General features: G+C 67.6%; 52 protein-coding genes and 4 pseudogenes (2 of these 56 only partly in view). 27 read left to right on the forward strand and 29 right to left on the reverse strand.

Annotated elements, in window-relative coordinates; all coding sequences use genetic code 11:
* The 4 genes from OG520_RS40275 to OG520_RS40290 all read right to left on the reverse strand — a co-directional run.
* On the reverse strand, positions 1–261 hold the 5' portion of the coding sequence (locus OG520_RS40275; protein ID WP_331747819.1) for an NAD-binding protein. Its footprint begins 45 nt before the window's first position; 261 of the gene's 306 nt are visible here — the first part of the coding sequence; the start codon lies at positions 259–261; the stop codon falls past the left edge of the window.
* Positions 194–820 carry an NAD(P)-dependent oxidoreductase gene (locus tag OG520_RS40280; protein ID WP_406016780.1) on the reverse strand — a complete coding sequence of 209 codons (627 nt, stop codon included), beginning with the start codon at positions 818–820 and terminating at the stop codon, positions 194–196. The genes OG520_RS40275 and OG520_RS40280 overlap by 68 nt, the downstream gene beginning before the upstream one ends.
* A gap of 90 nt (positions 821–910) precedes the next feature.
* Complete coding sequence (locus OG520_RS40285) at positions 911–1,957, reverse strand: beta-propeller fold lactonase family protein (protein WP_331747823.1); 1,047 nt, start codon at positions 1,955–1,957, stop codon at positions 911–913.
* A gap of 84 nt (positions 1,958–2,041) precedes the next feature.
* Positions 2,042–3,343 carry a Dyp-type peroxidase gene (locus OG520_RS40290; RefSeq protein WP_406016708.1) on the reverse strand — a complete coding sequence of 434 codons (1,302 nt, stop codon included), beginning with the start codon at positions 3,341–3,343 and terminating at the stop codon, positions 2,042–2,044.
* A 1,115-nt stretch (positions 3,344–4,458) separates the two neighbouring features.
* Here OG520_RS40290 and OG520_RS40295 point away from each other — a divergent pair.
* Positions 4,459–5,109: an SDR family oxidoreductase gene (locus tag OG520_RS40295; RefSeq protein WP_331747827.1), complete on the forward strand. Its 651-nt coding sequence runs from the start codon at positions 4,459–4,461 to the stop codon at positions 5,107–5,109.
* 51 nt (positions 5,110–5,160) lie between these two features.
* Here the strand turns inward: OG520_RS40295 and OG520_RS40300 are convergent, their stop codons facing one another.
* Together OG520_RS40300 and OG520_RS40305 are read right to left on the reverse strand one after the other, a co-directional pair.
* Positions 5,161–5,643 (reverse strand): (2Fe-2S)-binding protein, encoded by a 483-nt coding sequence (locus tag OG520_RS40300; protein WP_331747829.1) that lies wholly within the window; start codon positions 5,641–5,643, stop codon positions 5,161–5,163.
* The gene (locus tag OG520_RS40305) at positions 5,640–5,960 is read right to left on the reverse strand and encodes a hypothetical protein (RefSeq protein ID WP_331747831.1); all 321 of its coding nucleotides are present in this window, start codon (positions 5,958–5,960) and stop codon (positions 5,640–5,642) included. Before OG520_RS40305 ends, OG520_RS40300 begins: the two co-directional genes overlap by 4 nt.
* Here OG520_RS40305 and OG520_RS40310 point away from each other — a divergent pair.
* Positions 5,955–6,104, forward strand: coding sequence for a hypothetical protein (locus tag OG520_RS40310; protein WP_331747833.1), 150 nt, complete (start codon positions 5,955–5,957; stop codon positions 6,102–6,104). The genes OG520_RS40305 and OG520_RS40310 overlap by 6 nt on opposite strands.
* Before the next feature lie 170 nt (positions 6,105–6,274).
* Here OG520_RS40310 and OG520_RS40315 read toward each other — a convergent pair whose 3' ends face one another.
* The 3 genes from OG520_RS40315 to OG520_RS40325 all read right to left on the reverse strand — a co-directional run bounded on the left by OG520_RS40315 (position 6,275) and on the right by OG520_RS40325 (position 9,840).
* Positions 6,275–6,850 (reverse strand): transcriptional regulator, encoded by a 576-nt coding sequence (locus tag OG520_RS40315; protein WP_331747835.1) that lies wholly within the window; start codon positions 6,848–6,850, stop codon positions 6,275–6,277.
* Positions 6,851–7,706: 856 nt separating this feature from the next.
* A complete protein-coding gene (locus OG520_RS40320) occupies positions 7,707–8,909 on the reverse strand; it encodes an IS110 family transposase (RefSeq protein WP_331749493.1) in 1,203 nt (400 codons plus the stop codon).
* Positions 8,910–9,207: 298 nt separating this feature from the next.
* Positions 9,208–9,840 (reverse strand): hypothetical protein, encoded by a 633-nt coding sequence (locus OG520_RS40325; protein ID WP_331747837.1) that lies wholly within the window; start codon positions 9,838–9,840, stop codon positions 9,208–9,210.
* A 12-nt stretch (positions 9,841–9,852) separates the two neighbouring features.
* Here OG520_RS40325 and OG520_RS40330 point away from each other — a divergent pair, with 12 nt between their 5' ends.
* From OG520_RS40330 to OG520_RS40340, 3 genes and pseudogenes are all read left to right on the forward strand, one after another.
* Complete coding sequence (locus OG520_RS40330; protein WP_331747839.1) at positions 9,853–10,080, forward strand: hypothetical protein; 228 nt, start codon at positions 9,853–9,855, stop codon at positions 10,078–10,080.
* 334 nt (positions 10,081–10,414) lie between these two features.
* Positions 10,415–11,845, forward strand: coding sequence for an ankyrin repeat domain-containing protein (locus tag OG520_RS40335; RefSeq protein ID WP_406016709.1), 1,431 nt, complete (start codon positions 10,415–10,417; stop codon positions 11,843–11,845).
* A 432-nt stretch (positions 11,846–12,277) separates the two neighbouring features.
* Positions 12,278–12,765: pseudogene (locus tag OG520_RS40340) on the forward strand (AAA family ATPase); the annotation flags it as partial.
* 3 nt (positions 12,766–12,768) lie between these two features.
* Here the strand turns inward: OG520_RS40340 and OG520_RS40345 are convergent.
* Positions 12,769–13,467 carry a hypothetical protein gene (locus OG520_RS40345; RefSeq protein WP_331747843.1) on the reverse strand — a complete coding sequence of 233 codons (699 nt, stop codon included), beginning with the start codon at positions 13,465–13,467 and terminating at the stop codon, positions 12,769–12,771.
* 45 nt (positions 13,468–13,512) lie between these two features.
* The gene (locus OG520_RS40350) at positions 13,513–17,001 is read right to left on the reverse strand and encodes a hypothetical protein (protein ID WP_331747845.1); all 3,489 of its coding nucleotides are present in this window, start codon (positions 16,999–17,001) and stop codon (positions 13,513–13,515) included.
* A 432-nt stretch (positions 17,002–17,433) separates the two neighbouring features.
* On the opposite strand from OG520_RS40350, the gene OG520_RS40355 reads away from it, so the two are divergent.
* Positions 17,434–17,616 carry a DUF6924 domain-containing protein gene (locus OG520_RS40355; protein WP_406016781.1) on the forward strand — a complete coding sequence of 61 codons (183 nt, stop codon included), beginning with the start codon at positions 17,434–17,436 and terminating at the stop codon, positions 17,614–17,616.
* A gap of 141 nt (positions 17,617–17,757) precedes the next feature.
* On the opposite strand, the gene OG520_RS40360 is transcribed toward OG520_RS40355, so the two are convergent.
* The gene (locus OG520_RS40360; RefSeq protein WP_406016710.1) at positions 17,758–18,345 is read right to left on the reverse strand and encodes a L,D-transpeptidase; all 588 of its coding nucleotides are present in this window, start codon (positions 18,343–18,345) and stop codon (positions 17,758–17,760) included.
* Between the two features lie 341 nt (positions 18,346–18,686).
* On the opposite strand from OG520_RS40360, the gene OG520_RS40365 reads away from it, so the two are divergent.
* The 3 genes from OG520_RS40365 (at position 18,687) to OG520_RS40375 (ending at position 22,710) form a co-directional block, all read left to right on the forward strand.
* Positions 18,687–19,766 (forward strand): hypothetical protein, encoded by a 1,080-nt coding sequence (locus OG520_RS40365; protein WP_331747849.1) that lies wholly within the window; start codon positions 18,687–18,689, stop codon positions 19,764–19,766.
* A 302-nt stretch (positions 19,767–20,068) separates the two neighbouring features.
* Complete coding sequence (locus tag OG520_RS40370) at positions 20,069–21,283, forward strand: IS110 family transposase (RefSeq protein WP_331747851.1); 1,215 nt, start codon at positions 20,069–20,071, stop codon at positions 21,281–21,283.
* Positions 21,284–22,446: 1,163 nt separating this feature from the next.
* Positions 22,447–22,710 (forward strand): hypothetical protein, encoded by a 264-nt coding sequence (locus tag OG520_RS40375; protein ID WP_331749620.1) that lies wholly within the window; start codon positions 22,447–22,449, stop codon positions 22,708–22,710.
* A 19-nt stretch (positions 22,711–22,729) separates the two neighbouring features.
* Here OG520_RS40375 and OG520_RS40380 read toward each other — a convergent pair whose 3' ends face one another.
* The 3 genes from OG520_RS40380 to OG520_RS40390 all read right to left on the reverse strand — a co-directional run bounded on the left by OG520_RS40380 (position 22,730) and on the right by OG520_RS40390 (position 24,656).
* Positions 22,730–23,551: a transposase gene (locus OG520_RS40380; RefSeq protein ID WP_406016711.1), complete on the reverse strand. Its 822-nt coding sequence runs from the start codon at positions 23,549–23,551 to the stop codon at positions 22,730–22,732.
* Positions 23,552–23,759: 208 nt separating this feature from the next.
* The gene (locus OG520_RS40385; protein WP_331747853.1) at positions 23,760–24,140 is read right to left on the reverse strand and encodes a hypothetical protein; all 381 of its coding nucleotides are present in this window, start codon (positions 24,138–24,140) and stop codon (positions 23,760–23,762) included.
* Between the two features lie 96 nt (positions 24,141–24,236).
* Entirely contained in the window at positions 24,237–24,656 is a 420-nt protein-coding gene (locus tag OG520_RS40390) for a hypothetical protein (protein WP_331747855.1), read from the reverse strand.
* Between the two features lie 133 nt (positions 24,657–24,789).
* On the opposite strand from OG520_RS40390, the gene OG520_RS40395 reads away from it, so the two are divergent.
* Genes OG520_RS40395 through OG520_RS40405 form a run of 3 tightly spaced genes read left to right on the forward strand, consistent with a single transcriptional unit; the run spans position 24,790 to position 27,557 of the window.
* Positions 24,790–25,917, forward strand: a complete 1,128-nt coding sequence (locus OG520_RS40395) for a hypothetical protein (RefSeq protein WP_406016712.1) — start codon at positions 24,790–24,792, stop codon at positions 25,915–25,917.
* Positions 25,892–27,166, forward strand: a complete 1,275-nt coding sequence (locus OG520_RS40400) for an AAA family ATPase (protein WP_331747859.1) — start codon at positions 25,892–25,894, stop codon at positions 27,164–27,166. The genes OG520_RS40395 and OG520_RS40400 overlap by 26 nt, the downstream gene beginning before the upstream one ends.
* Positions 27,159–27,557 (forward strand): TniQ family protein, encoded by a 399-nt coding sequence (locus tag OG520_RS40405; protein WP_331747862.1) that lies wholly within the window; start codon positions 27,159–27,161, stop codon positions 27,555–27,557. The genes OG520_RS40400 and OG520_RS40405 overlap by 8 nt, the downstream gene beginning before the upstream one ends.
* Positions 27,558–27,560: 3 nt before the next feature.
* On the opposite strand, the gene OG520_RS40410 is transcribed toward OG520_RS40405, so the two are convergent.
* The gene (locus OG520_RS40410; protein ID WP_331747865.1) at positions 27,561–28,100 is read right to left on the reverse strand and encodes a CGNR zinc finger domain-containing protein; all 540 of its coding nucleotides are present in this window, start codon (positions 28,098–28,100) and stop codon (positions 27,561–27,563) included.
* 124 nt (positions 28,101–28,224) lie between these two features.
* Between OG520_RS40410 and OG520_RS40415 the strand changes: the two genes are divergently transcribed.
* The gene (locus tag OG520_RS40415) at positions 28,225–29,508 is read left to right on the forward strand and encodes an MFS transporter (RefSeq protein WP_399335252.1); all 1,284 of its coding nucleotides are present in this window, start codon (positions 28,225–28,227) and stop codon (positions 29,506–29,508) included.
* Positions 29,509–29,678: 170 nt separating this feature from the next.
* Here the strand turns inward: OG520_RS40415 and OG520_RS40420 are convergent, their stop codons facing one another.
* On the reverse strand, positions 29,679–31,058 hold the full coding sequence (locus tag OG520_RS40420) for an IS1380 family transposase (protein WP_331747868.1): 1,380 nt from the start codon (positions 31,056–31,058) through the stop codon (positions 29,679–29,681).
* Between the two features lie 322 nt (positions 31,059–31,380).
* Here OG520_RS40420 and OG520_RS40425 point away from each other — a divergent pair, with 322 nt between their 5' ends.
* Complete coding sequence (locus OG520_RS40425) at positions 31,381–32,925, forward strand: TniQ family protein (RefSeq protein WP_331747870.1); 1,545 nt, start codon at positions 31,381–31,383, stop codon at positions 32,923–32,925.
* Between the two features lie 110 nt (positions 32,926–33,035).
* On the opposite strand, the gene OG520_RS40430 is transcribed toward OG520_RS40425, so the two are convergent.
* Positions 33,036–33,536 carry a DUF5959 family protein gene (locus OG520_RS40430; protein ID WP_406016713.1) on the reverse strand — a complete coding sequence of 167 codons (501 nt, stop codon included), beginning with the start codon at positions 33,534–33,536 and terminating at the stop codon, positions 33,036–33,038.
* Positions 33,537–33,654: 118 nt separating this feature from the next.
* Here OG520_RS40430 and OG520_RS40435 point away from each other — a divergent pair, with 118 nt between their 5' ends.
* The 7 genes and pseudogenes from OG520_RS40435 (at position 33,655) to OG520_RS40465 (ending at position 39,895) form a co-directional block, all read left to right on the forward strand.
* The gene (locus OG520_RS40435) at positions 33,655–34,122 is read left to right on the forward strand and encodes a hypothetical protein (RefSeq protein ID WP_331747876.1); all 468 of its coding nucleotides are present in this window, start codon (positions 33,655–33,657) and stop codon (positions 34,120–34,122) included.
* 33 nt (positions 34,123–34,155) lie between these two features.
* Positions 34,156–35,202 carry a site-specific integrase gene (locus OG520_RS40440; protein ID WP_331747878.1) on the forward strand — a complete coding sequence of 349 codons (1,047 nt, stop codon included), beginning with the start codon at positions 34,156–34,158 and terminating at the stop codon, positions 35,200–35,202.
* Positions 35,203–35,266: 64 nt separating this feature from the next.
* Positions 35,267–35,602 (forward strand): transposase, encoded by a 336-nt coding sequence (locus OG520_RS40445; RefSeq protein ID WP_331747881.1) that lies wholly within the window; start codon positions 35,267–35,269, stop codon positions 35,600–35,602.
* Between the two features lie 678 nt (positions 35,603–36,280).
* A pseudogene (locus OG520_RS40450) lies at positions 36,281–36,634 on the forward strand (reverse transcriptase domain-containing protein); the annotation flags it as partial.
* An 85-nt stretch (positions 36,635–36,719) separates the two neighbouring features.
* Entirely contained in the window at positions 36,720–37,337 is a 618-nt protein-coding gene (locus OG520_RS40455; protein ID WP_406016782.1) for a group II intron maturase-specific domain-containing protein, read from the forward strand.
* A 105-nt stretch (positions 37,338–37,442) separates the two neighbouring features.
* Entirely contained in the window at positions 37,443–38,336 is an 894-nt protein-coding gene (locus OG520_RS40460) for an IS3 family transposase (protein WP_331747887.1), read from the forward strand.
* Between the two features lie 152 nt (positions 38,337–38,488).
* On the forward strand, positions 38,489–39,895 hold the full coding sequence (locus OG520_RS40465; RefSeq protein ID WP_331747890.1) for an IS4 family transposase: 1,407 nt from the start codon (positions 38,489–38,491) through the stop codon (positions 39,893–39,895).
* Here OG520_RS40465 and OG520_RS40470 read toward each other — a convergent pair.
* Positions 39,884–40,459, reverse strand: a pseudogene (locus tag OG520_RS40470) (LamG-like jellyroll fold domain-containing protein); the annotation flags it as partial. The gene OG520_RS40465 and the pseudogene OG520_RS40470 overlap by 12 nt on opposite strands.
* Positions 40,460–40,572: 113 nt before the next feature.
* Positions 40,573–41,305, reverse strand: a pseudogene (locus tag OG520_RS40475) (IS6 family transposase).
* Positions 41,306–41,700: 395 nt separating this feature from the next.
* Here OG520_RS40475 and ctaD point away from each other — a divergent pair.
* The gene (ctaD, locus tag OG520_RS40480; RefSeq protein ID WP_331749499.1) at positions 41,701–43,344 is read left to right on the forward strand and encodes a cytochrome c oxidase subunit I; all 1,644 of its coding nucleotides are present in this window, start codon (positions 41,701–41,703) and stop codon (positions 43,342–43,344) included.
* Complete coding sequence (locus OG520_RS40485; protein ID WP_331747893.1) at positions 43,341–43,730, forward strand: cytochrome c oxidase subunit 4; 390 nt, start codon at positions 43,341–43,343, stop codon at positions 43,728–43,730. Before ctaD ends, OG520_RS40485 begins: the two co-directional genes overlap by 4 nt.
* Before the next feature lie 9 nt (positions 43,731–43,739).
* Here OG520_RS40485 and OG520_RS40490 read toward each other — a convergent pair whose 3' ends face one another.
* Positions 43,740–45,380, reverse strand: coding sequence for a cytochrome bc complex cytochrome b subunit (locus OG520_RS40490; protein WP_331747896.1), 1,641 nt, complete (start codon positions 45,378–45,380; stop codon positions 43,740–43,742).
* Positions 45,381–46,071: 691 nt separating this feature from the next.
* Between OG520_RS40490 and OG520_RS40495 the strand changes: the two genes are divergently transcribed.
* Positions 46,072–46,335, forward strand: a complete 264-nt coding sequence (locus OG520_RS40495; protein ID WP_406016714.1) for a DUF6328 family protein — start codon at positions 46,072–46,074, stop codon at positions 46,333–46,335.
* A 767-nt stretch (positions 46,336–47,102) separates the two neighbouring features.
* On the opposite strand, the gene OG520_RS40500 is transcribed toward OG520_RS40495, so the two are convergent.
* The 5 genes from OG520_RS40500 to OG520_RS40520 form a co-directional block, all read right to left on the reverse strand.
* Positions 47,103–47,408 carry a transposase gene (locus OG520_RS40500; protein WP_331747901.1) on the reverse strand — a complete coding sequence of 102 codons (306 nt, stop codon included), beginning with the start codon at positions 47,406–47,408 and terminating at the stop codon, positions 47,103–47,105.
* Positions 47,409–47,706: 298 nt separating this feature from the next.
* Positions 47,707–49,854, reverse strand: coding sequence for a serine/threonine-protein kinase (locus tag OG520_RS40505; RefSeq protein WP_331747907.1), 2,148 nt, complete (start codon positions 49,852–49,854; stop codon positions 47,707–47,709).
* Between the two features lie 382 nt (positions 49,855–50,236).
* Positions 50,237–50,494: a hypothetical protein gene (locus OG520_RS40510; RefSeq protein WP_331747910.1), complete on the reverse strand. Its 258-nt coding sequence runs from the start codon at positions 50,492–50,494 to the stop codon at positions 50,237–50,239.
* Entirely contained in the window at positions 50,484–50,720 is a 237-nt protein-coding gene (locus OG520_RS40515) for a hypothetical protein (protein ID WP_331747912.1), read from the reverse strand. The genes OG520_RS40510 and OG520_RS40515 overlap by 11 nt, the downstream gene beginning before the upstream one ends.
* A 209-nt stretch (positions 50,721–50,929) precedes the next feature.
* Positions 50,930–51,319 carry a VOC family protein gene (locus OG520_RS40520; RefSeq protein ID WP_331747915.1) on the reverse strand — a complete coding sequence of 130 codons (390 nt, stop codon included), beginning with the start codon at positions 51,317–51,319 and terminating at the stop codon, positions 50,930–50,932.
* A gap of 341 nt (positions 51,320–51,660) precedes the next feature.
* On the opposite strand from OG520_RS40520, the gene OG520_RS40525 reads away from it, so the two are divergent.
* Together OG520_RS40525 and OG520_RS40530 are read left to right on the forward strand one after the other, a co-directional pair.
* Positions 51,661–52,287: a Tn3 family transposase gene (locus tag OG520_RS40525; RefSeq protein WP_331749503.1), complete on the forward strand. Its 627-nt coding sequence runs from the start codon at positions 51,661–51,663 to the stop codon at positions 52,285–52,287.
* Complete coding sequence (locus OG520_RS40530; protein WP_331747917.1) at positions 52,284–52,535, forward strand: hypothetical protein; 252 nt, start codon at positions 52,284–52,286, stop codon at positions 52,533–52,535. Before OG520_RS40525 ends, OG520_RS40530 begins: the two co-directional genes overlap by 4 nt.
* A gap of 291 nt (positions 52,536–52,826) precedes the next feature.
* Here OG520_RS40530 and OG520_RS40535 read toward each other — a convergent pair whose 3' ends face one another.
* From OG520_RS40535 to OG520_RS40545, 3 genes are all read right to left on the reverse strand, one after another.
* On the reverse strand, positions 52,827–54,521 hold the full coding sequence (locus OG520_RS40535; protein ID WP_331747920.1) for a histidine kinase: 1,695 nt from the start codon (positions 54,519–54,521) through the stop codon (positions 52,827–52,829).
* A 123-nt stretch (positions 54,522–54,644) separates the two neighbouring features.
* The gene (locus OG520_RS40540) at positions 54,645–55,415 is read right to left on the reverse strand and encodes an ABC transporter permease (protein WP_331747923.1); all 771 of its coding nucleotides are present in this window, start codon (positions 55,413–55,415) and stop codon (positions 54,645–54,647) included.
* 44 nt (positions 55,416–55,459) lie between these two features.
* Positions 55,460–56,431 carry an ATP-binding cassette domain-containing protein gene (locus OG520_RS40545; protein WP_331747926.1) on the reverse strand — a complete coding sequence of 324 codons (972 nt, stop codon included), beginning with the start codon at positions 56,429–56,431 and terminating at the stop codon, positions 55,460–55,462.
* A gap of 295 nt (positions 56,432–56,726) precedes the next feature.
* On the opposite strand from OG520_RS40545, the gene OG520_RS40550 reads away from it, so the two are divergent.
* Positions 56,727–57,297, forward strand: the 5' portion of a protein-coding gene (locus tag OG520_RS40550) for a response regulator transcription factor (protein ID WP_331749506.1). Its footprint extends 74 nt past the window's final position; only the first 571 of its 645 coding nucleotides appear in the window; it begins with the start codon at positions 56,727–56,729; its stop codon lies off the right edge, out of view.

Raw genomic sequence — 57,297 nt, forward strand, 5'->3', positions numbered from 1 at the left:
GTTGTCGTGGCCGGCTGCGACGGTCGCTTCGAGGCGGTCCCGGACGGCCTGGAGCAGAGGGCTGGGGGTGGCGGCCGCCGCGGCCAGCTCGATGTCCTTCAGGGCGAGTCGCACCGCGAATCCGGGCGCGTATGAGGCGTCGTCCATGACGCCAACCTTCTGCAATTCGTACAGCATGGCGAGCGGACCCGCCTCAAGCACCCGGACGAACGTCGTGTGATCGACGCCGAGCGCGTCGCACAGCGCGAGGACATCGCTCATGGCGACCGTCGAGGCAGCCATCCACGCGTTGACCACGAGCTTGACGGCGCTGCCCTCGACCCCTGTTTCCGACGTGGAGCACGGACGAGCCGAGATCGTCGAGCAGGGGACGCGCTCGCTCAAGGATGTCCTCGGGGCCGGCTGCCAGCCAGACAAGTTTGCCCTGCCGAGCGGGCGCGGTGCTTCCCGAGACCGGTGCGTCGAGGTACGCCACACCGTGATCACGGGCCAGACCGGCCAGCAGGCCGGCGTGCCGCGGCCCTACCGTGCTCGCCTGCACCCAGACGGCATCGCTTTCGAGCCGACCGATGGCATCTGACATGACTTCCGCGACCGCATCTCCATCACGGAGCACAGTGATGACGACGGACGCGCCGGAGACCGCGTTGCCCACCGCCTTGACTGCCGTGACTCCGGCAGTGTGCTCCGCGACCGCACGGGCCTTCTCCTCCGTACAGTTCCAGAGCCGTACCTCGTGGCCGGTGTCTCCGAGACGCATCGCCATCGCGGCGCCGAGTGCGCCTGCTCCGAGAACAGCGACGATGGAAGCGTGAGACATGGAAGACCCCTTTTCCGTTCCCTTTGTCCATTTTCCGCCGGCAACCCGAGTCTTTCCTGGCAAGGAAACCTCCGGTGGGGCGTCGCGGGCTCAGCTCACTGCCACGCCGTAGGGGCTGGCACCGAGGGTGACGGTCGCGACGACCTTGTGGGAATTCGGGTCGATGACCTTGAGGGCGCCCGCTCCCTGGTTCGTGACGTAGATCGCCTCGTCGGTGACCTCCAGGTTGAACGGGTCGGTGCCGGGAGGGCCCAGGGCAATGGTCGAAGACACACGGTGGCTCCTGGTGTCGATCACGGACACGTTGCCCGGACCGAGGTCGGCGGAGTAGGCGAAGCGTCCGCCGGGCTCGACCGCCACGTCAAAGGGGCCCTCGCCGACGGACACGGTGGTCACCTTTCCGGTACGGGTTTCGACGGCGAGGACGTGCGCTGCCACCTCGTCGGCGACGTAGGCCGACTTGCCGTCCGGTGTGGTGGCGACGCCCACCGGAGAGCGCCCTGCGGGAAGGTCCCGGTCGACCCGGCGCGTGCGGGTGTTGATGACCGACAGGCTGCCGGACCCGGAATTCGCCACGTAGGCCGAACCACCGTCAGGGCTGAACGCCACGTTCACCGGAGACTTGCCGACCGGGATGGTCGAGGCCACCCGGTCGGTGCGGGTGTCGATCAACGAGACGTTGTTCGAACTGCCGTTGGTGACGTAGAGGAAGCCGCCATCGGGGCTGAGGCCGACACCGGTGGGGCTCTTTCCCACCGGCACGGTTGCGACGATCTTGTTGTTGCTGGTGTCGAGGACCGAGACCCGGTCCGAGCCGCTGTTGGCGATGTACACGTGCCTGCCGTCCTTGGCGACTGCGACGCCTTCGGGCGCCACGCCGGCCGGCACGGTCGCGATGACCTTGTAGGTGCGGGCGTCGATCACCGAGAGCGTGTCGTCCTGCTGGTTCGTGACATACACGCGGCCACCGGCACCGGGGTGGACGGGCGCGACCGGCACGTCGGAGTCCTTGCGGACCGAGGCGGCGGGCGTACAGGAGATCAACAGGATCCCGATGCCCGCCGCGAGTGCCGGCCGCAGCGTCCTGCCGGGGCGCCGACGGCCGCTTTCGACTCGGGTCCGCAGGACAGAGAACATCTCGCCTCCTGTGCGCATTGCGATGGTTCGGTCCGGGGCCGGGCGGGGCGGCGTCGCGCCGACGCCGCCCGAGGCAGAGAAGGGTCAGGTCAGGAGCCCGCGGGCGTAGTAGTCCTTCTCGTCCCGAACTCCGGGGAGTGCGAAGAAGTAACCGCCGCCCCGGGGGCTGATGTACGGCACCAGCGTTTCGTCTTCCAGCCGGGTCTGCATGGCGACGTAGGTGTTCAGCTCTTGCTGGAAGCAGACGAACGCATGCCCCATGTCGAGTTCCGGTGGGTTGGGGCTCCGGTCGTAGTCGTAACTGCGACGCAGGATGGTGCTGGTCGCCGCGGTCTGCGGAGTCTGGGGGTTGGCGAGGCGGATGTGAGAATTCAGCGGGGTGATCAGGCCTTGCGGGTCGTTCGTGTAGATGGGGTCGAGGAGATCCGTGACGTTCTCATCCACGGCGTACATGGGGGCGCCACTGGCCTTGCGGCGGCCGAAGATCCGCTCTTGTTGAGCAACGGGCACCTTCTGCCACGCCTCGATGTAGAAGTGCACGATACGCACCACGTGGTACGTGCCGCCCGCGGCCCAAGCCGGTTCCGGGCCCTTCGGCTGGACCCAGACCACCTGATTCATCTGGGCGTCGTCGGTGACGGTCGGGTTGGAGATGCCGTCCTTGAAGCCGAACCAGTCACGCCGGACACCGACGGGACGCTCCGGATTACGCTGGCCGTCAATGCGCCAGCGCAGCTTCATCGCGGACTTGATGTGGGTCAGGATGTCGAGCAGCGCATGCACCGTCGTGTCGCGGTGATCGGCGCAGATCTGGATCAGCAGATCGCCCTGGCTCAGTGCGGGGTCGAGGTCGTCGTGGCGGAAGGGCGTCATCGTGACGAGCTGGACCGGCTTGCGCGTGCTCAATCCGTAGCGGTCATCGAAGAGGGATGCGCCCACTGCGACTGTGAGGGTGAGACCGTCCGCCACGAACGTGGGTCCCATGATGCCGTTGTCCGATGGTGTTGCGGTCGGCGGCACCTCCGGTGGCCTGCCGCCCGCCGTGAGGAAGCGGGCCCGCGCGGTCAGCGTGCGGAACAGGTCGGTGAGCTCTGCGCGGTCGGAAGCGGTCACGTCGAACGAGACGAAAATCGCGTCCTGTTGGGGCGCAGTCGCGATCCCTGCCTGGTGATAGCCATGGAAGGGGATCACACGGGATTTCGGCTGTGCCTTGACTTCGGCCACCGGGACGGCAACCGCCGCACCCCCGCCCAAGGCGGTCCCGCCCGCCACTCCGGCCACGCCCGCGGCGGCGCCGTGCAGAAACGACCGCCGGGCAAACACACTCGCCGGGCACCCTTCGCCGCTCCACCCGTCCTCCAGTCTCGCGGATGTCTCGTCAGTCATGGTTCCTCTCAGGCAAGGAGCCCGGTGCCGAACCGTACGGCGCTGCCGCCATCGGATTCCGTGACCGGCCCCGGCTCAAACCGCGCGCGACCGCACACGGCAGCCCAACCGGCCTCCGGACTGCCGCCGGTGACACAACTGTTTCGCAAAACGTAATATATGGGACGGTCAGGCCCGCGCCACTTGAACAGACACCGCTCGGCAGACTTACCCCCCACCGATGTCGCGCCGGGATCACGGCCCGTCGAGCGCGCGGCGGCGGTGACGCCCCGTACCGGCGTGGGAGCCCGAGCACACGCCAAGGAACTCACCGTACGGGCCATCGGTGCGGCGGGCGGGTAACACACGGGCACGCACTCCGGGAGCAGGTCTTGTACGTGGTGACTCGGACCGGGCGCTACCCCGTTCCGGACAAGCCGCTCGACGCGTTTACGCATGACACGGAGCCAGGAGCGGTCTCATGAGGCCACTCCTGCGGCGACCTTCTTGATCAGCGCGGTGACCTCGGCAGCTTTGGGCATGACTCGACGGAGACCAGCAGGATGCGGGACACCTACACCGATCCTTGCGAGCCGGCACGAAGGTCCGCTCCACCGTCTGGAACGGCTCGTCCATGCGGGTGCTGTCCGGAGCGGATTCCCCCGCATCGTGCTGGACGAAGTCCACCACCAGCGACCGCCTGACCCCGAAGACCGCGTCCCGCTCCGCACAGGGGTCGTCACTGCAGACCAGCATGGTGATCAGTGGCTCGAAACCTTCGGCATGCAGGTTTCCCCGGTGGCGAGCGTCGACCTCCACCGACTGGCGCAGGCCGCCGGGAAGGGAGCCTCGGGCTGTAGGCGCCAGGGAGGTGCGCGTAGCCGGAGGCTGTGGGACAAAGGCCTGCCCCGTGGCGGCCGGGCAGGTCACAGCACCGGCGCCTGAACACACGCGGGCATGCCGACGCCTCCTGAAAACCGCGTACTCGGCACGTGCCACGCTGCGATGGCAGACTGACGGCAGTCACCTTTCAGAAGGGTTCATCCCGTTCTGTCCGTTACTCGTCGGTCGTCGCACGGTAGGGAGCTGGATCGTGACCACCTCCGTCCTTGTAGGGGGCAGCAGTGGGCTGGGTCGTGCCGTGGCCCAGCGGCTCGCGGACCGCGGACCGCGGCGACAGCGTCGTCATCACGAGCCGCTCCCAGGAGCGCGCCACGGCCGTGGCCAGGGAGATCGGTGGCGCTGCCCAGGGGCTGGCTCTCGACCTGGCACGGCCGGAGACGATCGCCGACGCACTCGCCGAGGTGGGCGAGGTCGACTGTCTGGTCATCAGCGTCATCGAGCAGAGCGCCAACTCCATCGACGACTTCGACATCGCGGCCGCGGTGCGGACCGTGACCATCAAGCTGGTTGCCTACGTCGAGACGGTGCGGGCTCTGCACGGCCGGCTGACCTTCGATGCGTCCGTGGTGCTCTTCGGCGGCCTGGCCAAGGAACGCCCCTATCCCGGCTCCACCATGGTGACCACCGCCAACGGGGGCATCAGCGCCCTGGTGCGGACCTTGGCGGTGGAGCTCGCGCCCCGTCGCGTCAACGCGATCCACCCGGGCGTCGTGGGAGACAGCCCGAAGTGGATCGACGTGCCGGACCATCCCCACGCGCCACGCACCCCCATCGGGCGCCTGGTGACGACAGCGGAGGTCGTAGGCGCCACCGAGTTCCTCCTCCGTAACACCGGCATCAACGCCGTGGATCTGTTCGTGGACGGCGGGTTGCGCGTGACCTGACGGCCGTCGCCGACTCCGGGGAGCCGCGTTCCCGCGCGGGGCAGACGGGTGTCAGGCGGTGGTTTCCCCTTGTTCCTGGGCCGCGCGCGTGATGGCGCGTCGAATGGGTTCGTAGCCTGTGCACCGGCAGATGTTGGAGCCGACAACGCCCGCGATGGCCTCCGGATGGTCAACGAGGTCGGGATCGGTGTCGAGCGTCCCTGCGGCCACCATGAGGAAGCCGGGTGTGCAGAAGCCGCACTGAAGCGCGTGCTCGGCCGAGAAGGCACGTTGCAGCGGGTGGGGTTCGCCATCGGGTCCCGCGAGGCCCTCCACCGTACGAACGGAGCTGCCATCGCACTGCACGGCCAGCACCAGGCACGCGCGAACCGGCTCGCCGTCCATGAGCACGGTGCAGGCCCCGCAGATGCCGTGCTCGCACCCCAGATGCGTACCGGTCAGGCCCAGGTCGTCACGCAGGACGTCCGCGAGCAGGCGCCGGGGCTCCACGTCGAGGCCGTGTGCGGTTCCGTTCACAGTGAGCGTGATCCTCATCGGTGGTCCCCCTCGCGTGCGGCGAGACGTGCGCACAGATCGAGCGCCGCCTCGCGGAGTGTTCTGCCGACCAGGACGGCGATGGCCTGCCGCTTGTACTCCACGTCGGCGTACGGTTCGGCGAGCGGTGCAGCATCCTCCTGGGCGGCGACGCGGCCCGCGCGGGCGAACGGATGGTCGTCGGGCAGCCGCCGCCCCGCGGGAAGCGGACCGATTTCGGTATCGAGCAGGGTACGTTCGGCGGCACGGGCCCGTACCGGGCGGTCGGCGGAGTTGACCAGTCCGATCCGCGCGTCGCCGATCACTCCCTCGTGCACCGTGAGAGCGGCCGCGACGGCGACCTGGGCGAAGCAGAAGTGGGTACGGCGGTGCTCGATGAAGCCGACCCCGGTGTGCTCGCCGAGCAGCGGGAGGTGGCACGGTCAGACGGGGCCACCATCGGCGGGCACCCGACGCCCTGAGACAGCCGACACCCGCGGCCCCCGATGGGCTGGCAGACCGCGCGCGCCTGTGCCATCAGCTCATCACGGAGCGCACCTGAGGAAGGCCACTGTTTCGCGCAGACGTTTCGCTGCCCGGGTTGACTTTAATCACGCCCATCACCCCATTACGGCGCCTCGGCCGAGTGAGGCTACGCGGCGAAGCCGACGTTGGTGACGTACTCGTACTGGCCCCACTGCGAACCGAGGTCGGGCAGAACGTCGGTGGTCCACTCATCGTCAAGGCCCTGGACGTCGCCCGCGGCCCAGGCCTCGACGATCCGGTCCCAGCGACGGACGTTTATCGTCCGGTACTCCACCAGCCGCTGCAGAGGCCTGGCCACCTGCGACTGGTTCAGCGGGTGGATCTCCACCCTGGTCCCGCGCCCTTCACGATTCAGGCGGGCCAGGAGATGCCGGGCCACATTACGGCGGCGCACCGTCCGGTAGGCAGCGTCGATGCGCTCCAGGTTGGCCTTCGACGGCCGGCGCGTGCCCTCCAGCCACGCCTGCAGCGTCCGGTCGGTCACCGTCAGGCCTGCGTCCTTGGCCGCGGCAAGGCTGTGCTCGGTCTTCGTCAGGTAGTGCAGGCGGGCCATCAGGCCGCGCTTCGCGGTGACCGGGGTGACAATGCCGCCCACGAGGTCGTCGAGCTGCCGGATGACGGCATCGCTCCCCTTGATGCCCCGGGCGCCGAACTTCCCGAAGTCGATGTTCCTCTCCGGCACTTCGCACTCTTTCCGTCGAACTTCGCTGCCTGAAAAGGCAGTTGAGATTCTACCGTATGCAGGCCTATCAGAGGTTATGTGATGCTTTCTTCCGGCGATCGACGCCTTGCCTGACAGCTGAAGCGCGCCCAGAACGCCGCACGGCTCCCTTCTCGATGGCACAGCCCTTCCCTGCTGTCCTACCCCGGCCCGAGAAAGGGAGCTGAGATATGCGGGGCCTTAAGGGACGGGCTACGGAGGTACCGAAGCCGAACGGCCCCCAGGGCCGGGCGGCGGAACCGTCCACCGGCATCAGCCACCCCTCCCTTGCTTTTGAACGTCATGGTCAGCACCACCCGAGATCAGTACCACTGATGCCCCCTACGGTCCGCGCCTTATCCGCGGCGCAGCACGCGAAGCTTCCTCAGCCACAGAGGATCCGGCCTGCGGATTACCGAAGGACATCAGATAGGGGAGAACTGGCATTCCTGCTGGTCACAGCGCTGAACATGGGTGCGTGGCGTCACCTTTGCAGGGACATTCGAGTCCTTAAGTGTCTCTACTGGGTAGACATTGAGTGGCCGAAAGGTCGGAATAGCTGACATGACACTCCGCAATGAGGTCGGTATCCCTGACGTTTCGCGCATCTCGTGTCACCTTCGGTACTCCGTAGGAAACTGCCTTGTTCTCCTCAACCTTCGGGGAGAGATGTCACCCGTGGGGTGACACACGACGCACCAAGGGTCAGAAACCATCGACTGGCTGCGCACCGCCCTGGGCGAGGGCAAGGAACCACCGGATACGCAGAACAATCCCTGTCTCGATCAGAGCCGCAAGGCGTGATCCCCGCGCGGGGGGGGTGCCTCTATGTCTTTCGTCAAGCGAGGCGTGGGGTTCGGGGTTCGTAGAAGGTGCCGTCGCGGAGCATCGCGAACAGCACGCTGACGCGATGGCGGGCGAGGCGGAGGAGAGCCTGGGTGTGGGTCTTCCCGCGGGCCCGGCATCGGTCGTAGTAGGTGCGGGAGGCGGGATCGTGCAGGGCGGCGAAGGCCGAGAGGAACATGGCCCGTTTGAGCTGCCGGTTTCCGCCTCTGGGTGCGTGTTCGCCGTGGATCGAGGTCCCCGACGACTTCGTCGTCGGGGCGAGCCCGGCGTAGGAGGCGAGGTGGGCGGCGCTGGGGAAGCTGGTGCCGTCGCCGACGGTGACCAGCAGGACGGCGGCGGTCCTGACCGCGACCCCTGGCATCGAGGTCAGGACCGTGGAAAGAGGGTGTGCCTCCAACAGGGTCCGGATCTGGACTTCCAGAGCCCGGCGCTGGTCGTGGACGGCCGCGAGCGAGCGGGCCAGGGACGGCACCACGACATCCAGGGTGCCGGTCCCGGGCACCACGACGGTCTGCTCGTCGAGCGCGTCGAAGACCTCGTCGATCAACCGGGCGGCCATGCGTGGGGCCTTGGGCCGGATCACTTCGACGAGCCTGTGGCGACCGGCTTTCCGCAGCGCTGCCGGAGAGCCATAGCGCTCGAGGAGCCAGGTGACCGCCTGGTGGTCGAGGCGGGGGCCAAGGACACGTTCGAGGCTGGGGTGGAACTGGGTGAGCAGGCCTCGTATGCGGTTGCTGGTGCGGGTTGCCTCGGCCGCGAGGTCCTGGTCGAAGCCGACGAGGACCGTGAGCTCGGCGGTGATCTCGTCGGTCAGCTCCAGCGAGCGCAGGGTGTGTGGCATGGTGCGGGCGGCGTCCGCGATCACCGCCGCGTCCTTGGCGTCGGTCTTGGCTTCGCCCGGGTAGAGGTCGGCGATGCGCCGCATCGCGAGTCCGGGCAGGTAGGCGACCTTGCAGCCGGCATCCCGGGCGACGGTCAGGGGCAGGGCGCCGATGGAGGCGGACTGGTCCACGATCACCAGCACGGTCCCGAACTTTGCGGCCAGCTTGTCGAACACGGCCCGCAGTTTCGGCTCGCTGTTGGGCAGGGGCTTGTCGAAGACCTTCTTGCCGGCCGGGGTCAGCCCGTGGCCGTGGTGGGTGCTTTTGCCGACGTCCAGGCCGAGGAAGACGCCCACGTCACCGATGTCGTACAACCCATCCTCCCGAGCGGGGTTCGTGCGGTGCTGGCCAAGGCGTTGGCGCCATACGCGCGCATCCACGTTATGCAGACCTGCCGCCCGCAAACGGCCGGGCATTGCACCCGGCCAGGCGGTAGTTGGACCTCTCATCAGCGTCTCCTACGGCGCCTCTCGGGCCCGGTGACACCACCCCCCAGGCCATCGCTCGACAGGGGGACGCAGTCATGCCGGGCCCGGAGGCCAGCGGCCCTCTTGCAGGACCGCGAAAAACATAACGGGGAGAGAAACAGAACGGCTTCCGAGGCGCAGCGCGTTACTCGGGCTTCGGAAGCAGGACACGCAGCCGTGGGTAGCGAATGAGCAGACGGGCGAGCTGGGTGCTGAGGAAGCCCGGCCTGAGCACGGCGGCGGTGTGAGTGTCCCAGAAGTTCGCCACGGTGCGCTTGGCGTGGGCGTGGGCCGTCTCGGACGGCTTGGTCTCGTCATGGTCGGGAAGGTGCCGGCCGTACACGGGGATCACCTCGACACCGGCTGCGCGCAGCGCGCACAGGCAGTGCTGGCCGTTGGTCAGGTTCTTGAGCCCGGTGTCCCACCAGATGTGGCCCCCGCCGATCAGAGGGCGAAACCAGGCCCGGTCACGGTCGCTCAGGTGCGCGGCGCGGTAGAGCCGGTCCTGTTCGTCGCTGTCGCGTTCGGTGCGGGCGAAGGCGAGCACGGCCTCGGCGATGGCCTTCCAGGCGTCGGCCCGGCGGTAGGGACAGGTGGAGAAGTCCCGCCCGCCGAGCTGGGTGAACAGCTCGGCGTGGGCGGTCTTGCTGTGTCCTTTGGGGTAGGTGGCGGCCAGGTTCTTGGCCCGCTCACCAGCCAGGAGTTCGTGGATCACGAGCTGACCGGTGTCGGGGCGTGGCTGGTTGGCGACGGCTTCGAGCCGGACGATCCCGGGCACACGGTCACGTGTGTGGCCCCGTCCCGCATCCGCGGCCGCCGCTCCTACCAGACCACCATCGGGCAGACCGGGGATCACCTCCGGGACCTGGCCGCCACGGGCGCTGACTTCACCGCGCCGGGGTCACGGATTCTGATCCTGCCCGAGGACCGCTCCGCGCGCGCCGCCTCGCTGTCCGATGCGGACTTCGCCGACGAATTGGTGGTCGTGGAGGAAGGTCTGGCGCTCGCGACCCGGTGAGTGGTCCGTGGAAAGGACGGCGTAGTGGGCGTGGCCGGCGGCGTCCACTGGTACTACGGGCTGATCGAGCGGGTGGTGGAGGAGACCTCGATCCTGGACGACGCCTCGGCGGAAGCCGCGGCTCGGTCCCGCCTCGCTGCCTCGTCCCCGGCTCCCGTGTTCCTCGACTCCCAGGAAGCCACGCTGTCCCGGGATGCGGGCGGTTGGGCGCAGCCGCACTCGCCCGCACCACCGTGGACATTGAGTGGCTTGCGTACGCCAGAGGGGCTGCCGAGACACCCGGCGGCCCCTCTGGATTGTCCAACTGTTCCACCGCGCACCACGTGATCCCACCGTGGATCAGCGCGTGTGGCCAGCTTGGGGCCACCGCGCGGCGGTGCCTGACCTCGGCGGAATCAGCACTCCGGCGCGCATGGGTAATCCCGACGCGCTACGGGACGCGGGGTCAGATGCGGACCTGTGTGATCACGGCGGGAGAAGTGAAGTCGATGAAGGCGCCAGTAGCGAGGATGGGAGTGTTGAAGCTGGCGCCTCCGCTGACGGGGACGGCATCCCGTTCCTGCTGTCCGCGGCCGACAGCGGCGACAGCGCTCTCGTACGAGCATTCCTCGATGCCGGGCTGCATGTCGATGCCGACTGCGGCTACGAACGCGGCACCACCGCGTTGATGTGCGCGGTGCAGGAGGACCATGGGCAGCTCGCCGAGTTCTTGCTCGCAGGCGGTGCGGACCCGAATCTGGTCGAGTCTGGCGACGTCGACCCTGGCACGGCCCTGCCCTTGGCGATGGACTTGCCCGGTCCCGACTCTCTCGTGGCGATTCTCCTCGACGCCGGCGCTGCCCCGGACCTGGCACGCCCGGACGGTTGGACCCCCCTCATGCTCGCCGCCTTCCACGGCCACGAGGCGGTGGTGCGCCGCCTGCTCAAAGCCGGCGCCAACGTGCACGCCAGCGCGTACGACGGTGAGCTCAACGCACTGTCTGCCGCCCGTCAGGGTCAGCGTGAGGGCATAGCCCGACTACTGCTGGACCGCGGAGCGACAGAACCGGGCCTCGTGCGCCTGGCACGGTCCCAGGCCGAGCTGGACGAGTGGCTGGCCGCACACCCGCGCGGTGTCCCGCTCGGACCGCCGACGCACGGCGACGATGCCGAGGTCGATGCCCGTGCCGGACGGCTGGCCCGAATCGTGGACGACATCGCCGCCTGGTTCACCACGAACGCCCCGCCCGCCGCGTCTCGGGTCGAAGCAGCCCGGGGCGGCGCGGACCCGGCGGAGATCGCCTCCGCAGAGGCTGTCCTCGGGGTTCGCCTGCCCGCCGGGTTCCGGGCATACCTGCGCCTGTTCGGCGGTGCCGACGGGCTGGACATCGCCGAATACGACGGGCTGTCTCTGCGTGGCGCGCTGAGCAGCTGGCAGAGGCTGGAGGAACTGCGCGCCGGTGGTGCCTTTGCCACCTGGGTGCCGAAGGAAGTCGAGGCCGACAACGGGTACGTACGCTTCACTTGGTGGCACCCTGGCTGGCTGCCCTTCGCCCAGGACGGCGGCGGCAACCTGTTCTGCATCGACCTCGACCCGGATGAGCGCGGCACGGTGGGCCAGGTCATCAGCTGGGAGGTCCACGCAGGCCCGGCCGGGCCTGTACTGCCGTCTATCGAGGACTGCCTGCGGCGCTACCTCGACCGGCTGCGCGCCGGCAAGTACCGCTTCGACCCGGACACCGGTCACCTACAGGACTGTCACCTTGATGAGCCGACGATCAGTTAGGCGCGGCATGGGCTTCCAACTGGTTGAGCGCGCCTCAGAGGCATTCCGACAGTCACTGACCGAGAAGGAAATGAGGGAGATCTGCCGACGGACCTGCCGTGGCTGGCGGTCACCGCGTCGTTGATGCCGCAGGCGCTCGTCGCGGACTGATCGCACGAGGTGATCGGCCGGGACTGGTGATCCAGACCCACCTGGACGGCGTCCCGGCCCCGGAACGCATGGGGCGTATCCGCGTGCGACGTGAACGGAGTTCTTCCGGCAGACGGGTGCCGTTGCCCGCTCCGCGCACGATGCGCCCGGTTCGCGCATCGGGCCCGTCGGCGGCCCAGGGTATGGGTCGTGGAGTGAGGTGGTGATCGCGTCGCCGCGGGCAGTCATTTCGGGTGCCGCCTGACGGGCGGCACCGCGCGGTTGCACACGACGTCCGCACTCGGCGACCGAGGCCGGGGCGCCGCGCTGTTCGTCGGCGACTCCGGCACGGGCAAGGCCAGATCGACGGAGGTCACGGAGGCGGCGGGCGTGAACGGCGTCCTCCTCTTCGACGAGGCGGACGCCATCTTTGGCAAGCTCTCGGACGTGTAGGACGCGCACGACCGCTACGCGAACGTGGAGTCCGCGTACCTCCTCCAGCGCATGGAGTCCTTCGACGGCCTGGCGATCGTCGCCACCAACCTCCGCGCCAACCTGGACGACGCCTTCACCCGCCACCTCGACCTGATAGTCGACTTCCCGGACCCGCGCAACGCCTCCTGCTGTGGGCAGCAACATCCGCTCGATCGCGGTGACGGCGGCGTACCTTGGCGGCGGAGGCGGGCGGGGCGCTGACAATGCTCATCCACGCGGTCCAGCGGGAGTACCAGAAGCTGGGGCGGCTGACACTGGCTTCGGAGTTCGGGCCGTACACGCACCTGTTGGTATGAGGGTCACGCGTCCTTGCCCAGCACGCTCATTCGCTCCTCCAGCCGGGCCCGGAGGTCCGACAGGTCGTCATCGGGGAACTCCCGGGCGACTAAGTCGAGCCCCTCGCCCAGGTAGGGCAGGGAGGCGCTCATGCCGTAGTTGTCCGGATCTGGATCCGCGAACAGGTACGGCCAGTCGTAGAGGCCCTTGGTACGCACCAGCGTGTCGAGGTAGTCGCCGTAGCCGAGGTCGAGACGGGTGGGTCCCTGCCTGAGGTCGAAGTACCAGAGCTCCGGCGGAGCCTGGTCGGGGGCGAGTCGCATCGCGGTGTATGTCCCGGTTCCACCCACAGGATGGGTCTCGAAGATCCTGAATCCATGGATCAGCCGCTCCTCTTCAGATGCCGTCGCGGCGACCGGCTTCTTCCCGGCTCCGAGGAGCAGCGCCTCACCAATGTGCCTCAGGTGGAATTCCCCGGCGATCGTCTGGAAGGGTTCCAGGGCTCGCCAGGCGAAGACGAGACCGGAATGTCGGTGAAAGTTCAGGGTCAGCGCTGCGGGAAGCGGGGTCTTCTCCACGGCTCGCACGATGTGGAAGGCGTCCTCGGCGCGCTCCATGTAGGCGGCCAGCGGACCCGAGTCATAGGTGTCTACGCGCAGGGACCCACACGCCTGGACCTGCTCCACCATCTCTCGGAGTCGGCGCTCGTAGTCGGTTTCCATATCTCCTCCGGATCGCGCTCATACGATTACTTCTTCAAGTGAAGGTCAGTCGAACCTGAGCCGGCCCGCCGTGGCGGCATTGGTGAGCTGAGTCGCGAGGTTCGGAAATCTTCCGATGGCGTCAGTGAGGTCGGTGAACTCCCTCTTCTTCGACTCCTCCTTGATCTTCTTTGCATCTGTCTTACATATTCCGAGAGAGTCGAATATGGAGAAATTCACCCTTCGCGCATTGATGCGCAACACATCGTTGTTCAGGCTCTTCGGCGGGTCCTGCTTGTCTGAGAACGAGCCACCGCCGCCCCGAGGCGCACGCTCGCTCCATGTGCCGTTCGAGTGGTCGTATCCACCCCATTCGACCTCGATCTTCCCGGGAAATCCGGGGTGCGCCGAGAAGTAGGTGACGCCCACCCGATACCAGACCATGCGCTCGTACGCCGGATCCGACGCAGCCTTGCGGAGGGACTTCCTGGCAGGGTTCTCGATGCCGCTGTAGAACATCGGGTTATTGACGAAGCCTCGCGCTGGGACCAGGTTCGAGTCGGCCGCGTCTCCGCCGAGGAAGGCGGGCAGCAGATGCATCTTGACCCAGGCGTTGCTGTCCGGACGGCCCGGTTTCGGATCGTTGTAGGCCTTGGCCGTGGCCCAGCCGATCAAGGTCGCGCCGTCGTACGACCCCGCTTCGGTCCCCTTCTCGATGTCCTTGTCGATATAGCTCGCCTTGAAGGGGCTGGCGAGGACGCCGTAGACCATCGGGGGGAGCACCGGTGGGGGCAGTGGGGGTGTGGCTCCCGGTCTTTTCTCCAGAAGGGCCGCGAGCTGTGCGAGGGAGGCGAGGAGATCGTCGTACGATTTCTGTCCGGTGCTCGCCCCCGATGGCAGGGCGCGAAAGGCGCGGTGCAGCGTGTCGACCTCGTCTCTCTTCTTCCCGGCAGCCGTCAGTGCCGCGCGGGACGCGCCTTCAGGGTCGCTGGCGGTCTCCAGTTCGGATTCCCAGTCCGTCAGGTACTTCCCGATGTCCTGTGGGCTGCTGTGCACGACCAGCCTGGCATTGGCGCTCTTTCCGTCGAACTGAACCTTGTGGCTCTCTTTGTCGAGCGACTGGAACCCCTTCTTGGGAAGCGGGAACGCCGAGGCACTCTTCTCGTCGCTCCCCTTCTTGCCTCCCGGTCCCTTCTTCCCTGGCCGGGACTTTTCCTTGAGCTTCGCCCAGAGCTTCTTCCCTGCTTTGGTAATGAGGCCCACGATTTTGTCGATGGCGCGGTTGACGGGTTTGGCGACGGCGTGGAAGACGGATTTGACTTTGTTGGCGAGGGAGCCGATGCCGAGGAGTGAGGCGAGGAATCCGATCAGCAATGGGACGCTGGTGGCGAGGGCCGCCTCGACCATCTTTGGGACGCCTGCCGAGCCGCCGTTGGCGATGGCGATCACCGCATCCAGGACGGCGTTGACGAATTCGACGATCTGGGCGCCCTGGTTCACGATGAACGTGACGATGTCGATGATTCCCTTGACCGCGCGGACGAAGGCGGAGGCGGGGTTGAGGAGGGAGATGATCCAGGTGATCCCGGCGATGATGACGGTGGGGATCAGGTAGCTGGTGAGTTTTTCGAGGATGGTGGCCTTGAGGTCGCCGGCCTCGGACTCGATTTCCTTGACGGCGCCTGCGGGGCCCTCGGCGGCGAGTTTCTTGGCGACGGGGACGGACTGTTCGACGGCGGTCAGGGCCTGGTCGGGGATGCCCTTGCGGGTGATGCGGGCGCGGATGTTGGCCCAGGTCAGGCCGAGGAGGGAGCCGATGAGCTGGATGATGCCCTTGAGGTCGAACTTCTGGGGGAGTTCGAGGCCTGCTTTGACGGCGGTGCCCAGCAGCCAGGACACGACACCTGTTTTGAGGTGTTCGGCGATGTTGGTGACGAAGAGGTTGAGGCCTGCGCCGACCGCGCGTACGAGGTTGCCGAGGAACCCGATGGGGTCCTTGATGATCTTCATGATCGCGGAGGCGGCCTTGGCGAGAATCCCCAGCAGGAGGTTCTTCAGCTCGTTGATCGTCTTGATGACGCCGACGATCGCGTCCTTCGCCTTGTCGATCAGGCCCTTGTTGGCCTCCTGGAGCTTCTTGATCTCCTCGTCGACCTTGTTCAGCGCCGCGGTGTACTTCTGCGCGAGATCCTGGACCAGCTGGTCGGACTTCTCGTTGACCGTGGCTTCGAGGTCGTCGAACTTCCCCGCGAAATCCTTCGCCGCGTCCTGGCCGAACTGCTTCAGGTCTGCGGGGAGTCTGTCGACCTCTGCCTTGAGTTCGGTGCGGCCCTTCGCGATGCGGGCCTTGGCCTTGCCCAGTTCGGTGCCGATGATGTCGGCGACCGAAGAGATGACGGTCTGCATCTTCGCCACGTAGAGCTTGCGGGCCTCCTGGTAGAGGTTGTTCGCCTCCTTCGGGAGGCCGGCGAACTTGTCCTTGACCCAGCGCGCCTTGCCGGTCCAGCCCGAATAGCGTTTGTCCTTGTACGCCTTCATCCGGCGCTTGTGGTCCGCGGTGAATGCGTCCCTGGCCGCCTTCTCGCCCGAGGTGAATGCCGTGTCGACCTTCTTGTCGAGGTCGGAGAGGGTGGTCTCGACGTCCTTCTTCGTGCCGTCGTAGACCTTCTGCAGCTTCGCCGTGACCTCGGCGCGCTTCTTCTCGTCCTTGCTCTTGGTCTCGCCCTTGCCGCCGTCGACCTGCTTGCCCGCCGACGCCCGGGTCGCGGTCAGGGCGTTCATGGCCTGGGTGCCGGAGGCCGCCGCCCCTGCCTTCGCCGTGCTCAGTTGCTGGGCTTCGGCCGCCTTGCCCTTGGCGGGGGCCTTCGCGGAGTCCGTTTCTGCGGTCTTCTTCGCGGAGAGGGCCTGGTCGAACTCGGGCTCGTTGCCCTTGGCGAGCTGGTCCTCGGTGACCTCCGCGTCCGCCATTGTCTGGTCGTTGGCGGCAGGGCCTTCGGAGAAGTCGGTGACGGCGGCGGGTTGCTGGGCGGGGACCGCGTCCACCGCCGACGGGGCGCCGGGGTTGCCCGGGGCCTGGTCCGGGGACATCGGGGTGACCGGCTTGTCCTTGGCCGCCGAGGTGTCCGGTGGGGCCTTCGTCGCCGTGTCGATGTCCTTGGCCGAGGACTCCTTCCCGTCCTTGACCTTCCCGTCGACCTCGCCCTTGATCTTGTCCGCCTTGCCGGACTTCGAGAACTTGTCGGCGTCGTCGAGATTCTTCGGGGCCTGGGCGTCGATCGCCTTGTTCACCGCGTCGATGAACGCCTGCTTGTTGAACTCGCCGGGCTTCGCGGCGTTCATTTTTTCGGCGTTGGCCGCCTTGCCCTGGGCCTCTCTGTCGTCGGGGGGTGCGACGGCCGCGTCCTGCGCCGATTTGGACTCGGTGGCGGCGGGGGCGTGGTGGGCCAGGATCTCCTTCTTCGCGGCGACATCGGCGATGACCTTGCGCATCCCCGGTGCCTGCGACGAGGACGGCTTCTCCGGCGCCACATACCGCTGTGCGACCAGCCGAGACACCGCCGCGTTACCCGCCGCACCTTGGAGACGCTGCAGGCTACGTACGGTCAGGCCCCTGCCCGTAGGAACGGGGCTCAGGGTCGGGGCGGGGGCAGGTTCCGGATGGCCCGTGGTGGGAGTCGGGTTGGGCTTCGGCGCGGGCGTCGCCTTCTCCGGGCCAGGCGGCATGACAGAGAGCCTTCCGTCAATTGACCGGTCTGCCCATGAGGGAACGGGTAGGGGTGCGGGCAACCCTGCTGCCCGATGGGGAAGAGTTACCGCACGAGTGTTGCCGCGTCCGGAAGCAAGGACGCCCAGCAACCCTCCGCCGGGCAGCGCGAACCGGCAGGCCGGGCGCCGGCTTGCTGGCACGTACTCGCTTGCTCAGCTTGAACGTCCGGACTGTTCTTTCGTCGCCGACTCCATGCCCCCCGACGCACCCTGAGCAACCCGCTGCTCGCCGTCTCACTGGATGAAGAGGACGAAGAACGCACCTTCCGTATCATCCCCAAGCGGATTCCCACCATGGCATCCACCCTCTTCACCGCCCACTCCGACTTCGCCGACTACGCCGGAGACATGGACAACCACGGAATCCTCGGACCGGAAGTTGTTCACCCACTTCCCTCCGCGTGAAGTCCCGTCGCCCGTTGTCTTTGGGCATGACGGAGCGGCGCTCAAGGTCCAAGGGACTTTGCGGGCGCGCCTTGTCCGGAGCGGGCCGTGGCCCGGCTGCGGGGGCCGGGCCACGGTGTTGTCAGGGGATTCTTGAGACGGTCAGTTGACGACCTTCAGTGTCTTCGGCCATCCGATCCGGTCGAGGAGTCGGAACAGCTCCTTGATCTTCTCGGGCTGCATCTTGATGCAGCCCTTGGAGAGGAAGTCGTTCGGGTTGTTGTCCGTCCACTGCCGGGGCTCGGGGCTGCCCTGGCTGCCGTTCCTGTTCATCTCGCTGTGGATGAACAGGCTGTCGCGGTTGGTGCGGCCGTTGGAACAGACCTTGTCGGACAGGCGGATGGCGTAGCCCTTGATGAGGTCGCCGTTGTACGTACGGGAGTGCGAGCGGATGGTGTAGGTGCCGTTGGGCAGCCAGCCGTGTTCGGACTCGCATTCGTCCTGGGTGGTCCCGGAGCCGGCCCGGAAGTTCGCCCACACCTTGGTGCCCTTGATGACGGACAGCTTGGAGTAGGAGGCGTGCTTCTGGTTCTTGTCGAATTTCAGCGTGACGGTGCTTGCCGCGGTGGTGGTGCCCTTGGCGGCGGTGCCGGTGTTCTCGGCCTGGGCGGCAGGGGTGAAAAGGGCGAGCGTGACGGCGGCCGCAGTGGCCGTCGTGGCGCATACCAGGCGTGTCCGGGCAGTGGTCATCAGCGTTACTCCTCGGGTGGGTTGAGATGGCGGCGGCTCACGGTGATCCATGCGCCTGTGCTCGGCGCATGCCTGCGGAATGGGGCGGGGACCAGCGAGCTCGTCGAGCCGGTAGGGCTTCGCGAGTTCCAGCATTGACGAATGTCAGGCATCACCACCACAGGTGGAGGTGGGTGTCGCTTCCCGTGCTCGTCCCGCTGGCGTCCCGGGTGGCACCGGTACGGCATCTACCTGCTGGAACAACGGAAGTCCGGGATGAGGGAGGGACATTGGCGGGAGACGGGGACACGCGTCGCGACGCGGATTCCAGGTCGGTAGAGCAACCTGCGACGGAGAGAGAAGTGCTCGCTCAGAGGCTCCGGGCCGCGTGGGCGGCATCGGACTCGCCGCTGCCGCTGGATCGGCTCGAAGCGAAGCTGAAGGAGCGGCTAAAGGGGCAGAACGTCAGAGGGCTGGGACGGACTTCTATCGGCCGCTACATGGATCCGGGGCACACCCCCCTGCCGGACAAGGCCGTGCTCGCAGCACTGGCGGAGATCTTCGGTGTCGGTGACGACGAACGGGCGCAGTGGCACTGCCTGCACACACGGGCGAAGGCTGCTCAGAGGCAGCGCCAGCTTCAGCGTCCGGTTGCCGGAGGCCAGGAAGCCTCCGCCACACCGCTCGTCCCTCACGAGGAAGTCGTGCGGGGCTGCGCCGAGCTCGGCACCATCACGCCCACTGCCCCGATGGCCCCGGATACAGGGGAGACGGACGGCAACGCGTCAGTCACTTCCTGTCGGCCCGTCGCCCTTGCCCGGGGATCGGACGGTGACGAAGGCACCGGGGGGAGCGGCCGGTGGGACCGGATTCCGGCGTCGGCGAAGGTCGCGTCGGCTGCCCTCGCGCTGCTCGTAGCGGGCGGCGTACTGGCAGCTGCGCCGTGGGACCGGCGCGATTCCGGCAGCCTGGCTGTGCCGGGCAGGGCTGCGGGAGCCGGCCCGGAGGGGACCCCCGTCTCCGGCATGCTGGAGAAAGGGTCCCTTGGCGCGGACAGCCGGTGCAGCGTCCCGTTCCAGGGGCCCGAGGCTGTCATCTGGCGCGTGTGCGGACGCGTCGATCCCAGCCACGTCTCCTTCGCCCTCAAGATCACCAACCAGGGCCGCGACGCGATCACGGTCAAAGTCCACCTGGAGTGGGCGCGGGCCTCCAAGCTCCACTCGTGCCCACAGCAGCCGAACACCAAGCCACTGAGAATCCCTGCCGGAGAGTCTGTCGTCACGGACCCCGCCCAGTGCACCGTGCTCCGTGGAGAAACGGCCTTCGCCTATCAGGGAGCGGGCTGGGTATTCGCGAAGGACGCCAATGGGGGGTCGTACCGGCTGTCGCCCACCGCGCACATCCGCCCCGACGGAGTCACCTGGCAGCCTGACCTGGTGTGATCAGCAGTCGGTCCCGGGGGTCGGCAGAGCGCCACCTGCCCCCGTTATGTTTTTCGCGGTCCTGCAAGAGGGCCGCTGGCCTCCGGGCCCGGCATGACTGTGTCCCCCTGTCGAACGGATGACCTGGGGGGTGGTGTCACCGGGCCCGGGAGGTGCCGTCGGAGACGCTGATGAGAGGTCCGGCCGCTGCCCGGTCCGGCGCAATGCCGGACAGCTCGCGGGCAGCAGGTCTGCATAACGTGGATGCGCGCGTACGACACCACTGCCGAGGCCGGCGCCGTCAACTCGTATGGAGAGGTGCGATGTTCGACACCGAAGACGTGGGCGTGTTCCTCGGCCTGGACGTCGGTAAGAGTGCTCACCACGGCCATGGACTCACCCCGGCCGGGAAGAAGGTCTTCGACAAGCAGCTGCCCAACAGCGAGCCGAAGCTGCGGGCCGTGTTCGAGAAACTGACCGCGAAGTTCGGCACCGTTCTGGTGATCGTGGACCAGCCCGCCTCCATCGGCGCTCTCCCGCTGGCCGTGGCCCGGGACGCGGGCTGCCAGGTCGCCTACCTGCCCGGCCTGGCGATGCGCCGGATCGCCGACCTGTATCCGGGCAAGGCGAAGACCGACGCGCGTGACGCGGCGGTGATCGCGGACGCGGCCCGCACCCTGCCGCACACCCTGCGCTCTCTGGAACTGACCGACGAGATCACCGCCGAACTGACCGTCCTGGTGGGCTTCGATCAGGACCTCGCCGCCGAGGCCACCCGCACATCCAACCGGATACGCGGCCTGCTCACCCAGTTCCACCCCAGCCTCGAACGCGTCCTGGGACCACGCCTGGACCACCAGGCCGTCACCTGGCTGCTCGAACGCCACGGATCCCCGGCCGCACTGCGAAAGGCCGGACGCCGCCGCCTCGTCGAACTCATCCGGCCCAAGGCCCCACGCATGGCTGCCCGGCTGATCGACGACGTCTTCGACGCACTCGACGAGCAGACCGTCGTCGTGCCGGGGACCGGCACCCTCGACATCGTTGTGCCCTCCCTGGCCCGCTCGCTCGCGGCCGTCCAGGAACAGCGCCGGGCCCTGGAAGCCCAGATCAACACCCTTTTGGAGGCTCACCCTCTTTCCCCGGTCCTGACGTCGATGCCCGGCGTCGGAGTCAGGACCGCCGCAGTCCTGCTGGTCACCGTCGGCGACGGCACCAACTTCCCCACCGCCGCCCACCTCGCTTCCTACGCCGGCCTCGCCCCCACCACGAAATCCTCCGGCACATCGATCCACGGCGAGCACGCACCCCGAGGCGGAAACCGGCAGCTCAAACGCGCCATGTTCCTCTCCGCCTTCGCCTGCATGAACGCCGATCCCGCCTCCCGCGCCTACTACGACAAGCAACGCGCCCGCGGCAAAACCCACACCCAGGCCCTCCTCCGCCTCGCCCGCCAACGCACCAGCGTCCTGTTCGCCATGCTCCGAGACGGCACCTTCTACGAATCCCGAACCCCCACCATCACCCTCGCCGCATAACCAAGTCACACAGCACAAATGCGGCAGCACCGCCTTGACGAAGAACATAGAGGCACCCCCCGTCTGGGCGAAGGGATCACCCGGTTCCGGTCGGAGCCGTCGCCTCTGTCCTCTGCTGCTTTCGGGGCGGGCCTGCCCGCGTAGCCCACAGGAGGCCCGCGTGACCAAGCACCTCTTCCTGCTCCAGTCCGAGCTTCAGCACGAGGTCGAGGCGTGGGTCGCACGGCATGAGGACCTGTGGTCTCAGCTGCCCTCCTCCATCGCACCCAAGGGGAGCACCCACGCACACCTGTTGGGGGCGCGGGGGAGAACGTACGGCATCCTGTCCTTGACGGTGCGAAAGACGGGCAGGGGGCGCGGAGCGTGCGCAGAAGAATCGCCGACCGAGTACTGGAGGTGGGTGACTACGTTCAGGTGGCGGCGGAGCGGACGAATCCCGACGGGGTGCGGCCCGGCGAGGGGTACGCCCGTATCGAGCGGTTGGAACGTATTGCCGAGGTCACGTTCCTGGACGAAGGGGCTGACAGCGTGCATTCCGACCGGGCGGCGCGGCGGGGTATCACGGCCGTGTTCTGCCAGGGGATGCCCGGTCCGGTCCTGCTACGTCCAGGCGATCACTGGGTTCTGACGCACCCGGATGCCCAGCGGCAGGATTGGGACGAGGCGAACCCGACCTGGAACGGCACGACAGCGGTGTTTGCCCATGGCATGATCCCCCAGGGCCGTCAGCCTTGTCGGGACGATGACCCGCCTGCTGGGGCGGCTGGGTTCGCCGGGGGGAATGCGGCGGTGCCCCGGCGCCGCGCGACCGTGTTCAGCAAGCCGTCTGTGGCCGTGGGGGCCGGGGACTACCTCCAGCTCCACGCGGTGCGGCACCCCGAGCCGGACATGGGTCCGGACGAGGGCTTCCACCGCGTCGAGTGCGTCGCCCACCTTGATGGCCCCATCTCTCGGCGCTTCTGTCCGGGGGGAACGCGGCTCGTATGCGGGCCGCGATCTCGGCGGAGCGACGGAGTTCGGGGTGCTCTTGGAGCAGGGCCTGGCATTCTGCGGTGGTCGGTGCGTTGCCTCGGTTGAACCGGTCGCCCTGCTTCCACACCCATGCGCGGACGCGAACCCTTTCGGCGGGTGCTGTACCCCGAAGAACATCGACCCGTTGTTTCGTGCTGATCCTGGTTCTCTACCACCTGTGCCTGCGCATCGACGCGGCGCTCTGCGCCCGTATCGAGAAGCTCGGCTACGACAAGGACCACCACACGCTCGACGTGCTCATCAAGGGGGGTCCGTGGGTGAAGGTGCCGGTGTCCCCGTTCGTCTGGTATGCCGTCCAGACCCTGATCGAAGACCGGGCCGCGTCATTCCGAGCCGCACGCCGGGTCAGCCTTGGGCACAACCGGTCCCACGCCTGCGCGGTGGCCTTCCCATAGAGACGCGTGCCGGTGACGGTCACAGCCTGCTCGGTGCCCCAGGTGGCGGGTGTACCGAAGACGAGATCGCACCCGTGTTTGGGCGGTCGACCACCCTTCGGGGCATAGGCCCGGGGCGGTGTCGGTCGGAGCGGAGCCAGCCGAGGATCTCGACTGACAGGCCGGCCCGGAAGTGTGCGATGCGGGGGCATCGTCTCCAGCGTCTGGCACGACTAGAACGTGCAGGTCTCCCGGCTTCCGCTGGCCCGCGGTGATTAGGCGCTCGACGACTTCGCGGATCTGGTCGGTGGTCACTGCGGCAACGTCGGCGCCGGGCTCCAGCCGGACCGCGTCCAGCATGGCCGTACATGACGTGCGGCCAGTCTCCAGGGCGGCAACGGTCGAGTACGGCCAGCCGGGCGCCATCTGGTGCTTGCCCTCGCCGCGCGGCCAAAGGTGTGACAAATGGACCGGCCGCTACACGTATTGGCGTTCGCCGCAGCCGCGGCGAGACGTCTGCGGCCAGCACCAGTCGGCCCCCCGTAGCCCGCGGAAGCGGAAGCCCGGCCAGCGCGCGACGCAGCCGGGCCACGTCTATCCTCCCCTGGTTGAGACAGCCGTAGAGGGCTCCGTGCCCACGCCGGTGCTCGGGCGCGAGCGCAAGGTCGACCAGCGTCCGCGCGGGGCCGCCCGAACACAGCAAGGCGTCGCACAGCTCGAACAGCGCGTCGCTCCTCGCAGTCATAGACGTGTACAGCGACGACCGGAAGTGTGGCACTTCTGCGAACGCATCCTGCCCGGCTTCCTGGCGCAGAAGGCTCACGACCACGGCCTTCGCGTTGTGACGGAGCAAAAGAATCATACGATGGCCGCTTGCGCGTCCGCCGAACTGCGAAATCGCTGAACAATTCCGAGTCGCGTTCGACACCGACGTTAGACAACAAGGTTAGAGAATGTTCCATCGTAGGTACCTGTCGTGACGGCGGAGGCCGTCCACGCGCCGCGCGACTTCCTGAAGACTGCTCGGGGCGTGGTGGACCTTTCGCGCGTTCGTTGTAATCATCCGTAGCTCACGGATCGCAGCCAGCGTCTCGTAGCCTGGCCAGTTCGTGACGTTCCAGCCGTAGGTGTCGGCAAATTTGCAAGTGGTGGAGTTCTCCATGGCCGAAGCGCCTGCAGTGGACCTCCACAGTGACCAGATCCCACTCCGGTTGTCCGGTCGCCACCACCCCGGTGGCGTACAGGCGCGTTGTCTTGTTGTCAACGACCTCGTTGAACTCCTTGAGCCCGGCGCAGAACTCGCCGACTCTGTCTGCCAGCACCTCGTCGGCGAGGCTGTCTTCGAACGCGAGCCGCTCCCTTTTGAGTAGTTTCAACTCGCCGCCCTGGGAGCGGTAAACGCTCACGCGTTCCGAGTCGAAGTGGACCAGGACCCTGCCTTCTGTCGCCAATGTCTGTTCTCCTTCTTCTCGTTCCAGCGCGTTGGGAGCCTACGGCCTTCGTCGAATTAGCTGAGAGGTTGGCAAGCGTTCCGGAGGACGCAACGACTAATCGCCTTGTCCGCGGAAGGCGCTGAGGTACTTTTCGGCGAATTCCTCCTCTCTATCCCGATAGTATTGAGTGATGAAACGCGGGTGCTCCAAGGGAACGATCCTTTGGAAGAAGCGCTGGCCCTCGTTCACCTTCGAGAGGAACGCGAAGTTCTCGCCACTGCCAATGCAGTAGCACACCGAAGTGTCAGTTCCGAATGCTAGCTGGCGTTCCATGGTGTCCACGATGAAAGAGTGCAGGAGCTCCAGCAGCTTCTTGTTCTCGTAATAGTTGCAGTTGACCTCTTTTCCCTTGGGGCTCGTTCTCACCAGGCCAAGGGGACACACAAAACTCATGACGAAGTCGGCATAGAACTTGTCGCGGCCCCCGTAGCGCCTGATGACGTCGTGCAGAAACCCGGCGGAAGGCCGGCTCACCGCATAGCCGTCGACATCGACTCCCGTTTCGCTTTCGAGGAGCTTGGGGCCTTACCCGGGCCTGCCTGCGGCCGTCGTCTCGGAGTTCGCCGGGCACAAGGTCGCCGGCCTGCCGTTCTTCACCCCGGAGACGGTGACCACCGACCACGGTGCCGTCTACCGGAACCACCACCTGGTCGAAGTGCAGCGCGTTCTGGGCTGCAACATCCTTCCCTCCCGTGTCCTTCGACCGCAGGACAAAGCTGCCTGTGAGCGGGCGTTCGGCACCTGCAGGCAGCTGCTGTTCGAGCTGCTGACGGGCTACACCGGGGTCGACATCGCCGACCGCGGGGCCGATCCGGCGGCCGACGCTGTGCTGACCGTGGACGAGATGGAACACCTGATCGCTACCTGGATCGTCAAGATCTGGCAGACGCGCCAACTGGGCGAGTACGCCCCCAGTTGGGACCTGGACGGGGTCCACAGTCCGAACTCTCTGTTCGCGGCTTCGTTCGCGCAGGCCGGCCTCGCGATGGAGATCCCTTCCCCGGAACTGTTCTACGAACTGCTGCCATCCCACTACGTGCGCATCGATGCCCGGCGCGGAGTGAAGATCCGCGGACTTTGGTACGACGACGAAAAGATCCTGCGCGACTACCGGGGCCAGCCCTCGACACGCGGCGGCAAACACAAGGGCCAGTGGCTGATCCGGCGCGACCCCCGCGACCGGCGGACAGTCTTCTTCCAAGACCCGATCACTCATGCCTGGCACCCGCTGGCCTGGACGGGTCAGCCTGCAGTAGGGCAGATGCCGGCCTTCGGCGACGCCCGCGTCCGCGACCTGCTGAAGAAGGCCGCATCCTGCGGGATGAAGCCGAAATCCGACACCGAACTGCTACCGGTGCTACTGGAGTTGATCGGATCCACTATCCCGGTCAGCCAGTGGCCCACCCAGATGAACAAGTCGCAGCGAACCGAGCACGCCCGCGAGGTCGCCCAGGCCAAAGCGGCCAAAGCCGACCGTCCCGCAACGACGCCCGCCGAGCCCGAGGACGCACAGGCACAGGAGGCGGTAGTGACCGTGCTGCAGTGGCCGCAGCGCGCCCGCCAGGCCCAGGACAGCCTTGACGCCGAGCGCCGCCGACGGCGGGAGGCCACCGTCTCAGCCGCCCCCAAACCCCCGCCCACCCTGGGGGCCGGCTTCCGCACACGCAACGTGTTCGCCCTGCCCGAAGACGACGACCAGGAGGACGCCGATGCCGGCGCGCCCAACGCAGGATGAGAGCTCGCTCGCCCAGTTCCTGCGGATGGGGCCGAGGCCGGACCGAACCCGCCACGAGGGCTGGCAGCAGTGGCGCCTGACGCGCGACGCGTTCATCCCGGCCCCGCGGCTGTCGTTGCGCGAGTACGACGCGCTCAGCCCCCGGCGCAAGGGACTGCACGACATGCACCGCACCGCAAGCCACGTCAACATGCGACTCCAGGAGACGCCGATGAGCACGAAGGTCGCCGACCTGATGCTCGGCCGGCTGCAGAACAACGCCGTCAGATTCGCGCCGAGCACCCTGGACGGCCTGATGCTCAACGGAGGCGGCTTCCAGGGGAAGACCGAGACGGCCTGCCGCGCGGCTGCGGCCTTCGAGGACATGTGGCGGGAGGTCTATCGCCAACTTCTGCCGGGAAGCATGCCAGGGACCCGTGACCTGTTCGTTCCCGTCGCCTACTGCCGCCTACCGGTCCGGGCGACACCGAAAGCCTTATGCAAGAACATCCTGGACGTCTACGGCAACCCGCACCCCGGCACGCTGGACGACCTGGTACGCGCCGTCAGGGACTCGATCCGGGACCACAACACCACGGCCCTGCTGATCGACGATGTGACCCGGCTCCGACTTCACCGGCAGGACGACCAGGACACTCTGGACCTGATCCGCGAATTGATGGACCTCAACGTCACCCTCGTGCTGATCGGCGTCGACATCCCGAAGTCCGGTCTCCTGCGCGGAGCCTACGTCGATGCCCGCACCAATCAGTACGTCCTGCCCGACATCCGACGCGGCAAGAGCCACAACGAGGCCGCGGACACGCAGACCGACCGCCGCTTCGACCTGGTCGACCTGGACCCCTTCGACTACACCACCCCGATCGGAATCGCCGCCTTCCTCGACCACCCGACAGGCATCGAGGACCAGCTCCGGCTCTTCCGTGCCACCGCGGGCATGCTCACCAGCGGCTCCATGCCGGAATACCTGTTCCGGCGCTCACGCGGAATCGTCGGCCTGCTGCGGCGCCTGATCGAGGCCGGCTGCACCGGGGCCATCGCCAGCGGTGAGGAACGACTGTCCCTGGAACTGCTCAGAAGCACGCCGATCCGGCTCGGGAACCTCGATGACCTCGACGCGGAAACCGGCGAAGTCCCCGACATCCCCCAGGACGTCCCGCCACCCGCGACCTCGGCAAAGAAGTCCGCCGGCAGGCCCCGCAACACGGTCTTCGACGACCGCGGAGAACGGCCGGCCGCCGATGGCTGACACGGCGGATGAGCCCGCGCGGCCGCTGGGGATGAGCCTGGAACCGCTGGCAGGCGAGTCCCTGAACGGCTACCTCCTGCGGCTTGCCTACCGGCTCCACCTGGAGCCGAACCGGCTCACCCGACTGCTCGGATGCGGCAGCACTCCAGGGACCCGGGTCAGCCGACGGCTCCATCTGGACCTCCGCACGGACGCCTTCGCCCGCGCTACCCGCCTGACCGAGGCCGAGGGCGAGCAACTGACACTCCGGCCCTGGGCCGACCGCTACCCGCCCATCTCCCGATCGCCGGCCGCGGCGAAGGTCTTCTGTCGGCGTTCGCGTGAAAGTGCACAGCCCGGTACACACGAACGTGCACCACATGCCCTACTCCCCAGGAACGCGGCCGACTGACGGCTAGATCGTCTGCCGTTGCCGGGACGCGTAGGACCGGCTCTTGTTGCGGTTCCCGCACACCTTCATCGAGCACCAGCGGCGGCTGCGGTTCTTCGACACATCCCAGAAAGCCCAACCGCAGGTGTGCTCTGCGCAGCGCTTAAGTCGGGCAGCATCCCCGGTCGTGACCAGCTCACTCCACGCGATCGCCAGCGTGGCCAGCGGCCCACACTCCGCCGGTAGCTCCGCCGCAGGGGTCAGTGAGCCGCGCACCGTGACCAGCACAGGATGTTCGGCCAGCACCCGGTCCGCCGCGGCGAGCAGTTCCGCGTCGGGGGTGTCGCCGACATGGGTGCCCAACTCCTCGCGGATGCCTGCGCGAAGGGTCACATAGTTCTCGTGCACTTCGGTGGGGATCTCGCAGGGTGCGTCGAGCAGGCCGCGGTCCTTCAGCCAGTCGGCCAGTCCGGCCGGGGTGGCGATCTCATCATGTGCCTCTTCCACGTCGACCGTGTTGGCGAACGCCTCCACCAGGACGGCTGAGGCCGGTGGCTCCAGCATTGCGGGTCACCTCCTACAGGTTTCCACCACTCTACCGCCTAAACGTTTTACCGGTTGCGCGATGGCGGGGGTGTACGTCAAAGTGATCTCACCGGCTAAAGCGTTAGGTAGTTAGGGGATGGTCATGGTCACAGCGGTGCCTGAACGAACGCAGACCGACAAAAGCCTCGGCACGTCGACACTGGGGCCCTGCGCCCCACCAGACCCTGGTCGCCGCAACACCGCTGTCCTGGTCGGCTTCACCGCCGCGACCAACCTCGCCGACGGCGTGATGAAGATGGCCCTCCCCCTGCTCGCCGCCCAGCTCACCAGCTCTCCCGCCCAGGTCACCGCCGTCTCGTTGACCCTCACGCTGCCCTGGCTGCTTGTCGCCTTGCACATCGGCGTGATCGTCGACCGCTTCGACCGGCGGCGGCTGCTCTGGGGCGCAAATGGGATGCGGCTGGCTGCGATGGGCTGGCTCACCGTCTCAGCCGTTACCGGTGCCCTCACGCTCGGCCAGCTCTTCACCGCCGGGGTGATCCTCGGCGTCGCCGACGTACTGGCCTCGACCTCCGCCTCCGCTCTGGTACCGGCTGCGGTGCCGGCAGCGGGCCGGCAGCGCGCCAACGTCTGGATGGTGGGGGCCGAGACCGTGGGGCAGGAGTTCGCCGGGCCTTTCATCGGCGGGCTGCTGCTGGCCGCCGGGACGGGTCTCGCGCTGGGGCTGATAAGCGCCTCCTACGCGGTCGCTGCCCTGGCCCTGCTCCTGCTGGTGGGCCACTTCCGGGCCGACGGGCCCGCCCCGGACGCGGCTCCCGTCTCGGTCAACAGCCGGATCGCCGAGGGGCTGCGCTTCCTCTGGCGAGACGAGGTGCTGCGCACACTGTCGCTGGTCGTCGGCGTGCTCGCCGCCGTCTGGGGCGCCTGGCTGGCGCTCATGCCGCTCTACGCCCAGCAGGCCATGGAACTCGGACCGCAGCAGTACGGCATTGTGCTCAGCGCCCTCGGCATCGGCGGGCTGGCCGGCACGATGGCTGTGACCTGGGTGAACCGGCTGCTCGGTGCTCGCCGGGCGATGTTCGCCGACCTGATCGGCACCGCCGCGATGGTGGCGCTGCCCGCCCTGACCACCAACATCTGGGCAGTGGCGGGCGGTGCCTTCCTCGGCGGTATGGGCGGCACGCTCTGGACGGTCAACTCCCGGACCGTCGCCCAGCGCAAGGTCCCCGACGAGATGCTCGGCCGCTACGACGCGGCGGCTCGGCTCTTCAGCTTCGGCGCCATGCCGCTCGGTGCGGCACTGGTGGGCCTGCTGGCCGAACTGGGCGGCATGCGGCTGGCCTTCGGGGTGTTCGCGGTAACCACAGCGGCGACGCCGGTGCTGTTCCTCAGGAACGTCACCCGGTCGGCCCTGGAATCCCGTTAGCCTCGATCGTTCATGAGTCCTCGTCGGTTCGCTGGCGGGGGCTCTGTGCGTGCGGGGTGCGGGTTCTATCGAGGCGGGGCAGGCTGATGGCCCGGTTGTCGCGTCGGGTGGGCGCCGGGTTCCACTCCCGGGGTGGTCGTGCGGGTTGTTGGGACGGGGGAATTTACTGGTCAGCCGGGGTTCGGTAGGGCCTGGAGCCGGTCCATGGCGCTGGTGATCACGGATGTCCAGGGCCATCGGGCGGCCAGGCGGAGCCAGCGACGGCGGCCGGTGTTCACGAGCTGGGCGGCGGCGGAAAACAAGCGGAGGCGGAGGCGCTTCGGCTCCCAGCGGCGGGTTTCGCCTGTCAGGGCGAGCATCGGCATCCAGGCGAGGAGGTCGAGCGCGAGGGAGAGGATCTCCAGCCAGATCCGGTTCTGGGCTGTGTCGTGCAGGGGCAGGTTGCGCAGGCCGGTGTCGCGGGCGTTTCGGATGCGGTCCTCGCAGCGGGCCCGCCTGCGGTGACGCAGTTCGAGGTCGGCGAGCTGGCCGCCCTTTGTGTTGGTCGCGAAGCAGGTCAGCCGCAGCCCGTCAACGTCGGTGAAGCGCAACTGGGCGCCGGGGTGTGGCCGTTCCTTGCGGACGATCAGCCGCATGCCCTTGGGCCAGGTGCTCAGGTCGGGCATGTCGGTGATCTCTGCGACCCAGGCGCCGGGCCGTTCGGTGCCGTCGGAGTCGTAGGCCGGTGTCCAGACCCGTTTCGGGATCTTCAGCACAGCCTGGTGGATGGCGTCGGTGATGGTCATTCCGACCGAGTAGGACAGCCACCGGCCGCGGCGGGAGAGCCAGTCGAGGAAGGCGTGGGTGCCGCCGGCGGAGTCGGTGCGGACCAGCGTCTGCCGGCCCCGCCGCAGGTGTTTGGGCAGTTGGGCCAGAGCGAGTTGGGTGGTTTCGATGTGATCGCTCGCGGTGTTGGAGCCTGCGTTGCCAGGCCGCAGCAGCGCGGCCACCGGTTCCCCGGAACCGGCCTGGCCGTGGTCGACGAACGCAACGAGCAGATGGTGACCGAAGGTCTTTTTCCAGGTCGCGGTGGCGTCCTGCTTCTCGGAGTGCGCAAGCACCAGCACGCCGTCGATGTCCACGATCACGCTGTCACCGGCAGCCGGACTGTCTTCACCGGCCAACTCCCAGACCCGCGTGCGTACTTCGGCTCGCGCCGCGCGGATCGCGGTGAGCGCCTTCGGCCCGGCTACGGCGAGGGCGTCGACGAGGCGGGAGACCGTGGGGTCGGATGCTACCGGGCCGAACGCGTCGGGCTGGGCCCGCAGCATGGCGACATCGGCGAGGCAGTCCCCGCCCAGAGCCGTCGCGAGTGCGATATCCAGCAGGACCTTGCCCGGGTCGTGCACCGTCCGCGGCTTGCGCCACGGCGCCAGCGCCGCCGATATCGCGCCGTCCAGCCCGGACTTGCGGACCGTCTCGACCAGCAGCACTGCCCCGGCCTGCGAGACCGCCCCGCTGCCGCCGCCCCCGACGCGGACACGCGGGTACAACCCGATACGCTTGCTCACCTGGAGAGTGCTTCTTTCCGTGCAGCTGACAGGACCCTAGACAAGTCCCATCGTTGCAGGTCAGAAGCACTCTCCGCTTATTTGATCAAGCCATGGGCGAGCACGCTCATGAAAGCACGAGGTTAGGAACGCACCTTCGGACCTTTCCGCGTTCCCCGCCCGATGCACCGGGCAGATGCGCCCCAAGGCGACACGGGACCCGGAAGGCCCGGAGGCATACCCCAGCCGCCTCCGGGAGAGGGCCCCGTTGACGGTGACGACTGTCCGGGATCCTGACCAGACGGGGGACCCTGGCGCCACAGCACTGGGCCAAAAAGCCGGGATGGCCGTGCACGTTCCGCTGTACCGGCCGGCGCACATTCGGGTGTACGCCGACATCTTCGACAGCTGGCTGTTCAACGACAGCCCCCGCTACTGCCCGCGATGCCTGGCCGGCGACGGCAGCACCGTCCAGCAGAAGTACGGCGGTCCCTGGAAGAAGGTCTGGCAGCTACCCATCGCCTTCCTCTGCCCGGACCACCGGGCCTACCTTCACCATGGCTGCCCGAGGAAACACGAGACCAGCCGAGTCACCCCCCTCTTCGCGGGCGCCAAGCATGTCGGCCTGCACCCTGCCGAATGCCGCTTGCCGGAACCTGGAATCAAGCACGAGCCGGGGTTCACCCACACGCCCTGCAGAGTCCGCCTCGACCGACGTTCCAACTCCGGGCCTGGACCGAGCCCTGTGATCATTAAGCTGCAGGCGCGTCTCCTGGACCTCCTGGACGCTGACGCGACAGCCGAGGAGGCCACCCAGCGGTTCGCGGACCTGCGAGTCGTCACCGCTCTGCTCTGCGCGTCCTGGCCCATGGGACAGGGCCTGCTGACACCAGCTCTGGCCACCGCAGTGGCCGGCCATGTTCACCAAGCAAACCGCAGCGGCAGCCTCTACTGGCCCCCTTACAGTCCAGTGGTAACAGCGGCGCTCCTCTTCGCCGCTGAAGCCGTTCTGGGCACAGACGATCTCGAACTCACCCTCGCCGGCCACCACCGGGCCAGTTGGAGCGGCCTGCCCAGCCTCGCCCCCTGGAGTCACATCCTTAACCGGCACAGGAGTTTGTGCTCGGAGAAGCTGTTGCTCGCCGCCGAGCCGTCCATTCGAGCCTTCCGCCGCAACGGAGGCGCCTCCGGCCTGCGAGCGCCGACCCGCACGGCCGGCTACCAGCCGGAGCACATCGCCGCCGCACTGGAGCATGACCAATTCGAACGCCACCTCGCGGTCTTCGGCTGGGGCACCTATACCCGAGCCGCACGCCGACTGGCCGCCGTCAAACTCGTCCAGTGGAGGATCGGTGGCGCCATGGCCGAGGCAGCCTCCTACCCGGGAATCACCCAAGCGGGCAATTTCACGATTAGTCGGGCGCTCAACCGACAACTCGCCAGCCACCCTCCCGGCCGGTTCACAACCGCTCTTCGGGCTCTTGCACGAGAACTTGACGCAGGCCCGAGCCCCGTCGACTACCGGCGACGCCGCGTCGCGTTGAACAACTGGAGCTTGAGCCCTCGCGAATGGCAGGAGATCCTCCGTGCTCTACCTCGGCCCCGTTTCGAGCGGGATCCTCGCCTGGACGACTACGCCCGCCAGGGAGCTTCGGCTTTCGCTTGGGCTCACATCACTCAGGGCGAGCCCAGGTTCGCCCCCCGCCCCATCCTGCTTTCGCACGCCCACACGGAGTCGGATCGTCACCCATGGCCCACGAAATGCAACAACATGTGGTTCCACATCGGCGCCGCGAGCACCTCGCACTACGCAGCGCTACGGACGCTCCTCATCGAGGTCAGCGAAGATCTGGCGCGCACGATCGATGCGACTTTTCGAGATGGGTGACATCAGAACGGCGGCCTGGCCTGGTCGAACTTGAGGTTCGGATCGCTCTGCTTGACACCAGAAGGGCGTTCTTTGTTGACACCTGCCAGCTAGGAGCTGCGGTATGTCGCTCAGACTTCGCGGGGAGGGCGCCACTCGTAGGTCATGGAGTCCGTCTCCAGGACCTCGCTGGGCCAACTCTCCCGTACCCGTTCAAGCCGGTCGTGGTGCGCGTCTATCCAGCTCTCGTGCGGCTGTATCCCCAGCACCGCGCTCAGACGGTCGGGATCCTCAATCGTCACGGCGAGGGAGCGGTCCTCGTGCATATGAAGGCCGAGATGCAGCCCACGGTCCCCGCCTATGCTCACGCCTTTGCCAGGAACGAGTTCGGTCAGTTCCCGCTGCCAGGTGTCGAGGTCGCGCGGGGAGAGGAAGAGCTCCAGCCGGATATCGACGAAACTCGCATGTGCCAAAACCTCAGCCCGGAGGATGTCGTGGCCGGTCAGCACGCCGGGCATGGAGCGGCCAGTGACACGTACGGTGCAGCAGTCACCATCTACGTCCTGCAAGTGGATCAGGTCCACTGCGTCTTGTTCGGTCACCTCTGGCCTCGTTTCTGTCGTGATGATCAACCATGTGCATCCTTCCTCACTGCCATTCGAGCGGATCGTGCAGCCCCACAAGCCGTGCCGTTGCAAAGGGTCGCAGTTAACGCGACCAAGTGTCATCTATCTCGAAAAGTCGTAATCGATGCCTCACGATCGAAACGGCAGTTCCAACAATCTTGGCCAGGTTCCAACTACCGCGTCACGGCTCATCCATGACATCGACGCCAATGCGGCCAAAGGCGAGCCCGCTCACCAGCACTTCGACTTCCGCCTTGCGTTCTACCTCACCGCCGAGCAACCGCCCGCGCTCGCTCTCCAGGAAGAGGAAGTCGCCGGGGCCCGGTGGCTCCCGTACGCCGACGTGCGGTCCCCTACGCTGCGGGCCAAGCTCCTGGACGCCGAGGCGGACGGCCTCGATGGGCGCCCGGAGCCCGTCAACGCGAGCGCCTTGATCCACGACGGAGCCGGCCGGTATCTCCTTCACCTTCGGGATGACCGGGAGAGCATCTGGGAGCCCTGGGTGCTGGCCCTCCTCGGCGGTTATGACAAGGGATTGTTGATGTATCAGTCGCGCGGAGAGGGGATGTTGGAGATGCAGGATGTTGGCTAGGTTCGCTGCTCCCCAACCGTCTCAGGGAGAGCAGTGGACTACTTCTTCACCTCGTGGGACCGAGTCCGACGCAGCTACGAAGCATCGATCGGCGTTGATCTCAACACAGCGCAGTACGTCGATAGCGCCAGGGCCCTGACGGACGGCACCCCGTTCTTTCTCGGTTCGGACATGCGCCCGCTGGAGCCGCACTGCTCCTTCTTCTTCGAGATGGCCAAGACGCTCAAGGCGTCCTCGCTCCGGGGCTACGCATACGACTTCCTCGCCCTAGACGACTTTCTCGCCGCCTTGGACCCGCCCAGTGACCTGCTGGCGGCTACCGAGGATGACCTGCTGGCCTACCGCAGGTACTGCACGGAGCATCGCGAGGTGCCCATGGCGCCGGCCACCTGGAAACGCCACCGGACAACCATCAACAACTTCTACGACTGGGCCGTGCAGACCAAGTTGCTGGAAGGGCGCCCGTACTTCCGCAAGGCCAACGGCCGGGACGTCCTGAGCTGGGGTTCGACGAGTGAGCTGGACGTGCGCCACCTGACCTTCGACCAGTGGTCGTTCCTAGACCGGGTCGGGCTGCGCGGTCTACTGCCGGACGGATCAGTGGACCGGTCGTTCCGGAGCGCGTATCCGCTGCGCAACAGCGGAGGCGGGAACCTGGCCATCACCACCGGGTTACGGCTGCGGGAGTTTCGGTCCCCGCTCGACATCGAGGTCGGACCACCGCGGCGCGACGGCGCGGCAGGGGAGATCGAGCTGCAGGCGATCGCCAAGTTCGGGCTGCCGCGGACGGTGGAAGTCCAGGATGCGACGCTGCGTGAGCTGGACTGGTATCGAAGGACTGAGCGGGCGGCGACGGTCCGCAAGGCTGCGAAAAGCCTCACGCGCCACCGTGACGAGCTCTTTGTGGTCCACGACATCGACCTGCGGTTGATGAAGGTCCACGGCCGCCAGTACGGACGACGGAAGACATGGACGGTCAAGGCCATGCCGACGGAGGTGCGCCGGATCGCGGTGGTCGAGGGCACGCACGGTCTGGAGCCGATGGCGCTGTTCGTGGGACGGGGTGGGCCGATGATCTGAACCTTCCCCTTGATCGTGGACACCTGGAGACTGGGACGTGAGAGCCCAGAGGAAGCAGTGCCAGGTGGGAAGCAAGTACACGAAGCGGTACTCGGAGGAGTACAAGCGGGACGCGATCGAACTCGTGCGGTCGTCGGGACGGACGGTGACCGAGGTCGCCCGGGAGCTCGGGGTCAGTTCGGAGTCACTGCGGGGCTGGGTGAAGAAGGCCCGCGCTGCCCAGGACACCGGATCGGGACCTGGTTCCGTGCGAGCGGGGCGGGCCGCCGACGATCGGGACGAGGAGCTGAAGCGGCTGCGGAAGCTGACCGCCGAGCAGGCGAAGACGATCGAGATCCTGAAAAAAGCGACTGCCTTCGTGTGTCCTGAATGGAGAGGGGCTGCCGGTGTAGGTCGGTAGCAACTGGATGGTGCTGCACAGATGATGAGGGTTTTGGCCCCTCGGAGTCGCCCCCGCGGAGGGAGGCTCCGAACCGCCTCCTGCCGCGTTGGCTTAAGACCGTCGTGGTGAGCGTCGGAGGAAAAGGCGTCCTTGAAAGGGCGTCAGGTGGGGATCGGGAAGGCGAGCGCGAGCGAACCACTGCTGATGCGTCGAAATGCTTGGACGACATCGAAACCGGGGCTTGAAGGTTCCTCCGGGATGAGTCTGGCGGGTGTCCGCTTCCTGGCCAGGCGGTGTCCGGCGTGAAGGTGGCGCGAGCCCGATCTGCGGGGTCTGTGCGGAACAGGAGAAGGCGTACGTCCATGCCGGGCGTGCGCCGGCGGACCGGCCCGTAGTAGTGGTGAAGTCCCTGTAATGGGGATGGAGCGAAGGGGCCGGGTCGTTCGTGGCTTGTTCATTCGATCAACCGGAAGTGCTCCGGGAGGAATTGGCGTGGATGAGTTGAAAGCACTGGTCAAGCCGTTCGGTCTTCCGAAGCTGCTGGTGATGGAGGCTTGGGAGAAGGTCAGGGCGAACAAGGGCGCGCCGGGCGTGTACGCGGTGGCCATTGAGGAGTTCGAGGAGGATCTGCGGGGAAACCTGTACAAGATCTGGAACCGGATGTCCTCGGGCTGCTACTTCCCGCCACCGGTGCGCATGGTGGAGATTCCGAAGCCGCAGGGCGGCATCAGGGTCCTCGGAGTGCCGACCGTGGGCGACCGTGTCGCGCAGACGGTGGTGGCGATGGTGCTGGAGAAGAGGGTCGAGCCGATCTTCCATCCGGACTCCTACGGCTACCGCCCGGGGCGCGGAGCGATCGACGCGGTGGGCACGTGCCGGGAGCGGTGCTGGAAGTACGACTGGGTGGTCGATCTCGACATCAAGGCGTTCTTCGACTCGGTGCCGTGGGACTTGATGCTCAAGGCGGTGGGTTCGGTCTGCGAGTTCCCCTGGGTCCTGCTGTATGTCAAGCGGTGGCTTGCTGCCCCGCTGCAACATGCGGACGGCACGCTGATCGAGCGTGCCATGGGAACCCCTCAGGGTTCGGCGGTGTCTCCGGTCCTGGCGAACCTGTTTCATGCACTACGCGTTCGATATGTGGTTGCACCGGGAGTTCCCGGACGTCCGCTTCGAACGGTATGCCGACGACGCGGTCATCCACTGCCGCAGTCTCGCCGAGGCGAGAGCAGTGCTGGCCGCGCTGGAGGCGCGCATGGACTCGGTTGGCCTTCAACTGCACCCCGACAAGACGCAGATCGTCTACTGCCGGGACGCGAACCGCAAGAGCTCTTTCGAGCACACGAGGTTCACGTTCCTGGGCTACGACTTTCGCGAGCGCACCGTGGACGGGCGTACGGGGCTGTTTCGGAGTTTCTCTCCGGCGGTCTTGGAAAAGGCCCTGAAGAGGATGGGCGAGGTGGTGCGTTCCTGGCGCCTGCACCGGTGGGTGCAGGGCGAGGCCCGAGACCTCGCGGACTGGATCAATCCGGTCGTGCGGGGATGGATGCAGTACTACGGGGCCTTCAATAGGTCGGCCCTCTATCCCCTCCTGAAACGGATCAACGCCTACATGGTCCGGTGGTTGCGCGGGAAGTACCGGAGGCTGCGGCGAAGCTGGACAGCGACATTCCGTGCGTGGTGGTCTGGGGTTGATCGACATCCCCGGCTTCTCGCGCACTGGGTCTGGGTGACCGAGCCCGCCCGGGTCTGGTGACCAGGACGACAAGAGCCGTATGACGGGAGACTGTCACGTACGGATCTGTGGGAGCCCGGGGGTGAAATCCCCCGGGCCACCCGACTTCGTGAAGGAGAGCGACCGGTGAGGAAGATATGCCGGTTCATCCACGCGGAGAAGGCGAACTATGCGGTCACGCTGCTGTGCAAGGTGATGAGGACCGCCCGCTCCACGTACTACGCGTGGGTGGCCGGGCGGCAGGCCCGCGAGACGCGGCGGCAGGCAGATGAGGCCCTGGCCCACGAGATCACGGTGATCCACCTGGCTTCCCGGCGGAACTACGGCGTCCCGCGCGTCACCGCCGAACTGCGCCGGCAGGGCCGACTGGTCAACCGCAAGCGGGTGGAGCGGGTCATGCGGGAGCACGGCATCGCCGGGCACAGCCGGCGCACCGGACGCCGCGGCCTGACCAAGGCCGACACCAGGGCCGCCCCGTCGCCGGATCTGATCGGCCGGGACTTCACCGCGACCCGCCCCGGTACGAAGATCGTCGGGGACATCACCTACATCCCCACCGCCGAGGGCTGGCTCTACCTCGCCGCGTGGCTGGACCTGGCGACCCGGGTGATCGGCTACTCGATGGCCGACCACCATCGTGCCGAACTCGTTGTCGATGCCCTGGACATGGCTGCCGCGCTGGGCCGCCTGGAGCCCGGCTGCGTGATCCACAGCGACCGCGGATCGGAATACACCTCCGGCCAACTCCGCATGAAAATCGGCGAGTTGGAGTGTCGGCAAAGCATGGGGCGGACCGGCAGCTGCTTCGACAACGCCGCCGCGGAGAGTTTCTGGGCCGTGCTCAAAGAGGAGATCGGCACCCGCTTCTGGCCCGACCGGGCCACCGCCCGCACCGACATCTTCGACTTCGTCGAGACCTTCTACAACAGACGCCGTCTGCGCAAGCACATCCACTGGGGCTACCTCACGCCCCACGAGACGCGCCTGCGCCACCAACAGGATCAGGCCCTCGCGGCGTAACGACGACGTGTCCAAGATCACGGGGAAACTGCATAGCCAACACCGTTGCGTTTGGCCCCTGAGCTGTACGTCAAGCCCTGCTGAACAGCGCAACGGGACCACCTGATAGATCAACGATCGGCGAAGAAAGTCGGTCAAGGTCAGGGGTCCCGTTGCAGGAGAAGTCTGTCATCACGTCCACGATCGAGACAGCCCGGGGTGTTTTCGCGCCGGGTCATCTGGGGGAGTTGACCCAGATCGTGGACTTCGCGCTGGTGGACGCGGTGCTGGAGGAGACCGGTCGGCGCGAGAAGCGCCTGCGGCTGCTGCCTTCGCGGGTGGTGGTGTACTTCGTGCTCGCTCTCGCACTGTTCGAACACCGCTCGTACCGCACGGTGTGGTCCAAGCTGACCACCGCCCTGACCGCGCTGGCCCTGGTGCATCCTGCGGTCTCCTCGCTGACGCGGGCCAGGCGCAGGGTGGGGGCTGCACCTCTGCGGCGTCTGTTCGAGACGCTTGCCGGGCCCGTCGCCCGCCCCGGGCAGGCCGGGTCCTTCTACCGGGGCCTGCGCACGGTGGCTGTCGACGGGACCCTGCTGCACACCCCCGACGACGAGACGCTCACCTGGCGCTACCCCAAGCGGGCCGCGGAGAGTCTGGAGTTCGGCTATCCGCTCCTGCGGCTGCTGGCCCTGGTCGAGTGCGGCACCCGCGCGCTCATAGCCGCCGCCTTCGGACCGGAGTCCGAGGGTGAACTCCCCTATGCCAAGCGGCTTCTGACCGCCCTGGACAAGACGATGCTCCTGCTGGCCGACGCGGCCTTCGACGGCAACGAGTTCCTTGATGCCGTCCATCAGAGTGGGGCCCGGTTCCTGGTGCGCTCCGGGGCCCGCCGCGTCCCCACCCCCGCCGAGCACCTGGGCGACGGCTCCTACATCGCCCGCATCGGCTACGGCGTCCTGCGGGTACTGCTGCCGGTGCGCGTGATCGAGGCGACCCTCACCGTCACCTTGGCCGATGGCACCGTCCGCACCGAGCAGTGGCGGCTGATCACAAATCTGCTGGACCCCGTCCGTTTTCCGGCCGCCGAGCTCGTTGGTCTCTATCACCGCAGGTGGCAGGCGGAAACTACGTATTTCTCGATCAAGGCCACGATGCTCGACGGCCGCGTCCTGCGCTCCCGCAGCATCGATGGCCTCGACCAGGAGGTCTACGCCCTGCTCACCGCCTACCAGGCTCTGATCCGTGCCGGCGACGACGCCCTGACCGGACGGCCGGAAGTACCCATGGAACGGATCAGTTTCACCGTCCTACTGGCCGCCGCAACCGACACCGTCACCGCCGGCCTTGGAATCTTCCCCGGCACCCTCATCGACCTGGTCGGCACGATCGGCCACGCCGCCCTGGGCGACCTCCTGCCCGCCCACCGACGGCAACGAGTGAAGGCCCGCACACGCAAGAACCCCACCAGCAAGTACGGCCCGAACGCCGGACAGCACCCCCAGAAGGCCCAGAACTACACCGTCCACACCACCGTTGCATTCTTCGCCCACGGCCTCAGCAGCCGCTCACGGCCCTAACGCAACGGTGTTGACTTCAGAGTCCACCTCCACCGATGCCGAGACCGTGAAGGACCCGCTCTCGTCGACCACCGGGCCGGTCATGGAGGCATAGCCGGTGGTTCCGTTGAGTACCACCGCGCTCTGGTCTGCGTTCGGAACGGCGCCTCCCGCCAGTTTCATCGATGCCACGGGGTAGGCCGTGGTCTCGGGAATCGCCGTGGTCGTGGCACCAGCAGCATCCCACTGGGCCACGAGCTCGTTGGTCGGCACGTCGTCCACAGCGGCCTGCGCCTCCTTCGCGATCTCGTCGCCGGTGAGGGGGCGCTGCCACACAGCTACCTCGTCCAGGAGACCGAAGAAGTTCTCGCCGTACTTGCCGCTGAGCTTCGAACGCCCCATCTGCAGGCCTTCGTTGGCGGTCCAGGGCTCGTAGTTCGGCGCGTTCTTGATCAGCACAACGGGTTGTCCCTGCGGGCGTCCGTTGACGAACAGCTGGATAGTGTCGTTACTCTTGTCAGTGTCGCCCTTGGTGTCGAAGACGCCTGTCAGGTGTGTCCATACGTTCAGCGGTGGGTTCACCTGGTCGGCAACGGAGCGGACGAATGTATGGGCCGCCTGATGGCGTTGTCACGTTGGTGCGGTGTTGATCGATTGAGGGCGCGTCAGGGTGTGTAGGGGTCGGGTGGGGGCCTGGCTTACGCTGCGATGGGCTGGGCGGTGGCGCCGGTGATCTCGTCCCAGATGGCGAAGCGGGTGGTCATCTCGGTGCGGTATTCGGTGGCGGTCATCAGGTGGCGGCGTGGTCGGAAGTGCGGTGAGATGCCGCTGAACGCGGACAGGAACCGCTGGGCCCCGCCGGTACTGCGGAAGCCCTTCATCGCGCGTTCGCGCTGCCTCGTCGGCTGATGACTGTTCTCGGCCCGGTTGTTCAGGCCCTTGTGGGCGCGGTGTTCTACGGAGGGCATGACCTCGCGGTGGGCCGCGCCGTAGGAGCGGAGCTTGTCGGTGACGATCACTCTCGGCACCGAGCAGGTCTTCTTGAGCAGTTTGCGGAAGAACCGCCTGGCCGCAGCGGTGTCCCGCCGGTTCTGGACCAAAATGTCGAGCACGTTGCCATCGGCGTCGACGGCCCGCCACAGGTACTTCAGCTCACCGTTGATCCTGAGGAAGACCCCGTCCAGGTGTCACTTGTCGCCCGGCTGCACACGCCGGCTGCACACGCCGGCGGCGCAGGCCGTTGGCGTAGGCCTGCCCGAACTTCGTACACCAGCGGCGGACCGTCTCGTGGGAGACGAGCACACCGCGCTCGAGCATCAGCTCCTCGACCTCGCGGAACGACAGCGGGAAACGGAAGTACAGCCACACGCAGTGCGCGATGATCTCCACCGGGTACCGGTGCCCCTTGTACGACGGCGGCGCGCTGTCCACGGACGACCCCTCCCAGCACGACCAACCAGAAGATCATCCCAGGCCGGTCAGTCAACGTGACAGTGCCGTGCGGGGTACCTGTGCAGGGACATGGCCGAGGCCGAGCGCCCTGTGAGCGGTCGGTCCGGTTGTGCGACCGGTCCATCCGGTTCAACGGCCGAGGGCTCGGCGCAGCTCCTGCTTGTTCATGATGCGGGCCCCTGGGACACCCGATCGGAACATCGGTGAATTGGTGAAATTCGAGGTGTCACCGCCAGCCGTACGGGCCGTCCACGGTGGCAGGCTCCACCATCGAGTCAACCGGGAGGAACGGAGAACTGATGGCGCAGGACCTGCAGGAAGCCGCGTCGGCCGCGCCGGTGGCCAACAAGCGCATCAATGCCGGTGTGAGACTCATGGGATGGCTGACGACCACCGACCACAAGGTCATCGGCAATCTCTACATAGTCACCGCGTTCGGGTTCTTCCTGCTGGCCGGAGTGCTGGCCATGCTCATGCGCGCGGAGCTGGCCCGGCCAGGGCTGCAGATCGTCAGCGCGGAACAGTACAACCAGCTGTTCACTGTCCACGGCACCATCATGATGCTGCTGTTCGCCACGCCGATGTTCGGCGGCTTCGCGAACGCCATCATGCCGCTTCAGATCGGCGCGCCCGACGTCGCCTTCCCCCGCCTCAACGCGCTCACCTACTGGCTCTTCCTCTTCGGCGGAATCATCGTGGTGTCCGGATTCGTGGTGCCCGGCGGCGCGGCCCACTTCGGCTGGTTCGCCTACGCACCGCTGAACAGTGCCGTCTTCTCGCCCGGCGCCGGCGGAGACCTCTGGACTATGGGCCTCGTGCTGTCGGGGATCAGTACGACCCTGGCATCGGTCAATTTCATCACTACGATCGTCTGTCTGCGTGCGCCGGGTATGACCATGTTCCGGATGCCGATCTTCACCTGGAACGTACTGTTCACCTCGATCCTCGCGCTGCTCGCGTTTCCGGTGCTCGCCGCCACCCTGCTCGCCCTAGAAGCCGACCGGAAGTTCGGGGCCCATGTTTACGACGCCGCGAACGGCGGGGCGCTGCTGTGGCAGCACCTGTTCTGGTTCTTCGGCCATCCCGAGGTCTACATTGTCGCGCTGCCCTTCTTCGGAGTGGTGAGCGAGATCATTCCCGCGTTCAGCCGGAAGCCGATGTTCGGGTATTTCGGAATGGTGATGGCCACGATCAGCATCACCATGCTCTCGGCGGTTGTCTGGGCCCACCACATGTTCGCGACAGGAGCCGTTCTCCTGCCCTTCTTCTCCGCCATGTCGTTCATCATCGCCGTGCCCACCGGTGTCAAGTTCTTCAACTGGATCGGCACCATGTGGCTCGGCAGTATCTCGTTCGAGACACCCATGCTCTGGGCGATCGGATTCCTCGTGACTTTTCTCCTCGGCGGCCTCAGTGGAGTGCTGATCGCCTCACCCCCGCTGGACTTCCATCTCACCGATTCGTACTTCATCGTCGCCCACCTCCATTACGTGCTCTTCGGAACAGTAGTCTTCGCGATGTTCGGCGGCTTCTACTTCTGGTGGCCCAAGTTGACCGGACGCATGCTGGATGAACGCATCGGGCGTATCCATTTCTGGACCTTGTTCATCGGCTTTCAGCTGACCTTCCTGGTCCAGCACTGGCTGGGTGAGGCCGGAATGCCCCGGCGTTACGCCGACTACCTCGCGGCGGACGGCTTCACCTTGCTCAATACGATCTCGTCCGTCGGCTCCTTTCTGCTGGGCCTGTCGACACTGCCGTTCCTGTACAACGTGTGGCGCACCAGCCGTTACGCGCCCAAGGTCGAGGTGGACGACCCGTGGGGGTTCGGCCGTTCCCTGGAGTGGGCGACCTCTTGTCCGCCCCCGAGGCACAATTTCCGGGCTTTGCCCCGCGTGCGTTCCGACTCTCCGGCCTTCGACCTGCACCATCCCCTCACGTCGGAGAAGCAGAAGCCGGGCCTCGGCCGAGGCGGGTCCCGCTCCGCATCGGGCGCTGAAGAGGAGTCGGGCGAATGAAGACCGAGGCCATTGTCTTCGCCGGGGTCGCGGGGTTCTTCCTCGTGACCGATGTTCTCTACGCCGTGTGGTCCCGTGATCCGACAGGCACGGCGGCTCTCACCGTCTCGTTCCTCATGGCGTTGCTGGTCACGTTCTTCTTCGCCACCAACTACCGGAGGAAGGGCCTGCGCCCCGAGGACCGCGGGGACGGGCACATCCACGAGCGGTCCGGTCCGGTGGACTTCTTTCCTCCGCACAGCATCTGGCCGTCCCTGACAGCCGCGGGGATGGCCCTGCTCGCCATCGGTGTGGTGTTCGGTCTGTGGCTGTTCCTGATCGGGCTGGGCTTGGTCCTGGCGGGGGTGTTCGGAATGGTCTTCCAGTACGTGCGTGTCCAGGACTGAGGGTGGTTCTCAGTCCTCGCGTTCGCGGACCGGCTCCGGCCGTGTCGTCCGCTCCGCGATCCGGGACCGTTGCTCCTCCGTGAGGGGCAGTTCCACGAGGTCCCCGTAGTACCAGCCGCTCAGTACGGTCCGAAGCCGTCGCCGACTCGAGATCGGGCCCTGCGCGGGGAGCTCCAGGGGCGTCGGGACATCACGCATCAGGATGCGGTAGCGGGCTGTCGGGCTCAGGCCACGGCGGCTCTCCAAGAGATCGCCGTTCACCGACTGTGTCACCTGGCCAGTCTCCTCGCCCTCGGTCAGCCGATGGAGGTCCCGCATCTGAAGGGCGAGGCAGAGGCGTTTGGTCAGCGCGAAAGCCAGGAGTGGGGCGGCGATCAGCGCGGTTCTGAGGATCCAGGTCATGACCTCGACCGAAACCCTGAACGAGAAGGCTACGACGTCGTTGCCGCCGGCGACCAGGAGAACGGCGTAGAAGACGATGGCCGCCACGCCGAGCCCCGTACGGGTCGGCCGATTGCGCGGCCGGTCGCACAGATGGTGTTCCCTGCGGTCGCCCGTCACCCATTTCTCGAAAAAGGGATAGAGGAACAGCACTGTGAAGACCACGCCTGGCAGCACAATCGCCGGAATGAACACATTCCACATGACGGTGTGGCCCGCAATGTCGGTCTCCCATGGCGGCATCAGCCGGAGCGCACCCTCCAGGAACCCGAGATACCAGTCCGGCTGCGCGTTACCCGAGACCTGGTTGGCGCGGTAGGGGCCGTAGTTCCATACGGGGTTGATCTGGGCGAGCGCGCCCAGCAAGGTCAGTACGCCGAACACCATGAGGAAAAAACCTGTGGTCTTCGCGGTGAAGTGAGGAAACGCCGGTGAGCCGACGGCGTTCTCGTTGGTCTTCCCCTGACCCGCCCAGTGGGTGTGTTTCAGATAGACCACCAGGATGAGATGAGCGGTGATCAGCGCCACGATCAGGCCGGGCACGAGCAGGACATGCACGGGGTACAGACGGGGGATCACGGCATCGCCCGGGAACTGTCCGCCGAAGACAAACAGCTCCAGGTACGTTCCGACGACAGGGATCGACCCCACAATGGTGGCCGCTGTCCTCAGGCCCGTACCGGACAGCAGGTCGTCGGGCAGCGAGTAGCCCGCGAATCCTTCGAGAAGCGCGAGTACGAACAGTGTCACGCCCACGATCCAGTTGGCCTCCCGCGGTTTGCGGAAGGCGCCGGTGAAGAAGATCCGCAGCATATGGACGGCGATCGCGGCGACGAACACGAGTGCCGCCCAGTGGTGGATCTGACGGATCAGCAGGCCTCCGCGCACGGCGAAGCTGATGTTGAGGGTGGTGGTGTAGGCCTGCGTCATCCTCACCCCCTGAAGGGGCACATAGGAACCGGTGTAGACGCTCTCCATCATGCTCGGGTCGAAGAACAGAGTGAGGTACACGCCGGTGAGGAGCAGGACCACAAAGGAGTAGAGGGCGATCTCACCGAGGAGAAAGGACCAGTGGTCGGGAAAGGCCTTGCGCAGCAACTGCCGGGCCAGCTCGCTGACGGGCAGGCGCCCATCCATCGCACCGTAACCACTGACCGCCGTCTTCCCGGCCCGGGCCTTCAGCTGCGCCTTACGCATCCGCAGGGGCATGCACCACTCTCCCGTCGATCTTCCTTCCACCCCCGCCTCTTATTGTTACGGTTCGCTCTTTATGGGTAGCGCATTACTCAAAGGGACTACGCAGAATCGCGGTATCGGCACCTGATCGGCCGACCTGGCCCTGACGTGCCGGGGGGCGCCGCGCGGGTGCGTCGGCCCCACCCCGCGAGCGATATGCGGGGCCTCGCCGCCGCAAACGGCGACTTCCTTTTCAGCCGGCCGTCTCCGCGCACATCCGGTCCGCGTCGGACACCCCCACCCACGACGGAACCCTCAGAACCCCGGCGCCCGCAGCCGCCACACCGCCAGCCTCAATCCGGTATCCGCGACTGGAATGCAAGGTGTACGCCACCGGGCGCACGGTAACCCGCAGTCCGTCCATTTCCGGAACACCCTGGCGGGGAGCCAGGCACCGCGGTCCGCCGGTGCGGCGACCGCACCTGTACCAGGTCGACGAGCATCGGGCCTAGGATTTCTGCCACGGTGACGGGCGCGATGGTGCAGGAATCGTTCTCTCGGCCCCCTCATCGGCGCTCCGGTCCTCCGGTCCCGACACCGGAGCACGTGCGGAATGCGGCGACGGTGGGGTGATTCACCGGGCGGAACATGCCATGTGCGGTGCGTGCATGGCGGGACTGGTTGGGGCAGAGTGTCGGGCCTGATGCCGGAGGAGGAGCCCCGGGTGGCACTCCTGGACATTCCTGCGGAGCGGGCCGACCGCAAGCTGGTCGAGCTGCTGCAGGAGCTGCGGGTCGTTCAAACCGGAGTGCAGATCGTCTTCGCGTTTCTGTTGGGCATCGCGTTCACCAGCCGTTTCCCGGGTCTCAGTGATTTCCAGACCGACATGTACATCAGCACGTTGCTGCTCACGGTCGTGGCCTCTGTTCTCCTCGCGACCCCGGTGGCACTGCGAAGTAGCTGTCGGACGGTTCGGCCTGAGCGGTGATGCGCCTGAGCCACTTGACGCTGCGGACGCCGATCCACCCGGGGACGACCACACGCAGCGACGCGCCGTGCGCGGTGGGCAGTGCCTTAAGGGCGTGTATCGAAAGTAGATCTTGACCGCGCGGTGATCTTGGCAAGTGCCGCCGACGTCGCCGACCCGTCAGCCGCCGGGTCCTCCACTGCCAAAAGCCCCACCGTTGTCATCCTTGGGTACGTCCCTTGGCGAAGAGGGACGGTTGATCTCATATGGGCTGAGACCTTCCCCGAAATCATCTGCAGCCCTCAAGTTTTCGCTGCTTCGGGAGGAACTTTTGGCCCGTGGTCCCTGCTGTCGTGCCCGAGACCGACGGCGCGCGTCCCACCAGACGAGGCCAAGCAGAACAGCGACTACGACCACTGCTATACCGAGGGGGAAAATCCAGCGCACAGCCGAAGCGGCCAGTGTGATGTCACTGATGGGCGCCTGGCTCACAAGGTGGCTCATCTGGCCCACATCCTTTCTGAGGGAATTCCACCGCTCACAAAGCGAGGCAGAGGCTTCCGCTCATTGGAGAGAGAGCCCGCGATGGCCGGAGCCGTGGGAAACTCCAATCCCGCCGCCCTTGGCGGGATCAATCTCGCGGGGCCCGCCTGAACTGGGCGTCTGGCAAGGCTCAAGCTCCGCTGATAAGTCTACGGCGGGGAGCGTACGGGGGACCGTCAGCAGCCGGCACAACAGAGCAACATGGTGGGTGATCTTCTCCGCCTCGATGAACGCGTACACCTCGCTCATCGATCGCTCTCCTTCGCGAAGAAGACCGCCGCTTTTCGCAGCACCTCGATCGTCTCGGCCTGCTCACGGTTCTGCCGGCGCAGCCGACGCAGCTCTTCCCGCTCCGCACTCGTCAGCTCGCCCGGTGCCCCCTGCCCGCGGTCGATCGTGTCCCGCTTGACCCAGTTCCGCAGCCCCTCCGCGCTGACCCCGATCTCCCGGGCCACCTCGGTGACGGTCTTGCCGGAGGACCGGACCAGCGCGACCGCATCGCGCTTGAACTCCTCCGTATACCGCCTACTGCGGTTGCTCTTGCTTCCCACCTGACACTACTTCCTCTGGAACCTCGTCCCAGTCTCCAGGTGTCCAACATCAAGGGGAAGCTTCACCCCTACGAGAACGCACTCACACGGTCTCAACCAAACCCAGATATCCCCAGCACACACCGCTCTCCGTTCCTCAACTACACCCCCACGAAACGACACCAGGCCCTGAACCGCTCTCCCGTGCTGCCGATGATGAAGTTCCTCATCAAGCTCGACAAGGAAGTCCCGGCCGGGCGGCCCTGCGGTGCACCGTGCGAAGGGTGACGGCAAGCGCCCGGGACCCGGAGCCGACGCGTCAGGAATCGATGCGGAACGAGTACAGACCGAGAGCGGTGAAGTACGCGTTGCGGCCGCTGATGTGGATCTCTGAGGAGATCCGGGCGTCGCCCTCGCTCCACGGCAGGGCGGACGGATCCCTCAGCGGCACCTCCCAGCGCGTCTTTCCCGTGCGGGAGTCGAGAGCCAGGAGCTTGCTCGGATGGGACCTCCCCGCGTAGACGGTGTCCCCGACGACGGCGACTCCCTCGGTGCCCGCACCGATCTCGCACCGCCAGCGCTGCTTGCCCGTCCTCGCGTCCAGGGCGTAGAGGAACTGGTCCTGACAGTGGGCGTAGACGGCGTCGCCCTGCACGTGGACGTCATTGATGCTGCCCCCGAGCCGGCGCTTCCAGCGCTGCCTGCCCGAGGCGGTTTCCAGGGCGTGCACCCAGTGTTCCCGGGTGCCCAGGCAGACCGTACCGCCGTGGACGGCAGGCGATCCGCTGGTCGTGTCGCCGGTGCCGGAGAACTTCCATCGGCGCCTGCCCGTGGAGCCGTCCACGACGTGCAGCACGCCACTGTTGGTCATGGCGAAAACGGTGTCTGCCGCGACGGGGGTCCGGCCCGTCGGCATGCCTTCCCCTGTCTGAAAGCGCCAGCGCCGGCGGCCGGTGGTGGGGTCGAGGCCGTACAGGTAGCCGTCTGTGGCGCGGGCGTAAACGAGTTTGTCGCCCGCCGCCACTGAGACCCCTCCGAGACTGGCCAGCGGTATGTCCCAGCGGCCGCGGCCGGTAACGATGTCGACCGCGTGGAGCCTGCCCTCGGAACTCGCCGCAAAGACCGTGGTACCGAGGACCGCAGGTTTTTCGGCCATGCCGCTCTCCGCGGTGTAGGCCCACCGTCGGCGGCCGGTGGCCGCGTCGACCGCGTACAGGTTGCTGTTCTTGTAACTCCCGAGATAGAGCGTGCCGCCCGCCATCACCGCCTCGCCCATCTCACTCCCCGGTGCGAAGTGCCAGTTCTGCCTCGGGTCCGGTTGCTCCTCCTGGAAGACTCCGGCCAATTTGTAGGCCCCGGCTCCGGTCGCCGACAACGCCGCGAGGCCGAGCAGCAGCTTTCGGCGGGGCAGCCGCCTGCGGCCGGAGCCCGTCGGCGGCGAAAACCCCTGCAGCACGGGCGGGTCCGGCCGAAGACTCCGCTGCGACGACGGCTGCGATTGTGGTTGCGACACCGGCGGCACAGGCCGTGCTGCGGTACGGGTCCGGGTGCCGTGCAGAGGGTCGGCGGCCGGGTCCACCACCGTCGGCACATAGCTGACTTGCTCGGCGGCCTCCCTGGTCTGGCGGGCGATCTCCGCGGCGAGCGCGGGTGGCGGCCAGGGCGGCGCCCCACCGGGCAGATTGGACAGCGCCGCCTCGAGCCTCGCCGGTGTGGGGCGTTCGGCGGGGTCCCGGGCCAGACAAGCGCGCAGCAGGTCGGCCACGGGCGGATCGATCCCCGTCAGGTCCGGGTCCTCGGACAGGACCCGGACGTCGACGGCCGCCGGGTGGCCTGTTCCGTACGGCGACCGCCCCGACGCCGCGAACGCCAGCACCGCGCCGAGCGCGAACACGTCGGAACGGGCGTCGAACCGGCCGTGCCGCAGGTACTCCGGAGCGATGTATCCGGACGTTCCGACGACACCTGTCCGGGTCAGCCGGGTGTCCTCGTAGGCGCGGGCGATCCCGAAGTCGATGATCACCGGGCCGCCGTCACCCATCATCACGTTGGACGGCTTGAGGTCGCGGTGCACCAGCCCGGACGCATGGATCTGCCGCAGGGCCGCCGCCAGGAGGACGCCGAGCCGGCGCACGTCCAGCGGCCCGTACGTACGGACGGCCCCGCCCAGTGAAGGGCCGGGGACGAACTCGGTGGCCAGCCATGGCGGGTCTTCGTCCACCCCGTCGGACAGCACCGCCGCGATACCGGGGCCGGAGACCCGTGCCGAGGTCCGCGCTTCGTGTGCGAACCGGCGCCGGAACTGCCGGTCCTCGGCGTACTCGGGGCGGATCACCTTCACGGCCGCGAGACCGTGGGCGCGCCCTGTTCCTCCGACGCCGAGATACACCAAGCCCATTCCGCCGCCGCCGAGTCTGCGCAGCACCGTGTACGGACCGATGTGCTGTGGATCCACATGCCCGGTCATCACCGACCCGCACCCCCCATGCCGTCGCAGATGACTCTATGTCACCTCGTCTGATGTGCACGGGTTTCCGTGCAACCCGGCGACGGGTGAGGACGCCGGCGACAGCGCGCCCCGCCGACCGCCGTGCAATCCTGCGCAGCACTCTGCTGAGGAAGGGCCCGAGCTCGATGGAGCAGCGGGGGCCACCGGCAGCATCTGACCCGTGCTACGGCCGGTCCGCTGCACGAGCAGCGCCCGAGCCGCGGCCTCGCAGTGTCAACGCTCTCCGACCACCGACACCGCAGCCGAACACCGAGCGGCATCCCGCCACCCTCTTCACCGCACCGTGCAGCAGACACAGCAGCGCCCCGGTCACGGGTCCGGGGGCGCTGCTGTTTGCTGCTCAGGCCTCGACGTACGCCACGATCGTGATCGTCTTCAGGGCCGTCACGAAGTAGATGACCCGTACACCGTCGATCTCGTCCTTGTAGTCGCGCAGCAGGGTGTCGGGCACCGGGGCACCGATCTCGGGGTTGGCGCTGATCGCGACGACCGCGCGGTCCAGGCGGTGGGTCTCGGTCGGTGTGAGCTTCGCCAGCTGGCTGAGCGCGGGCTCCACCAGGACGACCTGGGACCGGCGCGGTGCGTGCTCAGGCGACACGGGGCTGCTCGTCGGCGAGGCGGGCGAGGTGGGCGTCGCGGGCGTCCTCCCACAGCATGCCGGACTCTACGGCCGGGTAGCCGTGTTCGGCGATGTCCTCCAGCACCGAGGCGAGGACGTCGACTCGTGCGCGCTGGTCGGCCGCGTAGGCCCGGACCGATGCGGCGGCGTGCTCATCGAGGGGCTGGCGGTCGGGTACGGGCGCGGTGGCCGGCTGCTGACTCATCCGGGACTCCTGGGCGTTGCTGGCGTGTGTTCTCACGGTAACGCCGGGGCGGTACGGACGAAACCCGCGGCAACGGTACCGGCCGGAGACGATGGCCTCCCGCAGGCCGTCGTCGACATCGGCAACGGCGCCTGGGCCGTGCAGGGCCAGGCGGTGGACGTCGCCCCCAGGGACAAACGGTCCTGCTAGGGCCTGTCGCCGGACAGGCCCTAGCCGAGGTAGTTCGCGCGTCCTTCGTCGTCGAGCTCGAAGGTGCCCTCCGGGATGATGCAGAACTCATTGCCCTCAGGGTCCGCCATCACCAGGAACCCCCCTTCGTCGTACTGCTCCAGTCTGCGCCCACCGAGCGTCTCCACCCGCTGCTGCTCGGCTGCGGGGTTGGGCGAGGTGATGTCGAAGTGCATGCGGTTCTTGCCCGATGTGGGTTCGTCGGTCTGCTGGAAGCCCAGGCCGAGGCCGTTCTCTCGCCGAAGCCATACATACGGGCCCATGCGGCCCACGACCGGCCTGCCGAGCAACTCGGACCAGAACACAGCGAGCCGCTCGGGGTCGGTGGCATCGACGATGAGGGCATTGACCTGCACAGGGGAGTCCGTCATGCCCCCGATCCTCTCAGGGTGCAAGGCCGCTCAGCAGCGAGGCTCCGACCAGGGGAAATCAAACTTCCCTATGTTGTCTGCGGGACAGGGCGAGCCCTTCGTATGGTTCTCCCACCCGGGGGCGTCGGGTGTGGCTTTCAAACTTCTGCCGTTTGTGGCTTCCATCGATTGGCCGCCCGACGCCCCACGACGACTCGGCTGCCGATGAGGAATTGCGAATGATCCCTCCGTAGGGAATCGACAGCGAGGTCGTCCGTCGGGAGGAACCAACACACCCCCTCGCACGGAGGCACCATGGCCGCGGTCCGGGTCGGCATCGACGCAGGCAAGACCCATCACCACTGCCGGACCTCGCACCGGTGCTGTCCACCAAGACGATCAACTGGGACCTGATCCGTCAGCAGTACGTCCGGATCGTGAAGTACACCACCGCGCTCCGCCTGGGGACCACCGAGGCCGAGCAGGTCCTGCGCCGCTTCACCCGCGGCAGCCCCAAGTACCCCGCCTACCAGGCGATCGAGGAGCTGGGCCGGGCGGAGCGTACGGCGTTCGTCTGTGACTACCTCGCAGACGTCGATCTGCGCCAGGAGATCCACGAGGGCCTCCAGGTCGTGGAGAACTGGAACAGCGCGAACAAGGACCTCTTCTACGGCAAGGATGGTGACCTGGCCGGGCAGGACAAGGAGTCCCAGGAGGTGTCGATGCTCGCCCTCCATCTGCTCCAGTCCGCCCCGGTTCACGTCGACACGCTGCTGATACGGCAGGTCCTCGACGACCCGAAGTGGGCCGACACGCTCACCGACGCGGACCGGCGGGCGCTGTCCCCACTGTTCTGGACGCACGTGAACCCCTACGGCCGGTTCGAGCCGGACATGAACAGCCGCCTGGAGCTGGACCTGACCGCCCGGTCCGCGACGTCGCCCGGTCAGCGCGCCCCCGAGAGCAAGCGCGCGACGGTCCCCGCATGACCGGGGCGGCATGGCTGGGCGGGTGCGCCGCTGCGAGCTGCATCCTCTGTCCCCAGCCGCTGCCGGTGACCTTCCGCGGCGACAAGCGGTTCTGCCACCTGTCGCACAAGGTCGCCGAGCGGGTGCGAAGCCGTCACCGCCTGCGTCATGCCGTGCCGGAATCACCGGCCCGCGATGAGCAGGCGGTAGCCATGATCGACGGCGTCCCGGGTCAGCAGGTCGGCATGCCGCCGGTGCCAGGCTCCTGAAGCCAGGCCTGCGCGAAAAGTCGCGTGATCGCCGGTTCGACCACGGACGCGGGAAGCTGGGCGAATGTGGAACTCGCCTGTCGAATGACAGGGTCCAGGTGGTGCTCCGGACGCCGCCAGTACGCGATCTGGAAGCCGTCGGTGAAGTCGCGCGGAATGGGGAACGGGAGCACTGTGTGCGCTTCGAGGGCTTCCACCACCGTGGACAGCGGTGCGAAGCGGGCGTGTTCGAGCTGCCGGATCTCAGGAAGGTACTCCTCGATCGGCCACGGGCCGGGCAGATGTCGCGGGTCAGGGTCGGCTTGCGGGCACGGTGTCCTTCGTCACCAGCGTGTTGCCGGACCAGCAGAGCTGGTAGAGGTCGACCTCGTCCAACAGGTCGCGGCCGGAACGGTAGAACTCGCACGTGGCGCCGGGCGGCCGGGGTGCGGAATGGGCGTGGTCGGGCGGGTAGGGGTAGGTGCGGGCCGGCAGCAGAGGGGCCAGTTCGGCGCGCGGCCGGCCGATGGTCAGCTCGTCGAACCGGGACGGCGGCAGCACGCTCGTCGTCAGTTGCCAGGCCAGGTAAACGGCGGTGGGCACGAAGACGGCGGCTGCGACGGCAGGCGCCGCGAAGGCGGCGATGGAGCGGCGGCGGGCGGCGCTCCGTACAGAGGCGAGCCGCATGGCGGATTCCGGTGTGCCGGTATCCGTGTCCGGGGCTGGGTGAAGAGCAGTTCCGGACGGCAATGCGGACTCGGTGTGCCGCCCGCGGGACCTGGCCTGTGTTCCGGGCGCCGTCCCAGGTTTCGGCGCCGGTGTCCCCGGGCGGGCCGTGGCCTGGTGCGGAAGGACGGCGGTGACGCGGAACCCGCCCTGATACGGGCCGGTCCGCAAGGAGCCCCCGAGAACCGTCACCCGCTCCCGAAGCCCCATCAGGCCCCGACGGCCGGCGCCGGCCGTCGGGCCTTCGGCCGCGTGCGCCGGCCTGTCGGGCGGAGCGGCGTTCACGACGCTCACGCGGGTACGGTCGGCCTCGTGTGTGATCCGCACCCGGATCGCACTGTCCGGCGCGTGCTTCACAGCATTGGTGAGGGCCTCCTGCACCACCCGGTACATCCCCCGTTCGACCAGGGGGGACAGCGTGGGCATTGCCCCGCGCCGCTCCCAGCGCACCGGCACTCCGGAGGCGACCGCCCGTCCGAAGAGGTCCTCGACGGTGTCGTTGACCGGCAGGCCCGCACCCGTCTCCGTTCCGGGCGGGTCGTGCAGGACGGCGACGGTCTCCCGCAGTTGCTCCACGGCGTCCGTGATCGTCCCGCGCAGCTCGGCGAGATCGGTGCGGTCGCGGTCGGTGAGGTCAGGGGAGAGTTCCAGGGCCCCGGCGCGCAGGGCGACCAGGCTCAGGGCGTGGCCGAGGGAGTCGTGCATGTCGGCCGCGATGTCCGCGCGTTCGGTCAGCCGCGCCCGCTCAGCGACCAGGTGCTGCCGCTCTTCCAGGCTCCGGGCCAGCCGCCAGCCCTCCCGTACGAGTTCGCGTCGGCCACGCCAGTGCCGCCCGGCCAGCCAGGGCAAGAGGAGGGCGGCGGGCAGCACGGTCAGCGCGTAGAACCACCACACGGCCTGTGTCCGCAGCACCACGCACGTCGCGAGATCGGCCGCGAGGCACCCGGCGAGCAACAGAAGGGGGCGCCGTGCCGCGGCGACCCGGGCGCCCAGCAGGCAACTCAGGGCGGCCAGCGACAGGACGTGGGCGTTGCCGGGGGTCGCGGAGTCGGCCATGCCCAGCGCGCACAGCCCGTTGACCAGGACGACCGCGGCCCCCGGCCGGCGGCGGGACAGCGGCACGGCCACCGCCAGGACGGCCAACGGGAGGAGCAGGTCCAAGGCCAGCGAGGCGGTTGCGCCCGCTTCCTGGAACCCGTAGCCGGTGGCGGCGGCGAGCACGCCCCACAAGCCAACGTCGCCGAGCACGGACCTGGCTGGGGGTATGCGCGTGTGCGGCATGGCGCGTCGACCGTCCCTCCGATGGATGTTCTCATCTGCCCGGGTCGATTCTGTGGGACGGGCCCGGACACCCGGCGAGAGGGTGGGCACGGTAAGCGCTTCCGGGCCGGTTCGGACGCCGGGTCAGGCGTCCCGGCGGCGCAGCACGTACAGGCCGATCAGGTGCGCGGTCGCGGCCCACGCCGCTACGATCAGGACCGCCGTCGCTGGCGTGTACGGGGCCTCGGCGCCGAGGCGCATGAAGTGGTCTCCGGATCCGTGCGGCAGATGGTCGTTGACGTCCGCGAGCGCCGGGCCTCCGAGCCCCAGGAGCACGCTCGGCAGTGCCCACAGGAGTGTGACGAGGATCGAGAGCGCGCCGGCCGGGTGGCGCGTGGCGAACGCCACCCCGACGGCCAGCACGGCGACCAGCGCCTGGTAGAGACCGACCGCGAGGACCTGCAGGAGCGTCGGGCCGACCGCGAAGGAGGCCCGTCCGTCGAACGCCACCCAGGCCACCGCCGTGCCCACGACTGCGAACGTGGTGCCGGCGACGAACGCGACCACGGCCGTCACCAGTGCCTTCGCCGCCTGGACCCGATGCCGCCGGGGCACCGACAGCAGGGAAGCCCGCACGCTTCCCGTCGAGTATTCGGAGGTGACCGCGACCGTGGCCAGGACGACGACGGCGAACTGGACGAGAACGGCGGAGGAGGCCGCCGCGTTCCCGACGGGCTGGATCGGATGCTCGTTGATGCGGGCGATCGAAGCGTAGTAGTAGGTGAAGACGCCCGTGATCGCGAGGGCCGCCAGAAGGCAGAGACAGGGGGCTCGGACGGACCACAGTTTGGTCCATTCGGAGGCGATCACCCCGGTGAAGCCATCGGGTGTCCACCGGCCAGGAGTGTCGGGCACGGCCCGGGGTGGGTCCGTCCGCCTGCCGGGTGTCGTCGCCGTGGTCACTGTCGTCCCCCTTCGCTCGGTGCCGCGGCCACGGCGGTCGTGTCCGCGCCGCTGCCGCCCGTCGTGTACTCGACGCTGCGCGCGGTCAGGTCCATGTACGCCTGCTCCAGCGAGACCCGCACGTCACTCAGCTGGTGCAACCGGATTCGGCAGCGGTGGGCCAGGTCGCCGATCTCGACTGCGGTGCGGCCCTCGACGGTGAGTTCGCCGGACGCGGTCGTCTCGACGCTCACCCCGTCAGCCGCCATCAGGCGGCGGACCAGCGTCGCCCTCTCCTCGGGGTCGGGCACCACGGCGCGTGCCGACGCGGGAGAGGCGGCAGCGAGGAACTCCGTCATGGAGGTGTCGCTCAGCAGCCGGCCACGTCCGATGACGACGAGATGGTCGGCCGTCAGCTGCATCTCGCTCATCAGGTGGCTGGAGAGGAACACGGTGCGTCCTTCGGCCGCCTGGTCACGGACGAGCCGGCGGATCCACCGCACGCCGTCCGGATCGAGACCGTTGACCGGCTCGTCCAGGACGAGCACCGGCGGATCGCCGAGCAGGGCGCCCGCCACCCCGAGTCGCCCGCTCATGCCGAGCGAGTACGTGCCTGCCGGCCGGCGGGCCGCCTTGGTCAGGCCCACCCTCTCCAGCACCTCGTCCACGCGGCGTACCGGGATGCCGTTGGCCCGTGCCTGGGCGACGAGGTGCGTGCGGCCGGAACGGGCCGGGTGGACGGCCCGGGCGTCCAGCATCGCGCCGACCGCGCACAGCGGCCGTCGCAGTTCCGCGTAGGGCCGGCCGGCGATCAGGGCCCGCCCGCGCGTGGGGTGGTCCAGGCCCAGAATCATGCGCATCGTGGTGGACTTCCCGGCCCCGTTGGGGCCGAGGAAGCCGGTCACACGGCCGGCCTGGACGTCGAATGTCAGCTCGTCCACGGCGAGGGTGTCGCCGTAGCGTTTGGTGAGTCCTCGGAGGGTGATCACAGAGTTCCTTCGTGTCGGTCGCGGACCGCGGAATACAGCACGCGGAAATCGACGGCGGCATGCCCGACGCGTGGTGGGCCCGGCCCGGGGCGGCCGCCTCGTTTCCCGTACAGAAGCGACGCTAGAAGTCCGCGGCGCCGGCGCCCATTGGTCGAACGGCAGCGGCGTCCTGCCCTTCGTGGGGGGTGTGCCCCGCCCCCAGGGCTGATCTGTAGGGCTCGCCGTTCACCCGGTGCTGCGCTGGCCGTAGGCTCGCCGCGTGAAACAGACGACACCAAGCAGCCAGCCGGTCCGGATCTTGGTGGCCGACGACGAGGCGATGGTCCGGGCGGGTGTACGGGCCATCCTGGCCAGGGACCCGCACGTCGAGGTGGTCGCCGAGGCAAGTGACGGGCACGAGGCCATTGCGCTCACCCGTCGGCACCGGCCGGACGTGGTCCTGCTGGACATCCAGATGCCCGGCTTGGACGGGCTGACGGCGGTGGCGCGGCTTCACCGGGAGCTGACGGCCGTCGGTGTCATCATGCTGACGACTTTCGGTCAGGACGAGTACGTCACCCGCGCACTGGAAGAGGGCGCCGACGGCTTCCTGCTGAAGGCGGACGACCCGAGGGAACTGCTCAACGGGGTAAGGGCGGTGGGAGCGGGAGGGGCCTACCTGTCTCCGCGGGTCGCCGGCCGGGTCATCGCCGGGCTGCGCGCGCACCGGGCGGCACATCCCCACCGCTCGCTGGAGCGGCTCACACAACGGGAGCGCGAGGTGCTGGCCGGACTCGGGACGGGGCTGTCCAACGCGGAGATCGCGAGCCGGCTGCATCTGGTCGAGGGCACGGTGAAGGCGCACGTCAGCGCCGTGCTCGCGAAGC

It is taken from the genome of Streptomyces sp. NBC_00984 (assembly GCF_045162475.1).
Lineage (GTDB): Bacteria > Actinomycetota > Actinomycetes > Streptomycetales > Streptomycetaceae > Streptomyces.

Bases quoted from the DNA above. Each gene is read 5' to 3' on its own strand.
- OG520_RS40345 (WP_331747843.1), bottom strand. From the start codon at position 13,467: ATGGAAACCGACTACGAGCGCCGACTCCGAGAGATGGTGGAGCAGGTC.
- OG520_RS40400 (WP_331747859.1), top strand. From the start codon at position 25,892: ATGCCGGCGCGCCCAACGCAGGATGAGAGCTCGCTCGCCCAGTTCCTG.
- OG520_RS40290 (WP_406016708.1), bottom strand. From the start codon at position 3,343: ATGACTGACGAGACATCCGCGAGACTGGAGGACGGGTGGAGCGGCGAA.
- OG520_RS40490 (WP_331747896.1), bottom strand. From the start codon at position 45,380: ATGCCCCTGCGGATGCGTAAGGCGCAGCTGAAGGCCCGGGCCGGGAAG.
- ctaD (WP_331749499.1), top strand. From the start codon at position 41,701: ATGGGATGGCTGACGACCACCGACCACAAGGTCATCGGCAATCTCTAC.
- OG520_RS40530 (WP_331747917.1), top strand. From the start codon at position 52,284: ATGACCGGGGCGGCATGGCTGGGCGGGTGCGCCGCTGCGAGCTGCATC.
- OG520_RS40380 (WP_406016711.1), bottom strand. From the start codon at position 23,551: ATGATTCTTTTGCTCCGTCACAACGCGAAGGCCGTGGTCGTGAGCCTT.
- OG520_RS40415 (WP_399335252.1), top strand. From the start codon at position 28,225: ATGGTCACAGCGGTGCCTGAACGAACGCAGACCGACAAAAGCCTCGGC.
- OG520_RS40410 (WP_331747865.1), bottom strand. From the start codon at position 28,100: ATGCTGGAGCCACCGGCCTCAGCCGTCCTGGTGGAGGCGTTCGCCAAC.
- OG520_RS40485 (WP_331747893.1), top strand. From the start codon at position 43,341: ATGAAGACCGAGGCCATTGTCTTCGCCGGGGTCGCGGGGTTCTTCCTC.
- OG520_RS40285 (WP_331747823.1), bottom strand. From the start codon at position 1,957: ATGTTCTCTGTCCTGCGGACCCGAGTCGAAAGCGGCCGTCGGCGCCCC.
- OG520_RS40280 (WP_406016780.1), bottom strand. From the start codon at position 820: ATGTCTCACGCTTCCATCGTCGCTGTTCTCGGAGCAGGCGCACTCGGC.
- OG520_RS40370 (WP_331747851.1), top strand. From the start codon at position 20,069: ATGTTCGACACCGAAGACGTGGGCGTGTTCCTCGGCCTGGACGTCGGT.
- OG520_RS40455 (WP_406016782.1), top strand. From the start codon at position 36,720: ATGTGGTTGCACCGGGAGTTCCCGGACGTCCGCTTCGAACGGTATGCC.
- OG520_RS40360 (WP_406016710.1), bottom strand. From the start codon at position 18,345: ATGACCACTGCCCGGACACGCCTGGTATGCGCCACGACGGCCACTGCG.
- OG520_RS40505 (WP_331747907.1), bottom strand. From the start codon at position 49,854: ATGACCGGGCATGTGGATCCACAGCACATCGGTCCGTACACGGTGCTG.
- OG520_RS40520 (WP_331747915.1), bottom strand. From the start codon at position 51,319: ATGACGGACTCCCCTGTGCAGGTCAATGCCCTCATCGTCGATGCCACC.
- OG520_RS40515 (WP_331747912.1), bottom strand. From the start codon at position 50,720: ATGAGTCAGCAGCCGGCCACCGCGCCCGTACCCGACCGCCAGCCCCTC.
- OG520_RS40405 (WP_331747862.1), top strand. From the start codon at position 27,159: ATGGCTGACACGGCGGATGAGCCCGCGCGGCCGCTGGGGATGAGCCTG.
- OG520_RS40435 (WP_331747876.1), top strand. From the start codon at position 33,655: ATGCCTCACGATCGAAACGGCAGTTCCAACAATCTTGGCCAGGTTCCA.
- OG520_RS40535 (WP_331747920.1), bottom strand. From the start codon at position 54,521: ATGCCGCACACGCGCATACCCCCAGCCAGGTCCGTGCTCGGCGACGTT.
- OG520_RS40300 (WP_331747829.1), bottom strand. From the start codon at position 5,643: ATGAGGATCACGCTCACTGTGAACGGAACCGCACACGGCCTCGACGTG.
- OG520_RS40425 (WP_331747870.1), top strand. From the start codon at position 31,381: ATGGCCGTGCACGTTCCGCTGTACCGGCCGGCGCACATTCGGGTGTAC.